Origin of the sequence: Ensifer sp. ENS09 (genome assembly GCF_014852425.1) — a bacterium.
In the GTDB taxonomy this organism is placed as follows: Bacteria; Pseudomonadota; Alphaproteobacteria; order Rhizobiales; family Rhizobiaceae; genus Ensifer.
This window is the reverse complement of the sequence record NZ_JACVBP010000003.1, coordinates 173,015-227,701: the sequence shown is the minus strand read 5'-3', so window position 1 is coordinate 227,701 and position 54,687 is coordinate 173,015. Positions and strand designations below refer to the sequence as shown.

58 protein-coding genes and 2 pseudogenes (1 of these 60 running past the window's edge) are annotated in these 54,687 nt (G+C 61.0%); 23 read left to right on the top strand and 37 right to left on the bottom strand.

Going from position 1 to position 54,687, the window contains the following annotated elements; genetic code table 11:
* Window positions 1-12: 12 nt before the first annotated feature.
* The 3 genes from IB267_RS16080 to IB267_RS16070 form a co-directional block, all read right to left on the bottom strand.
* On the bottom strand, window positions 13-1,056 hold the full coding sequence (locus IB267_RS16080) for a lysylphosphatidylglycerol synthase transmembrane domain-containing protein (RefSeq protein WP_192448506.1): 1,044 nt from the start codon (window positions 1,054-1,056) through the stop codon (window positions 13-15).
* Between the two features lie 213 nt (window positions 1,057-1,269).
* Window positions 1,270-1,677 (bottom strand): hypothetical protein, encoded by a 408-nt coding sequence (locus IB267_RS16075; protein ID WP_205239661.1) that lies wholly within the window; start codon window positions 1,675-1,677, stop codon window positions 1,270-1,272.
* A gap of 71 nt (window positions 1,678-1,748) precedes the next feature.
* Window positions 1,749-1,952, bottom strand: a complete 204-nt coding sequence (locus tag IB267_RS16070) for a hypothetical protein (protein ID WP_192448504.1) — start codon at window positions 1,950-1,952, stop codon at window positions 1,749-1,751.
* A 293-nt stretch (window positions 1,953-2,245) separates the two neighbouring features.
* Between IB267_RS16070 and IB267_RS16065 the strand changes: the two genes are divergently transcribed.
* The 3 genes and pseudogenes from IB267_RS16065 to IB267_RS16055 form a co-directional block, all read left to right on the top strand.
* Window positions 2,246-2,728 carry a BON domain-containing protein gene (locus tag IB267_RS16065; protein ID WP_192448503.1) on the top strand — a complete coding sequence of 161 codons (483 nt, stop codon included), beginning with the start codon at window positions 2,246-2,248 and terminating at the stop codon, window positions 2,726-2,728.
* 423 nt (window positions 2,729-3,151) lie between these two features.
* The gene (locus tag IB267_RS16060; RefSeq protein ID WP_192449235.1) at window positions 3,152-3,616 is read left to right on the top strand and encodes an NUDIX domain-containing protein; all 465 of its coding nucleotides are present in this window, start codon (window positions 3,152-3,154) and stop codon (window positions 3,614-3,616) included.
* 184 nt (window positions 3,617-3,800) lie between these two features.
* Window positions 3,801-4,175 (top strand): annotated as a pseudogene (locus IB267_RS16055) (chemotaxis protein); the annotation flags it as partial.
* A gap of 139 nt (window positions 4,176-4,314) precedes the next feature.
* Here the strand turns inward: IB267_RS16055 and IB267_RS16050 are convergent.
* From IB267_RS16050 to IB267_RS16035, 4 genes are all read right to left on the bottom strand, one after another.
* A complete protein-coding gene (locus IB267_RS16050; protein ID WP_192448502.1) occupies window positions 4,315-5,568 on the bottom strand; it encodes an ATP-binding protein in 1,254 nt (417 codons plus the stop codon).
* A gap of 464 nt (window positions 5,569-6,032) precedes the next feature.
* Window positions 6,033-7,823 (bottom strand): chloride channel protein, encoded by a 1,791-nt coding sequence (locus tag IB267_RS16045; RefSeq protein WP_192448501.1) that lies wholly within the window; start codon window positions 7,821-7,823, stop codon window positions 6,033-6,035.
* Between the two features lie 252 nt (window positions 7,824-8,075).
* Window positions 8,076-8,498: a helix-turn-helix transcriptional regulator gene (locus IB267_RS16040; RefSeq protein WP_246765083.1), complete on the bottom strand. Its 423-nt coding sequence runs from the start codon at window positions 8,496-8,498 to the stop codon at window positions 8,076-8,078.
* Window positions 8,495-9,139, bottom strand: a complete 645-nt coding sequence (locus IB267_RS16035) for a peroxiredoxin (RefSeq protein WP_192448500.1) — start codon at window positions 9,137-9,139, stop codon at window positions 8,495-8,497. The genes IB267_RS16040 and IB267_RS16035 overlap by 4 nt, the downstream gene beginning before the upstream one ends.
* Window positions 9,140-9,263: 124 nt before the next feature.
* On the opposite strand from IB267_RS16035, the gene IB267_RS16030 reads away from it, so the two are divergent.
* From IB267_RS16030 to IB267_RS16015, 4 genes are read left to right on the top strand one after another with little or no spacing between them, the layout of a single operon-like run.
* Complete coding sequence (locus IB267_RS16030) at window positions 9,264-10,190, top strand: MBL fold metallo-hydrolase (protein WP_192448499.1); 927 nt, start codon at window positions 9,264-9,266, stop codon at window positions 10,188-10,190.
* Window positions 10,191-10,195: 5 nt separating this feature from the next.
* Window positions 10,196-10,627, top strand: a complete 432-nt coding sequence (locus IB267_RS16025; protein WP_192448498.1) for a YeeE/YedE family protein — start codon at window positions 10,196-10,198, stop codon at window positions 10,625-10,627.
* Window positions 10,624-11,076: a YeeE/YedE family protein gene (locus IB267_RS16020; protein WP_192448497.1), complete on the top strand. Its 453-nt coding sequence runs from the start codon at window positions 10,624-10,626 to the stop codon at window positions 11,074-11,076. Before IB267_RS16025 ends, IB267_RS16020 begins: the two co-directional genes overlap by 4 nt.
* A gap of 14 nt (window positions 11,077-11,090) precedes the next feature.
* Window positions 11,091-11,882 (top strand): sulfite exporter TauE/SafE family protein, encoded by a 792-nt coding sequence (locus tag IB267_RS16015; RefSeq protein WP_192448496.1) that lies wholly within the window; start codon window positions 11,091-11,093, stop codon window positions 11,880-11,882.
* A 1,211-nt stretch (window positions 11,883-13,093) separates the two neighbouring features.
* Here the strand turns inward: IB267_RS16015 and IB267_RS16010 are convergent.
* The 5 genes from IB267_RS16010 to IB267_RS15990 form a co-directional block, all read right to left on the bottom strand.
* Window positions 13,094-13,519, bottom strand: coding sequence for a plastocyanin/azurin family copper-binding protein (locus IB267_RS16010; protein ID WP_192448495.1), 426 nt, complete (start codon window positions 13,517-13,519; stop codon window positions 13,094-13,096).
* Between the two features lie 323 nt (window positions 13,520-13,842).
* The gene (locus IB267_RS16005; RefSeq protein WP_192448494.1) at window positions 13,843-15,687 is read right to left on the bottom strand and encodes a heavy metal translocating P-type ATPase; all 1,845 of its coding nucleotides are present in this window, start codon (window positions 15,685-15,687) and stop codon (window positions 13,843-13,845) included.
* A 3-nt stretch (window positions 15,688-15,690) separates the two neighbouring features.
* Entirely contained in the window at window positions 15,691-17,061 is a 1,371-nt protein-coding gene (locus IB267_RS16000) for a HAMP domain-containing sensor histidine kinase (protein ID WP_192448493.1), read from the bottom strand.
* Window positions 17,058-17,726, bottom strand: coding sequence for a response regulator transcription factor (locus IB267_RS15995; RefSeq protein WP_192448492.1), 669 nt, complete (start codon window positions 17,724-17,726; stop codon window positions 17,058-17,060). The genes IB267_RS16000 and IB267_RS15995 overlap by 4 nt, the downstream gene beginning before the upstream one ends.
* A complete protein-coding gene (locus tag IB267_RS15990) occupies window positions 17,726-18,031 on the bottom strand; it encodes a PepSY domain-containing protein (protein ID WP_246765082.1) in 306 nt (101 codons plus the stop codon). The genes IB267_RS15995 and IB267_RS15990 overlap by 1 nt, the downstream gene beginning before the upstream one ends.
* 166 nt (window positions 18,032-18,197) lie before the next feature.
* On the opposite strand from IB267_RS15990, the gene IB267_RS15985 reads away from it, so the two are divergent.
* Entirely contained in the window at window positions 18,198-18,473 is a 276-nt protein-coding gene (locus IB267_RS15985; RefSeq protein ID WP_192448490.1) for a PepSY domain-containing protein, read from the top strand.
* Window positions 18,470-19,033, top strand: coding sequence for a cytochrome b/b6 domain-containing protein (locus tag IB267_RS15980; protein ID WP_192448489.1), 564 nt, complete (start codon window positions 18,470-18,472; stop codon window positions 19,031-19,033). The genes IB267_RS15985 and IB267_RS15980 overlap by 4 nt, the downstream gene beginning before the upstream one ends.
* 387 nt (window positions 19,034-19,420) lie before the next feature.
* Here IB267_RS15980 and IB267_RS33915 read toward each other — a convergent pair whose 3' ends face one another.
* From IB267_RS33915 to IB267_RS15930, 11 genes are all read right to left on the bottom strand, one after another.
* The gene (locus IB267_RS33915; RefSeq protein WP_371742584.1) at window positions 19,421-19,711 is read right to left on the bottom strand and encodes a DUF982 domain-containing protein; all 291 of its coding nucleotides are present in this window, start codon (window positions 19,709-19,711) and stop codon (window positions 19,421-19,423) included.
* A gap of 416 nt (window positions 19,712-20,127) precedes the next feature.
* Entirely contained in the window at window positions 20,128-20,748 is a 621-nt protein-coding gene (locus IB267_RS15970) for a GAF domain-containing protein (protein WP_192448487.1), read from the bottom strand.
* Window positions 20,749-21,226: 478 nt separating this feature from the next.
* A complete protein-coding gene (locus tag IB267_RS33710; protein ID WP_256436946.1) occupies window positions 21,227-21,490 on the bottom strand; it encodes an SDR family NAD(P)-dependent oxidoreductase in 264 nt (87 codons plus the stop codon).
* Between the two features lie 23 nt (window positions 21,491-21,513).
* The gene (locus IB267_RS33705) at window positions 21,514-21,747 is read right to left on the bottom strand and encodes an SDR family NAD(P)-dependent oxidoreductase (RefSeq protein WP_210335892.1); all 234 of its coding nucleotides are present in this window, start codon (window positions 21,745-21,747) and stop codon (window positions 21,514-21,516) included.
* Complete coding sequence (locus tag IB267_RS15960) at window positions 21,701-22,447, bottom strand: DMT family transporter (RefSeq protein WP_192448486.1); 747 nt, start codon at window positions 22,445-22,447, stop codon at window positions 21,701-21,703. Before IB267_RS15960 ends, IB267_RS33705 begins: the two co-directional genes overlap by 47 nt.
* Window positions 22,448-22,716: 269 nt before the next feature.
* Entirely contained in the window at window positions 22,717-23,445 is a 729-nt protein-coding gene (arsH, locus tag IB267_RS15955) for an arsenical resistance protein ArsH (RefSeq protein WP_371742583.1), read from the bottom strand.
* Complete coding sequence (gene arsC, locus IB267_RS15950; protein ID WP_192448484.1) at window positions 23,420-23,842, bottom strand: arsenate reductase (glutaredoxin); 423 nt, start codon at window positions 23,840-23,842, stop codon at window positions 23,420-23,422. The genes arsH and arsC overlap by 26 nt, the downstream gene beginning before the upstream one ends.
* A 2-nt stretch (window positions 23,843-23,844) precedes the next feature.
* The gene (arsB, locus tag IB267_RS15945; RefSeq protein WP_192448483.1) at window positions 23,845-24,903 is read right to left on the bottom strand and encodes an ACR3 family arsenite efflux transporter; all 1,059 of its coding nucleotides are present in this window, start codon (window positions 24,901-24,903) and stop codon (window positions 23,845-23,847) included.
* Window positions 24,903-25,430: an arsenate reductase ArsC gene (locus IB267_RS15940; protein WP_192448482.1), complete on the bottom strand. Its 528-nt coding sequence runs from the start codon at window positions 25,428-25,430 to the stop codon at window positions 24,903-24,905. The genes arsB and IB267_RS15940 overlap by 1 nt, the downstream gene beginning before the upstream one ends.
* A gap of 16 nt (window positions 25,431-25,446) precedes the next feature.
* Window positions 25,447-25,887 carry an arsenic resistance N-acetyltransferase ArsN2 gene (gene arsN2 / locus IB267_RS15935; protein WP_192448481.1) on the bottom strand — a complete coding sequence of 147 codons (441 nt, stop codon included), beginning with the start codon at window positions 25,885-25,887 and terminating at the stop codon, window positions 25,447-25,449.
* Complete coding sequence (locus IB267_RS15930; protein WP_192448480.1) at window positions 25,884-26,237, bottom strand: helix-turn-helix transcriptional regulator; 354 nt, start codon at window positions 26,235-26,237, stop codon at window positions 25,884-25,886. The genes arsN2 and IB267_RS15930 overlap by 4 nt, the downstream gene beginning before the upstream one ends.
* 83 nt (window positions 26,238-26,320) lie before the next feature.
* On the opposite strand from IB267_RS15930, the pseudogene IB267_RS15925 reads away from it, so the two are divergent.
* Window positions 26,321-26,497: pseudogene (locus IB267_RS15925) on the top strand (ABC transporter permease); the annotation flags it as partial.
* Between the two features lie 271 nt (window positions 26,498-26,768).
* Window positions 26,769-27,110: a LysR substrate-binding domain-containing protein gene (locus IB267_RS15920; RefSeq protein WP_210335891.1), complete on the top strand. Its 342-nt coding sequence runs from the start codon at window positions 26,769-26,771 to the stop codon at window positions 27,108-27,110.
* 68 nt (window positions 27,111-27,178) lie between these two features.
* Here IB267_RS15920 and IB267_RS15915 read toward each other — a convergent pair whose 3' ends face one another.
* A complete protein-coding gene (locus tag IB267_RS15915) occupies window positions 27,179-28,273 on the bottom strand; it encodes a LacI family DNA-binding transcriptional regulator (RefSeq protein ID WP_192448479.1) in 1,095 nt (364 codons plus the stop codon).
* Window positions 28,274-28,444: 171 nt separating this feature from the next.
* Between IB267_RS15915 and IB267_RS15910 the strand changes: the two genes are divergently transcribed.
* From IB267_RS15910 to IB267_RS15890, 5 genes are all read left to right on the top strand, one after another.
* A complete protein-coding gene (locus tag IB267_RS15910) occupies window positions 28,445-29,425 on the top strand; it encodes an ABC transporter substrate-binding protein (protein WP_043611966.1) in 981 nt (326 codons plus the stop codon).
* 148 nt (window positions 29,426-29,573) lie between these two features.
* Window positions 29,574-31,076, top strand: a complete 1,503-nt coding sequence (locus tag IB267_RS15905) for a sugar ABC transporter ATP-binding protein (protein ID WP_192448478.1) — start codon at window positions 29,574-29,576, stop codon at window positions 31,074-31,076.
* A 1-nt stretch (window position 31,077) separates the two neighbouring features.
* Window positions 31,078-32,088, top strand: coding sequence for an ABC transporter permease (locus IB267_RS15900; RefSeq protein WP_192448477.1), 1,011 nt, complete (start codon window positions 31,078-31,080; stop codon window positions 32,086-32,088).
* A gap of 11 nt (window positions 32,089-32,099) precedes the next feature.
* Window positions 32,100-33,083, top strand: a complete 984-nt coding sequence (locus IB267_RS15895; protein ID WP_192448476.1) for an ABC transporter permease — start codon at window positions 32,100-32,102, stop codon at window positions 33,081-33,083.
* Window positions 33,084-33,604: 521 nt separating this feature from the next.
* Window positions 33,605-34,255: a glutathione S-transferase family protein gene (locus IB267_RS15890; RefSeq protein ID WP_192448475.1), complete on the top strand. Its 651-nt coding sequence runs from the start codon at window positions 33,605-33,607 to the stop codon at window positions 34,253-34,255.
* 28 nt (window positions 34,256-34,283) lie between these two features.
* Here the strand turns inward: IB267_RS15890 and IB267_RS15885 are convergent, their stop codons facing one another.
* The 5 genes from IB267_RS15885 to IB267_RS15865 form a co-directional block, all read right to left on the bottom strand.
* Complete coding sequence (locus tag IB267_RS15885; protein ID WP_192448474.1) at window positions 34,284-37,436, bottom strand: efflux RND transporter permease subunit; 3,153 nt, start codon at window positions 37,434-37,436, stop codon at window positions 34,284-34,286.
* A 29-nt stretch (window positions 37,437-37,465) separates the two neighbouring features.
* On the bottom strand, window positions 37,466-38,644 hold the full coding sequence (locus IB267_RS15880; RefSeq protein WP_192448473.1) for an efflux RND transporter periplasmic adaptor subunit: 1,179 nt from the start codon (window positions 38,642-38,644) through the stop codon (window positions 37,466-37,468).
* Between the two features lie 187 nt (window positions 38,645-38,831).
* The gene (locus tag IB267_RS15875; protein WP_192448472.1) at window positions 38,832-39,305 is read right to left on the bottom strand and encodes an SRPBCC family protein; all 474 of its coding nucleotides are present in this window, start codon (window positions 39,303-39,305) and stop codon (window positions 38,832-38,834) included.
* Window positions 39,298-39,804, bottom strand: coding sequence for an SgcJ/EcaC family oxidoreductase (locus IB267_RS15870; protein WP_192448471.1), 507 nt, complete (start codon window positions 39,802-39,804; stop codon window positions 39,298-39,300). The genes IB267_RS15875 and IB267_RS15870 overlap by 8 nt, the downstream gene beginning before the upstream one ends.
* Window positions 39,805-39,812: 8 nt before the next feature.
* Complete coding sequence (locus tag IB267_RS15865) at window positions 39,813-40,061, bottom strand: hypothetical protein (protein WP_192448470.1); 249 nt, start codon at window positions 40,059-40,061, stop codon at window positions 39,813-39,815.
* Between the two features lie 95 nt (window positions 40,062-40,156).
* Here IB267_RS15865 and IB267_RS15860 point away from each other — a divergent pair, with 95 nt between their 5' ends.
* On the top strand, window positions 40,157-41,095 hold the full coding sequence (locus tag IB267_RS15860; protein ID WP_192448469.1) for a LysR family transcriptional regulator: 939 nt from the start codon (window positions 40,157-40,159) through the stop codon (window positions 41,093-41,095).
* A 224-nt stretch (window positions 41,096-41,319) separates the two neighbouring features.
* The gene (locus IB267_RS15855) at window positions 41,320-42,759 is read left to right on the top strand and encodes an NAD-dependent succinate-semialdehyde dehydrogenase (protein ID WP_192448468.1); all 1,440 of its coding nucleotides are present in this window, start codon (window positions 41,320-41,322) and stop codon (window positions 42,757-42,759) included.
* 86 nt (window positions 42,760-42,845) lie between these two features.
* Here the strand turns inward: IB267_RS15855 and IB267_RS15850 are convergent, their stop codons facing one another.
* Both IB267_RS15850 and IB267_RS15845 read right to left on the bottom strand, forming a co-directional pair.
* Window positions 42,846-43,139, bottom strand: coding sequence for a type II toxin-antitoxin system RelE/ParE family toxin (locus IB267_RS15850; protein ID WP_192448467.1), 294 nt, complete (start codon window positions 43,137-43,139; stop codon window positions 42,846-42,848).
* Window positions 43,139-43,393 (bottom strand): type II toxin-antitoxin system ParD family antitoxin, encoded by a 255-nt coding sequence (locus IB267_RS15845; protein WP_192448466.1) that lies wholly within the window; start codon window positions 43,391-43,393, stop codon window positions 43,139-43,141. The genes IB267_RS15850 and IB267_RS15845 overlap by 1 nt, the downstream gene beginning before the upstream one ends.
* A 228-nt stretch (window positions 43,394-43,621) precedes the next feature.
* Here IB267_RS15845 and IB267_RS15840 point away from each other — a divergent pair, with 228 nt between their 5' ends.
* A complete protein-coding gene (locus IB267_RS15840) occupies window positions 43,622-45,106 on the top strand; it encodes an MDR family MFS transporter (RefSeq protein ID WP_192448465.1) in 1,485 nt (494 codons plus the stop codon).
* A gap of 55 nt (window positions 45,107-45,161) precedes the next feature.
* Here IB267_RS15840 and IB267_RS15835 read toward each other — a convergent pair whose 3' ends face one another.
* From IB267_RS15835 to IB267_RS15825, 3 genes are all read right to left on the bottom strand, one after another.
* Window positions 45,162-47,855 carry a TonB-dependent receptor gene (locus tag IB267_RS15835; RefSeq protein ID WP_192448464.1) on the bottom strand — a complete coding sequence of 898 codons (2,694 nt, stop codon included), beginning with the start codon at window positions 47,853-47,855 and terminating at the stop codon, window positions 45,162-45,164.
* 125 nt (window positions 47,856-47,980) lie between these two features.
* A complete protein-coding gene (locus IB267_RS15830; RefSeq protein WP_192448463.1) occupies window positions 47,981-48,964 on the bottom strand; it encodes a FecR domain-containing protein in 984 nt (327 codons plus the stop codon).
* Window positions 48,965-48,971: 7 nt separating this feature from the next.
* The gene (locus IB267_RS15825; protein ID WP_043612159.1) at window positions 48,972-49,484 is read right to left on the bottom strand and encodes a sigma-70 family RNA polymerase sigma factor; all 513 of its coding nucleotides are present in this window, start codon (window positions 49,482-49,484) and stop codon (window positions 48,972-48,974) included.
* A gap of 339 nt (window positions 49,485-49,823) precedes the next feature.
* Here IB267_RS15825 and IB267_RS33910 point away from each other — a divergent pair, with 339 nt between their 5' ends.
* The 4 genes from IB267_RS33910 to IB267_RS15805 all read left to right on the top strand — a co-directional run bounded on the left by IB267_RS33910 (window position 49,824) and on the right by IB267_RS15805 (window position 52,666).
* The gene (locus IB267_RS33910; protein ID WP_192448462.1) at window positions 49,824-50,444 is read left to right on the top strand and encodes a LysR substrate-binding domain-containing protein; all 621 of its coding nucleotides are present in this window, start codon (window positions 49,824-49,826) and stop codon (window positions 50,442-50,444) included.
* On the top strand, window positions 50,420-50,659 hold the full coding sequence (locus IB267_RS33905; protein WP_192448461.1) for an ATP-binding protein: 240 nt from the start codon (window positions 50,420-50,422) through the stop codon (window positions 50,657-50,659). Before IB267_RS33910 ends, IB267_RS33905 begins: the two co-directional genes overlap by 25 nt.
* A gap of 259 nt (window positions 50,660-50,918) precedes the next feature.
* A complete protein-coding gene (locus tag IB267_RS15810; protein ID WP_246810671.1) occupies window positions 50,919-52,277 on the top strand; it encodes a DUF2778 domain-containing protein in 1,359 nt (452 codons plus the stop codon).
* A 122-nt stretch (window positions 52,278-52,399) separates the two neighbouring features.
* Window positions 52,400-52,666 (top strand): DUF2277 domain-containing protein, encoded by a 267-nt coding sequence (locus IB267_RS15805; RefSeq protein WP_043612018.1) that lies wholly within the window; start codon window positions 52,400-52,402, stop codon window positions 52,664-52,666.
* A 43-nt stretch (window positions 52,667-52,709) separates the two neighbouring features.
* Here IB267_RS15805 and IB267_RS15800 read toward each other — a convergent pair whose 3' ends face one another.
* The 3 genes in view from IB267_RS15800 to cysT are tightly spaced (at most 2 nt apart) and all read right to left on the bottom strand, a layout consistent with a single transcriptional unit that may run on beyond the window.
* Entirely contained in the window at window positions 52,710-53,729 is a 1,020-nt protein-coding gene (locus IB267_RS15800) for a sulfate/molybdate ABC transporter ATP-binding protein (RefSeq protein ID WP_192448460.1), read from the bottom strand.
* Entirely contained in the window at window positions 53,726-54,604 is an 879-nt protein-coding gene (gene cysW, locus IB267_RS15795) for a sulfate ABC transporter permease subunit CysW (RefSeq protein ID WP_192448459.1), read from the bottom strand. Before cysW ends, IB267_RS15800 begins: the two co-directional genes overlap by 4 nt.
* 2 nt (window positions 54,605-54,606) lie before the next feature.
* Window positions 54,607-54,687: the end of a sulfate ABC transporter permease subunit CysT gene (gene cysT / locus IB267_RS15790; RefSeq protein WP_192448458.1), read on the bottom strand. It continues 741 nt past the right edge of the window; 81 of the gene's 822 nt are visible here — the last part of the coding sequence; the start codon falls outside the window, past its right edge — the gene reads right to left on this strand; its stop codon occupies window positions 54,607-54,609.

Here is a 54,687-nt window from a genome sequence, read left to right as displayed (position 1 = left end):
CGTGACGGCGGATCAGGGCGATGGACCGCGATCATTGCTTTCCGCAACACTATCGATCGGGGTATTTGTTTCCTTACGGATTAACAAAATCCCGGGCAACATCGGCAACCAAAGCGTAAAGCCACGAAAAATAAGCGTCGCGGCAAGACTGCCTTCGATACTGCTGCCCATGATATGGAGCAATGCCGTGCATGTTCCTTCGAAGGTGCCAAGTCCAAGCGGGACTGGCGAAAGAGTCGCCACGACTGAGGCCAGTACGAAGGCTGAGAATGCTGCAACGAAATCGACGTCTATCCCGACCGAACGGGCCGCGATCCAAAGAGAGGCCGCATCGAGCAGGAAAATTCCGGTCTGCAAGCAAATGCCTTCACTTACAAGCTCCACGTCTCGAAGCAGATCCGTGCGGGCACTTCGAAGGATTGCCGACAGCTTTGCGGCAGGAGCCCAACTGAGGGCGGCGTTTGGGATGATGCGGCTTTGCCGCCTGATCAATAGAAAGGCAGCGCCTAAGAATATCAAAAGAGCAGCTATGAACGCTGCTGTGAGACGTAGCCAGGCTGCAGCAAGCTCCCCGCTGCTCGACACGATTGCAAAGGCGACTAGGGCGACGAGCAAGTAGCTGGAGTAGTAGGTAAAGCTATCGACAAGGATAGCTGTCGTGACAAGGGATGGGGAAACACGCCGACGGAGCAGACCACGCGCCACGATCGCTGCGCCACTTAGCCCGCCAGAAGGAAGGGCCTGATTGGCGAAGAGTTGAACGACTGCAAGTCTGAAGAGACCTAAGAAGGGCTGCTTTACGTCTGCCCGGCATAGCACTCTGAACCAAACCGCTGCGGCAAAAGCATACGTGCCGCACTGACAGACAGCTGCTGCTCCCAGCCAGATCGGGGCGGCGCCTTTAACGATTGAAAGGAAGATGGCCACGTCGGCGAAATGAAGGGCGAATGTGATGAATACGCCAAGAACAAGTACCCCGGAAAGCCAGCCAACTGCTATGGTAAGGCCACTCTGCCCATCTTCTACGAAACGAAATGCCGCTTCCGGAAGCGGCATTTCCTGCCGTCCGTTTGCCTCCTGGCCGTTTCGATCACCCCCGTTGCTCAAGGCAGCGCCTCAACAGCAGGATATACCGAACACGCTGCCGGAGACTTGCCGCGCTGTATTCGGTCGTTTCGCCGGCATGCTACCCATTATTCTCCTCCAAGCAGTGTTTCACCGATTGACGGCCCTATATTAATGGTCGTAGCCACAGACGCGCGACAATCGCTATCGACATCGCAAGAGCGTCGCGAGAACAACAATATCGATGACGAGGCCAAGCGAGCCAGGCCTCTGGGTCAAGGTGTAGCTGGCGCCAAAATCGTGTCCCGGGTCATGAAGGTCTCGCGGTCGCAAAAGCTCCTCAATTTCATCGATGAAGCGGCAGGACAACATGGGCGGCGTTGCAGGCATGTGATCCCATAAGGTTTTCGGCGCCTGGGGATCGAGATCCACCGTGGGTCGGTCCATGAACGGCACGAACGAACGGTGCATCATGCCCGGACGGTTTGGGAGACGACGAACCATTCTACCGGAGTGAGGTTCGACGAATTGGTCGGTCGAACCTACTGGTTCCATCGTCGAAAGCGCCGCCTTTTGTTCGCCTGGCGGCAGCAAATAGAGCCCAGCAGCCAACAGCATATTCTCCCAACCGGCCAGCCCCATGCCGATCTATGCAACGACGCCTTGAAATGGGGCAGATGCCTTCAACCTCTGCCTTGGAAGTGATGATCGACGATCGCTCTTGCTTTGGTCAATGCATCCTCCACAGTGTCGGCCAGGACATGGTCAGGGCTCGTTGAAAGAAGGCGCGGGCCTGGCATAATATGCACGCGCCAACCCGCGCCGTAGTGAACCAGTTCGAAGCTGTAGCCTCGATATTCAACGTGGCTGCTTTTGAGGTGTGCCATCGAATCCTCCCGTCTGCTTTCAGTCTGCCACGGTGGGCAATTTCTGCATTGACGGGTATCAAGGATAACACCATTCCTGCCGCCGAATTTGCTCCGCGCTGGCGGGCGGAAAGTGGCACCCGAAAGCTACGAGTAGCGATAGATTATGACGTGGCTCATTGCTCGACGTAGTCGAGCATCTTCCGTCGAATTGAACGAGACGCTCGCACGCAAGATTGATGGCCGTCAATGCGGGCGAGACAAGACTGCGCAAGATAGGGCGATGGTCCCGATGGAATCGAAAGGTTTGCGCCATGATTAGCGACACAGTGTTGCGGCAGGAAATCATTGACGAGCTTGACTTTGAATCCGCCATCGACGGCTCGCATATCGGTGTTGCCGTGGAGGACGGGATTGTGACATTGACCGGATGCGTTTTCTCATCCGAGCAGAAGGCACTGCTGGAAAGTCTCGTTTGCAAGGTCAGGGGCGTTAGGGGGATTGCAGAGGAAGTTGAAGTCCGCCCCTTAGGCGTTACTCGCACCACAGACGAGGAGATTGCCAGACGGATGGTCAATGCACTGGCATGCAACGCAATTGTCCCAAGCGACACTGTGCAGATAAAGGTGGAGGGGGGCTGGGTGACGCTTGTGGGCACGGTCGACAACCTCGATCAGAGCGTCGCTGCGGAGAATGTCGCGCACGCGCTTGCTGGCGTCGGTGGAGTGACAAACAAGATCGAGGTTACAGGACCAACGATTGCCGTCGGTGCCGCAAATGCGTTAAGACAACCCTGAGGTTGTTGCTGAGCGACGTTGTCGAAAGAGGTATCCAGGCTGGCTGGTTTTGACTGAGTCTCGGCTGATCCATTTCCGAAAGAACAATGCCGCGACCGTTGAGCGCCGTATTCAGCGCTACGCCCGGCAGGGCGAGTGACCAGGCAGGTCGGTGATCGCCGCCCTAGCCGTGCCGATGCGGACATGTCCGAGCGATCATGGCATTATTGGACCACGAGAAGAGTGCCCGGGTACAAGTACGCAGGCTTCGCTCAGCGCGCGATACGCTAAGAGTGGTCGTCAAGACGATTGTTCATCGGGAGAGAGAACTGGCCATGGTTCAATTCCACTCAGCCGGTTGGCGTGTCAGGAGGATTTACACAGGTGAACCATGGCAAGCCCAGCAAGCCGGCAGCAGAACCCGTGAGCCAAGGGAGAAAAGTATTGCCACCAAGGAGCGCCGGTCTGTTGTTACATCATGGAAAAGGGAAAGATCTGGAAGTTCTATTGGCCCACCCCGGAGGGCCATTTTGGGTAAAAAGAGACGGCGGCACATGGTCCATACCCAAAGGACTGATCGAGCAGAACGAGGAGCCTTTGGCGGCGGCGATCCGCGAAACTGAGGAAGAACTCGGCGTACGAATAGAAGGCGACTTCGTATGGCTCGGAGAGTATCGGCAGCCAAGCGGCAAGGTCGTGTTCGCCTGGTCGGTCAGCATGGCGGAGAAGATAGACACGACGGCGATTACGGGCGGGAAATTTGAGATGGAGTGGCCGCCGAAATCTGGCCGTATCGCCTCATTTCCAGAGGTGGACAAAGCTGAATGGTTTGGGATCGACGTTGCCAAGGCGAAAATACTGAACGGGCAACTGGCGATGCTCCTCGATCTGCAAAGAAGTTTGTCTTGAGACTTAGACAACCATTCGGGAACGGGCGAGGGAAGCTGTCGTGACTTACGGGCCGTTGCCGCCGCAGCGAGCAAACGCGCATTCTTCAGTTACAGCGCCTCCAATTCGCTTAACTGCATGAGCCTGCGCAGGCACCCTCAACGCTCCTCGGTGGGCGGAGAGCCGCTAAGTTAGGGCAGTTCGCGAGGAAATCCTCGTCCAGGTTCAGGAGATCAACGCCAACGTCTCGGCGATCGTCGAAGCCGCCCGCGAACAATCGACCGGTCTCAAGGAGATCAACCAGGCGGTCAACTCAATGGACCAGGCGACCCAACAGAACGCCGCCATGGTCGAGGAAAGCACGGCGGCCAGCCACGCCATGGCCCGCGAGGCGGAAGCGCTGCACGAACTGCTCCGCCAGTTCCGCTACGGCGAGCAGGCCCAGGTCGTCGACGCAAACCGCCACATCGAAGATCGCGCGCAGCCGTCACGCCTGCACGCCATCGCCCGCGCCTTACGCGGCGGCCAACGAACGAGCCTCGCTGCGGCACCGGCCGCGGATGGCTGGCAGAATTTCTGAGCGCACATCCCTGCAAATTCGCCCGATGATCAGCCATCGCCTCGGGTTCCCACAGCTAACCTCATCGTGGCTTAAGCAAGGGCGATTCAAGTCTCGCTCCGCCGATATGCCGAAGTTCCATAATACTTGTTACGCGATTTTACATCGTCCACAGGACCGAAAGCGGGGCAGCATGCAATTTTTCACCAAATGGCGTCACGCGGTCGTGATCGTGCAAAATGATGCCGTGTAGGAAGCGGTCGCCCACCGCCTCCTGCAACTGCCGCAGTCCTTTGAAGTCCTCAGCCCTGACCGTCGACGATGCCTTGACTTCGATGCCCACGACCCGACCGCGCCGGTCCTCGAGAATAACATCGACCTCGGTCTGATCCTTCGTTCGATAGTGAGAGAACGAAAGTCGACGGTCGGACCAAGATGCAAGCTTCATGAGCTCGGATACCACGAAGCTCTCGAGCAATGGACCGAAACGCGTCCTGTCTTCGCGGATGCGGTTTACATCGTCTTCGCGCAGGGCTGCGAGCAAGCCTGTGTCAAGAAAATGCAACTTCGGTGTTTTCACCAGGCGGCTAAGCCGATTGTTGGACCATGGCGCGAGCGTTCGGACAAGAAAGAGCCGTTCGAGGATCGCGACATACTTTTGAGCGGTGACACTCGATAGTCCGAGAGCCGAGCCGAATCCACTGTGATTGACCAATTGCCCCGCATGCTCTGCCAAGACATCAAGTAGGCGCGGCAACCTACCCAACTGATCGATGTTGGCAATGTCGCGCACGTCTCTGTCAAGGATAAGTGTCACATAGTCTTCAAGCCATGCGGTGCGTCGGGCGGGCTGTGTCCTTCGTACGACCTCGGGATACCCCCCACGTACAACGACCTCAAGAAGGTCGTCGCCCAGAGCAAGTTCGTCCGCTATCGCCGGGACCTCTCCCGCAAAGATGCGATCGAGAAAGTGGCCCGGTGTAGATCGGATTTCTGCCTGCGCAAACGGGAGCAATGAGACCAGGGCCATGCGCCCAGCAAGAGAATCTGCAACCGCGGGCACGGTGGCGAGGTTCGCTGAGCCCGTGAGCAGGAAGCGGCCGGGTTCACCGTTGCGATCGACGCTTTCCTTTATCGCCAACATCAATTCGGGCGCGCGTTGAACTTCATCGATAACCGCGCGGTCGAGGCCGCGGACAAAGCCTATCGGGTCGGACTTGGCGGCGCTAAGCGTCCCGGCGTCATCGAGCGTGTAGTACGGCCGCTCCGGTCCTGAGAACTGTCGCGCAAGCGTCGTCTTGCCTGCTTGCCTTGGTCCTGCAACCAGAACGACGCGCGCATCCGACAGCGCCGTCTCCACCATCGAGACGGCCTTGCGTTTGATGAATGTCTGCGTGCGATTTAAATTGGTCATGCGTCTAAATTTAAATCAATCGACGGCCAATTTAAAGTGGGTATCCGTCTATATCAAAATACGATCACTGTACCGCCGGGAAGCTCCTCGTCCGAAAGGGGAGTTCGGCGTGAGTTCGTTTGGCGTTAAAACGACTGCCGCCAAAGACGAAGATCCGACGCCTCCCTGCCCTGCTCCAGCCGTTGCACGCGGCATGCCCCGCTGAGATAAGTGTCAACCCCGGGCAGTTCCGTACGCGTGCTTTTGGCGGATACGGCTTCGTACGCAACGAAAAGCAGCGCCGGACCGTCTGCTTTGATGCAATCCAGTTGACGGGCACCACAATACACATAACCGACCAAGCACTGAATTCGATGCCTTTTCGGCTTTCTGCCCAGCCAAGATGCCTCAATGATTGGCTGAGCGGCTCCCTGCTATTCTGGGGAAAAGGTCAGAAGTTAAGAGACGAATTTCAAAGCCAAGGTTCAGACTTCTCCAGAGACCTCGCGCCGTCGCTTCTCGAGCTCTTCGCTGTATCGGCGAAGCGTGTGGCTTTCGGTCAAAAGACCGACCACCCTTCGCTCGATGTTGTTGTTGAGCACCGCAAGCTCTTCACTCTCGGCGTCGTCGAAAATCGCTGCGGCCTGCTTGGCGTTCATGTTAGGTGACAGGAACGCATTCTTGTGCCGGATGAAGTCGGCGATATGCTGCTCCGGCTCAATTTCCGGATCGGAGAATAGATCGGGCACAATGATGAGACCAGCGTATTTGCCCTGATCGTCGAGGATGATGACCCGCTGTGTTGATCCAAGCGGAAACGCCAACTTGAACGCACCCGCTGTCATTCCAGCGTTTGCCGTCCTCATGTCCAAACGCATCATTTTGTCGACGGTCAGGTTTCGGATCCAGCCCACATCATGGGCACTGCGGATACTTTCCCCACGCAGATGGAAGCGCCATGTGGCAAACGAATACCCGAAGGTGGACCTCACCGTTACTGACGCGGTGATCACGGCAGCAAGGGTCAAGGCCGTGATCGGGAAGTCTCCGGTAACCTCGAGCGCGAGAAACGTCATAGTCAACGGCCCACCGATGACTGCCGCCGCAAGGCAGCTCATTCCCATGACGGCATAGGTGGTTTCGGAAAGCGCGCTGCTTGCTAACAACAGATTGGCGCCGATAGCATAGATTTTCCCAAGGAGAGCACCCAGAAACAGTGACGCGAAGAAGAGGCCGCCGCGGAAGCCTGCACCAATGGAAACGGCAGAGGCGACGGCCTTTAACAAGAACAATGAGACAAGTGCCGAGACTCCGACCTTTTGATCAAGGGTCAGATGAAGTGCCCCATGCCCACCCGACAAGATCTGCGGAGAAACCAACGCTAAAATACCGACGACAATGCCACCCAGCGCAGGGCGGACAACGGGAGGAACAGCGCTTTTGCGGGCGGTTTCTTCCACAAGTGAAACTCCTCTCATCAGCAGGATGCCACTCGCCGCACAGAAGAAGCCCAGAAGCAGGGCTGGTAGGTAATCCGTGGTGGCGACAGAGTGGAACGCTTCGGCATCGATGATGAAGCCACTCGGAATGAAGACGCGAGCAACCATTGTCGCAACAAGTGCGGAGACAACGACAGGTGCGAGGCTCGCAATATTGTAGGAACCTGTGATCAACTCGAAAGCGTAGAAGGCCCCTGTCAGGGGTGCGTTGAACGCAGCCGCGATCGCCCCTGCGGATCCGCACCCGACGAGCAACCGGAGATCCCCCCTACGCAATTTCATGACGATGCCGACCTTCGATGAGAAGGCGGACGAGAGCTGTGTATAACCAGCCTCAAGTCCAACCGAAGCCCCGAAACCGTTAGAAATCAGGTTCTGAACGACGACGATGACGCTGTCAGTAACGGACATTCGCCCACCATGAAGCGCGTTCGCTTCGATAGGATCGACGATCGGGCGCTTACGCCACCGTGCCACGACGAGCATGACAATCCCTAGGATTACTCCGCCTGCCAAGGGCGCCGAGACAGCAATACGGGGATCAAGATCCGTCCAGCCGCTTAGACGCTCGCCGAGTGGAACTTCGAAAATGAGCGCGTGCATTGTCTGCGCCGTGAGGCTGACGACGACCACGCCCAAACCGGCGCAGATACCGCTGGCGACCCCAAGTAAGAGAAGGCCAAGCTCGGATTGTCGCACGAACGCCCGTATTCGACCGGTCGAGAGCAACTTAAATGCACCACCTGTCCGTGACGTCCACTTTTCAGCGAACCACATTCAACGCCTCACTTTAACTCTCTCAGTCGTCGACAGGCGTTTCCCAAAACCTTCGACCATTGCTATCGCCGGGAGGTAACAAAAACAGGTCACGGTCGGATGATCAAGGGCGCGACCAGCTCCTCACGGATCTGGTCGAGTTGTCGCGGACGGTACAACGAGCAATTTTATCTGGAGGCTTGGCGAGCTTCCCTAACTGACGGCAGCTTAGGCGTTTGTGAGCAATTTGAATGCCGGTCACATCATCAGCTTCTACCGGATCGGATCCAGCCGTGCGAATTGTGCAGCCTCGCCGAACTCCATCTCGTGAGAGGCGGGCGTTGCATCGGCAGGGAATTGTCCGCGGCGATGATCTTGCATATCGTCGTCCGCGCAAAAGAGCGTCAGGAGCAGGTCCATAACCGCTTCAATTCGTCCATCGGCGATGGAATAGTAGATTGCCCTCGATTCTCGGCGCGTCTTAACCAGTCCTGCCTGGCGTAGTTCCGCAAGCTGTTGCGAAAGTGCTGGCTGTTTAAGTCCGAGTTCATTCTGGATTTCACCAACCGAACGTTCCTGTTGGGCAATGTGGCAAAGCAGCATCAGCCGGCTTGGCGTGCTGAACGCGCGCATAAATTCAGCTGCCTCGGCGGCCTTGCTCTGAAGCGTTTCAATGGGAATGTTCTTCCTGCTCACGTGATCCGCTCCCTATAGTACCAGGCCCCCGTTACCTCACCAGTTGTTGCCGCTTCCTTCATGGTCGTTGCCGGCTGTTCCAAGAGCACGCCTCCGGATCGCCAACCTTCAGGCGTGGAAGCACCTTCGGACTGAGAGACTTGCAAGGCTTCAACAAGGCGCAGCAGTTCGTCTACGGACCGACCAATATTGGTCGGATACCAGACAATGGCGCGGATGACGCCTTTGGGGTCGATTACATATGCGGCCCTCACGGTAGCACTGCTTGGCGAAGCGCTATCGAGCATGCCGTAGGCTTGCGCGATGGCCATCGACGGATCTTCGATTAACGGGAACTCCACTTGAATACCAAAGGTCCGCTCGACATCGCGCAACCAGGCAAGGTGCGAGTAAAGGCCATCCACTGAGACGCCCAGGAGATCGCAATCGAATGCAGCAAAACGCTCTTTTGCACGCGCAAAGGCGATGATTTCACTCGTGCAGACCGGAGTGAAATCGGCCGGATGGGAAAAGAACAAGACCCAACGTCCCCGATAGTCGGCAAGCGACACCTCTCCTGCGGTCGACCGGGCCGAAAAGCCTGGTGCTTCATCATTGATCCTTAAAGAGCGTGCCTCGGGTCGAAGAGCGTTGTCTATCATTTCGAACATCCTGAACGATGTGTGCTTGGCTGGCTATAGCCCATAAACTCTAACAATTCCATCTATACATACTTGTATATTTACTGTAAATATTTATCTATTGACGTAACTAGGAGATCAGCCCATGACGGATGTTGCGCTTTCCCACGCACGCGGAATTATCCTCGCCGCCCAAGGCGAACCAACGAAGAGGCCGGCGATAAAGTCGTTCTTCGACCCCGTAACGTTCACCGTCAGCCATGTGGTTCGCGATCCGGCATCGAGCGCCTGTGCCATTATCGACAGCGTACTGGATTACGATCCCGCCTCCGGGCGAACAATGAATGACTCTGCACGGGCGCTCATTAATTACGTAAAATCAGAAAGTCTCGAAGTGCAATGGCTTCTGGAGACGCATGCCCATGCAGATCACCTATCTGCAGCCCCGCTGCTGCAGACCGAACTGGGCGGCGCACTCGCAATCGGCCGAGAAATCACTCAGGTGCAGGAGGCCTTCGGGAAGATCTTCAATGCCGGCTCGGAGTTCCAACGAGACGGGAGCCAATTCGACCGGCTCTTTCAGGACGGTGATCGGTTCAAGATTGGCGGACTCGCGGCAACGGTCTTGCATGTTCCAGGACACACTCCCGCCTGTCTCGCCTACGTCATAGGCGACGCCGTGTTCCCAGGCGATACGCTTTTCATGCCCGACTATGGTACGGCACGCTGTGACTTCCCGGGCGGCGATGCGCGCCAGCTTTATCGATCGATCCAAAGACTGATGCATCTCCCGGACGAGGCTCGCATGCTCTTGTGTCACGACTACAAGGCACCGGGCCGCGAACAATTTGCTTGGGAAACCACCGTTGGCGCGGAACGAACCGGTAATGTTCACGTTCGCGAGGGCGTTGATGAGGACGCATTTGTCAAAATGCGGACTGCGCGAGACGCGACACTTTCGATGCCCAACCTGATCCTGCCTTCAGTGCAGGTCAACATGCGCGCAGGCCGGTTGCCCCCCACAGAAGACAACGGCGTGCACTATCTTAAAATCCCCGTCAACAGGTTGTGACAGCGATGAGTGAGCTCAACTATCTTTGGCCATTAACCGGTGGCCTTCTAATCGGCCTGTCGGCGGGCCTTTACCTCCTGCTAAACGGCCGGATAGCCGGAGTTTCCGGCCTTACGGCCGCGGCAGCGGGCCTGACAAGTGGCGGGATCAACAAGTTGGGACTGGGCTTTCTCGCAGGCATCATCGCCGGCGCCTGGTTCACGTCCTTCCTTGTTCGAGAACCCCACGTCGCCATCACCTCCTCGCCTGCGTTGTTGATCGCCGCAGGACTGATCGTCGGTTATGGCACACGGCTCGGTTCCGGCTGCACGAGCGGTCACGGCGTTTGCGGCATCGCGCGTCTTTCGCGGCGTTCGCTCGCTGCAACAGCAATCTTCATGGCCGCTGCAGGCATTACCGTCTTCGTGACCCGCCATCTTCTAGGAGGTCAATTATGAGCGCTCGGATCCTGGCATCCATTCTTTGTGGCCTCCTCTTTGGGGCGGGGTTGGTGGTCTCCGACATGATCAACCCCGCACGTGTGCTGGCGTTCCTCGATGTCGCCGGTAACTGGGATCCGTCGCTGGCGTTTGTCATGGGAGGCGCCCTCATCCCCTCCGGCGCCGCCTACATCATCCGCGCTCGCTGCGCGGCGCCACTGCTCGACAGCCGCTTCCATGTGCCAGAAAATGCCTCTATCGACTGGAAGCTGGTGACTGGCGCGGCCCTTTTCGGGCTCGGCTGGGGGTTGGTGGGGCTCTGCCCCGGTCCGGCGATCGCCGCATTGTCGACCGGCCGATGGGAGACTGCAGTGTTCGTTGCAGCCATGATGGTCGGGATGTCGGCCTATCGCTTTTCGCTCGGCGGCGCATTGAAAACCAACTCTCCAGCGAGCACTAAAGCCTAGCGCACGAAGCATCCATGTATCTCGATCCTCTACAATATTTTCTTGGCGGGCTATCCGGCGTTTTGGTTGGCTTCGCCCTCGGCCTGTTTGGCGGCGGCGGTTCGATACTCGCCGTCCCGCTGATGGTCTATCTGGTCGGCGTGCCAAGCGCGCATCTGGCGATCGGTACCAGCGCGCTCGCGGTTGCCGCCAACGCCTTCGCGAACCTTGTCGCTCACGCGCGCCTTGGCAATGTCAAATGGCGCTGTGCCGTCGTCTACAGTGCCGCCGGAGTCGCAGGGGCGTTCCTCGGTTCAACGCTCGGCAAGATGGTCAACGGCCAGCACTTGCTGATCCTGTTCGCCCTCGTGATGCTGGTGATCAGCGCCCTGATGTTCAGGCGGGGGGATGCCGAAGGCAATCCCCAAGCCCAATGCAATCCCGAGAATGCCGCTAAAGTCCTGGGTTTTGGCGGGATGACCGGCATTCTGTCAGGTTTCTTTGGAATTGGCGGCGGGTTCCTCATCGTCCCAGGGCTCATTGCCGCAACAGGCATGCCGATCATCAATGCCATCGGCTCCTCCCTCGTCGCCGTCACCGCACTTGGGCTGACGACGGCCCTGAACTACGCTTTTTCCGGCTATGTCGATTGGGCGCTGGCAGCGGTCTTTGTCCTCGGCGGCGTCGCAGGCGGTGCGCTTGGCGCATTCGTCGCAGCCCACCTTTCGGCGCGGAAAGGCGTGCTCAACAAATTGTTCGCTTCACTGATCCTCATAGTCGCAGGCTACATGATCTACAGGGGCGTGGGCCAATTCATCTCCGGGTGACGGCCTCTCGATGCGGTATCTACGAGCAGGCTCAAGCCTCGCGCAGCCCGCAGTAACGACCGCCCTTACGCTGACCTTCTGGTTGAGTCGGGCTCCAAACAGCCCTCGTTCCCATGACCGTCTACGGCCTGCTTGGTTCGTCCTGCGTTGTTGGCGCCAATTCCACTGCGACGCTAAACATTCTGACGGGCACCGCAAACAGCGGGGTTGTTACCGATGGAAACCCGACGCGGCTGCTGACAGCAACTGCCACCCTGGCAACCCTCGTGGCTGCGCTGTTGTCGCTAGCGAAGCTTTCGGTTCCGTTTCTATCGCCAAATTCATCTCAAGCCCGGTTCTGACGGGTTTCAATGCCGGCATCGGACTGGTCATAATTCTCAGCCAGGCGCCGCAAGCTGTTTGGGCTTGGGTGATGCCCACACTTACGGCCAGTGACTGGCGCTAATTACGTTGGAACATTTAGAGGAGAGGTCTCGAATTCGCCTATTTATGCTGACAAATTCGCATAGTCCGAGCGGGTGATTAACTTGTTTGGAGAAAAAGCCTTCAAACATCTTCGCGTACTGTGCCCCGCGATTTGTCAACTGGGCTTACTCACAGATCTATGTGGGATTGATGGAGGTATAAATGGTTCAAAGATATAGAGTGTTATTGGCGGCATTTGTTGTCTTTGTAGTTTCCGCTCCACCCCATTCGTCTTTTGCACAGGAGTGCGACGGAGACTATTACACGGGCATCGGTGCGAGCCAAAACCATAATAATTACAAGCGCCAATCCGGCAGCGCCTCTCTGCTCAAGCATCGGGTCAATCAGCAACAACCGAAACGAGCTATAGATGCGGCCGCGATTGAAAGCCGGGCGTCAAGTTAGTAAGCAATCGAGTTCGGCCGCTGAGGCTCTAGTAGGGGTCGCGATTGTCGCGACGGGCGGCTTTCAGTTGACCATAGCTACGCCCGATAAGGGCAAGACCGAATTTTCAGGCGGTGCTGGGCAGTAACCGGGTGCAGCAACTGCCCTCTCGGCTGGAGTGCGCCCCTGATGCCGCCCTTCTTGTCTCTGAGGTTATGTTCTGCATGCCGGGCAGCAATACGTGTGGGACCGTGTCGGACGGGAGCCACTTGACGGGCGCGGAGAGCACGTGGCTCGCTTAGCCCCAAGGGATTCCCGCCCGCCGATAAGGAAAGGGTTTAAGTTGGCGGCTTGCGAACGCGCTATTCCGTCACCGTTAGCTTCGCATGCATGCCAGCTTCAAAGTGCCCCTTAATGTTGCAGAGCAGAACATATGACCCTGGCGTGAGCTTAGCCTTCAATTGACCATCGGCACCCGGCTTCAATTCCGACACTTCGCCAAGGCTCTCCAACTGTTTTTCGTCGACCCGATGCTTGCTCGTGACGACATCGATCTTCTGGTCGGCAGATTTCAGCTTGACCAGGACCATCTCGTGCTCTTCGGTTGCGGCGTCATTGTGGACCAGAAACGTTGTTTCACCGGCCTTTACGGTTGACTGGTCGAGCGTGAGCGTCATCGGACCGCCGCCCTCTCCGCCCTGAACGACTTTAACGGTCGTCGCCGCGAACACGGGCGACGCCATGCAAACAAAAGTAAGTACGGCCAATTTGCTTCGCGTAAACTGCATTCTTGGTTTCCTTTTACATATTTTGACGATTGAGCCACGCAGACGAGGACGCAATGACATCGAGCCTTTTCTGGGGCACAACCTGTCGATTGGCTGTCATAGTCCAGTAATGGCCCCCGTGGCCGGAAGTTGGCAAAACCGAACATTTATTCGAACCCGAGCGCTATCCGCAAACGGCTTCGCGAATTTGCGCTGGGTGTTCGACTCGCTCCCGTTTCCGCGCAACTCGCGGGCTACATGCAAATCGGCATACTGTTTGAATGTGTCGTCAAAAAATCGCACAACCATCAGCAGATGGAAACTCGCGCCAAATTGTGTGGTCGTCAGGCAATTGTCGGTGAAATCCTCAGCGCACGAAGTGCGTTCAAAATTACAGCGACGTCTATGGCCTCCTGGAGCAACGCGCCCTCAACAGGAAGTAAATAGCCAAACGCCGCCGCCACCATCGCGACGACCGAGAGACCGATACCAACCACGACGCTTTCAATCGCAATACGCCGTGATCGCCTGGCAATCTCGATACCGGTAAGAAGCCTGTCTATCCTGTCGACCAGAAGGACAACATCGGCCGCTTCCGCGGACGCTGCGGCTCCTCGAGCACCCATGGCAACCCCGACGTCGGCAGCGGCAAGCGCTGGCGCGTCGTTGACGCCATCGCCGACCATCATCACGGGGCCGTTCTTGCGCTCGCTCAAGACGGTCAGAACTTTCTGGTCCGGTGTCAAACCGGAGCGAACCGCATCGAGAGCCAACCCCTCACAAATTCGTTCGGCGACGGCAGCACGGTCGCCCGTTGCCAGGACTATGCGTTTCACGCCTTCCTGGCGCAAACCACTAAGGGTCGCCCCGACCTCGGTCCGCACGGGGTCGGCCATGACGATATATCCTGCTATCCTCTGGTCCACTGCCATGGCGACGAAAGCTGAACCGGCTTCCGTGTCCGGAATTTCCATCTGCACGGCTTCGGACTGCTTCCGAACAAAATCGTGCCCACCGACTGCCACCGCCCGGCCGTCGACATACCCTGTCACTCCGTCGCCAGCAAATTCTGTGACGTCTGCGGGCAAGACAAGGTCCAGTCCTCGTTTCAGAGCTGCCGTGACCAGAGCCTGTGCCATCGGATGTTTCGATACCTGGTCGATGGAGGCTGCAAGCCGCAGTATATCTTCTTCGCTGAACCCCGGCTGTGCGTGGATCAAGGCGATCTGGGGCCGTCCGTCGGTCAAGGTGCCCGTCTTATCCAGTACCAGCGTATGGATGCGGGCCATGCTCTCGAGCGGACGAGCACCCTTCACCAGCACGCCGAAATGCGCCGCACGCGATAATCCGGCCACAAGGGCAACCGGTACGGCAAGGATGAGCGGGCATGGCGTTGCCACCACCAGAACCGCAACCACCCTCACTGGATCTCCACTGTACCACCAGGCGGCGAAAGCAATCAGCAAGGTCACGACCAGAAAGCCAACTGACCACCGATCCGCCAGTCTCGACATCGGAGCCTTCGAACGTTGGGCGTCTTCTACCAGACGAACGATGCCGGCATAAGTACTGTCCTTCGCCTCGTGCTGTGCGATCATATCGAACGCATCGCCGGCATTCACCGATCCACTGAGGACCGTGGCGCCTTTGGTCAACGAAACAGGAAGCGATTCTCCCGTCAGCGCCGACATGTTGACGAAGGCGCTCGCCGACGAGATAGTACCATCGACAGGAACGACATCACCCTGGCGGATCAGCAACCGGTCGCCGCGCCGCACGGCATCCACGGAAAGCTCCTGGAGGCTTTCGCCGACGTAGCGCGTCGCGGTTCGAGGAACCCGCGAGAGCAGATCGTGCATCTCGCGGCGTGCCTTTCCCTCGGCGAAACTTTCGAGGAAGGCGCCGCCTGTGTACATAAGCGCGACAATGGTGGCCGCCAAAGTTTCGCCGAACGCGAGCGCGGCCGACATCGACAGCGCCGCAACGATGTCGAGGCCGAGTTCTCCTTGCCACAAGCTTCGCACTATCTCGACGAACAGGGCCGCCAGAACCGGAAGAGTGGCGATAATCCACGCGAGCTGCGCGCCCTCCGTTCGACCCGTGAAATAGAACCCAAGTCCGACAACCAGGCCGCCGAATGCGAACAATAGCAGACTGGCTTTGAACCAATCTTCAGCCGAACGTATCATGCGTCAGGTCTCCACAGAGGAGGTTGCGTCCGGACAGATGATTTCCGCGTGGAATCCGCCTTCGAGACGATTCTCCAAAATCAGGCTCAGGCCATAGAGATTCGCGATTTCCGACACGATTGCCAGTCCCAGGCCCGAGCCGGGCTTCAGACGGTCAAGTCGAACTCTTCGACCAGGGAGTTCCGGCAGATGCTCGCTCGAAACACCCGGCCCATCGTCCTCGATCACCAGGCGACACTGGCCGCCACCGTATGCGGCAGTGACCAATACACAGCTATTGGCCCACTTGGACGCGTTCTCAAGAAGGTTGCCTGCGATTTCCCGGAAATCATGCGGGTCGATCGGTACCATGATGTCTTTTTCCAGGTCGGTCTCCCAACTCAGCCGCTCTCCCGCCTCGGTGTGTTGCAGCATCCGGATGATCTCGCCGACGATTTTCTGGACGTCGGCGTCACCGCTTCGTTGGTCCGGCGTGGGGCTGATCCGGGCGCGAGCAAGTTCGTGCTCGACATGAGAAAGCATGGTTTCCGCCAGATGGTCGAGTTCATCGGCGATTTCAATTTCACCCTTCTCCCGAAGCGTGAGAGCATTGTTCGCAAGCACGGTCAGAGGTGTCTTCAGCCCGTGTGCAAGGTCACTTGCCCTGCCCCTTGCCTTCTCGATCGCCCCGGCCTGGCTTTCCAGCAGCGCGTTCACCCGATCGACGAGCGGTTTGACTTCGCGCGGGTACGATCCTGTCAGACCGGTGGCCTTGCGATTACGGACGGCTTCCAGGTCCCGCCCGAGGCGGTCGAGAGGTCGCAATCCCACCCAAAGCTGACCTACGGACATAAGTACCAGCAGGATAGCAAGAATGCCGAGGTAGGGCAGGATATCGAGAGCGAACGCTGTGCGAGCGCGATCAACCTCGTCCGCATTGATCGCAACCGCAATACGGAGCGGTCTTTTGCCTTCAGGCGCGGCTAACAGCAAAGCACGCTCCTGGACGAGGACATCCTTTTCTTCAGGCCCCGGAAGGCGATACTGGTGCATGACGCCAACGGGATGCGGTTCGACCGGCAGTGGCAAGGCATAGTCGAAAAGCGAGGGTGAACGTAGCACATCCATCTTGGAGGGATCGTCGATTTGCCAGTAGAGCCCACCATAGGGGAGCAGGAAACGGTCGCTTTCGAGATTTGCGGAAACCTGTATTCGTCCATCGGCGGAGAAGCGGATAACAGCCGCAAGCCGGTTGATATGTCCCGTTAATTCATTCTGAATGCGGCTGCTGTAGCTATCGGCGAATATTTGGACCAGCGCCATCGATGCCGCCGCGAGACAGATCGACACCGCGATCAAAGACGCCAAGATGAAACGCCCGTGCAGCGACATCATGTCGTCTCGTCCGCCGCAATCTGATAACCGAAGCCTCGACGCGTCAAGATGGCGTCCCGCCCCAATTTCCTTCGCAGTCGTCCGATCAAAACCTCGACGGAATTGCTTTCCCGCTCGAAGTCCTGGGAATAAAGCTGTTCTGTAAGTTCGATCTGTGAAACCGCTCGGTGTCGATTCTGCATGAGGACCGAAAGGCACTTGTATTCAAGTGGGGTGACGTCGACAGGCAGGCCATCGACCAAAACTGTCCTTCGGCGCGTGTCGATGGAAATGGCGCCTGACGAGAGAACAGCGCTGGCCTGACCAGAGTATCGCCGAAGGACAGCGTTTAGCCTGGCCAAAAGCTCCGCGATGCGGAACGGCTTGCCAAGATAATCATCCGCACCCGCATTGATGCCTTCAACGCGCTCCTCCCAGTTACCGCGCGCGGTTAGGATGATAACGGGCATATCGCGGCCATTCGATCGCCATTTCTTGAGGATCGTAAGTCCGTCGACCTTGGGTAGGCCAAGATCCAGGATGACGGCCGCGAAATCGTCATGCTCGCCCGCAAACAGCACAGCTTCACCATCGGATTCGTGCACGACATTGAACCCGGCCCTCGTGAGATGGGTGACCACATCTCGGGCGATAAGCGCATCATCTTCGGCAAGCAACACGCGCATTATTCGTTCTCGATTTCGACGATCTTGCCCGCGGCAGCATCCACCTCGACTTCCGTGACCTGGCCGCCGCTTCTTAAGACCCGGAATTCGTAAACTAAGCGCTCGTCCTCACGGTCGACACTGACATTGATCAACTCGCCGGGTATTCGGCGCAGAACCAGCGCCTTTAGGACGCTGAGGGGCAGGATTTTTCCCTCACGCACCTGGCGCGCCAGTTCGTCGTTGGACGGCACCCCCGATTTTACGCCGGAAGGGCGATCGTCGTCGGCGCGCAGGGCCGGCGCCTGAAGTGACAGGCCCGCCACGAGCAACGCCAGGCTAAGATTGCGAAAAAGACACATCGTCGATCAATAGCATTACCGAGATGACAAGAAGCTGACAAATTCGCTCAGGTGATCGTCAGGTGGCCCCTCCTAGCTTGCGAACCGACCAGAAGAGCAGCACCGCTCCTGGCATGTAACGGAGACCCCCATGAAAAAGATCATTCTCGCCACTATCCTTGTGACAACGGGCCTGGTCGGCGCCGCCCGTGCCGAGGAAGGGCAAAACTGCACGCAAGCCGCTAAGGATAAATGGCTGAGCGAGGACGCAATCAAGGAGACGGCAAAAGCCTCTGGTATTGACGTGCGCCGGGTCAAGACCGAGGGCAGCTGCTACGAAGTCTATGGGATTGATACCAAGGGCAACAAGGTCGAGACACTATTCAACCCTGAAACTGGCGCACCGGTCGGCAACGAGAGCGAATGACCATGGACAGAACAGAACGCAAAACGGCGAGCATGGCCTCGCCGTCGCAGATTAAGGTCTGGGATCATTTGATCCGGGTGTTTCACTGGAGCCTAGTTGCGCTTTTCGCATTTTCTTATCTCACTGGCGACGAATGGAAGCAGGCCCATTTGCTGTCCGGGTACGCCATCATCGGGCTCCTGATCATCCGGATCATCTGGGGCGTCATCGGCAGCCATCACGCACGCTTTTCAAGCTTCATCTACAGCCCGGCCACGACGCTGGGCTTCATCCGGGACAGCATCCGGATGCGCGCCAAGCGATACATTGGGCACAATCCTGCCGGCGGCGCGATGGTGATAGCCATGCTGGCCGCCATCTCCGGGATTGCGGCAACCGGATACATGATGACAACCAACACCTACTGGGGCGTGGGATGGGTGGAAGAGGTTCACGAGGTGCTCGTGAACATTACGCTTGCTCTCGTTGCCCTTCATATCGCAGGCGTCCTCTTCGCTAGCGTCGAGCATAAGGAGAACCTTGTCCTGGCGATGATCACGGGCCGCAAACGCGCTGACTGAAAAGAGCGTGGAGCCGACTACCGCCAAACGAGAAAGCGGCTCCACACCAAGCCTCCTACTTTGGGAACGGGCTGGATACAGGATGAAGCCAGATGGAACTGTTCGGCGTTCTCCAGAGCCCAGATGGCGGAGATAAACGCAGATAACCCACTGATAGTCCCAACGGCAGGCAGCGCGACGCCGACCTCGTCGTGCGAGTTGATCTCGAGCTGGAGGCCGAACTCCACACACGTGTCGTTGCAGCCGTAACTGCGCAGCTCATCGCGTTCGCCGTCTTCGACAAGCGTTAGGAAAGTGATGTCCTGACCGGTGGCTTCTGCGAAAGGCCGGGCCGCCAGTTGGGGCTAAATCGGCGATGAAGAAGCATCCGCTGGCGGCGAAAACCCACTAGCTCGCGATCAATCTGTTAGGGGTCGATGGCCGCAAGGGGCAGATCAAGGAATCCCCTGGCGATTTTCTGCTAGCAGCAGGTGACCCGCTATCTACGATTAGGACGTTAGCCCTGCGGGCGGCCGCAAGGAACGCCAATCGGGCTTTTGACGGAGGGCATTTGCCTTCGATCGCCTCGGCGCAAAACGCGAGCGCCCGCTGAAATTCGCGTCCATGGGTCACCGGCCACTTTTCAGCCAGTAAGAACATGGCGTTCCGCGGGTCCTCGATCTCCATCGCACGGGACATACCGGGAAGTAGAACGACGAGGGCCTGGTCCCAAATCATATCGAGCATCTCATAACGTTTAGCCTAACCGGCCGATAAATGCTGGTCCGCAAAAATGGTTCCCTGTTCCGCGTTTAAATGTGCACATTATGGAGGCCGACGTGCTCGCCCATGTTCCTAGACACCTCGTCGCGTGAGCTGGGCAAAGCGCCGAACCACGTCAAGCGGCTGGACGGCAGAACTGGACTCGGCCGGTTGGCATCAATTGCAGCAGGTAGTCGAAGCCGCTGACGTTGATTGACATCCTCTGGCAGGCTGGCCTATCGGGGCATCCCGTCGGTTCATGGCCGACAACACGATCGGGGCCTCGTCGCCCTTGACGACCACGATGCCCCGGTCCTCACCAGATGCATACCGGATCCTGTCGAGGTTCGAAGTTACCGCCCCAGAATCCCCTCAAAGACGGCCGCGAACTGAGGGCGGTATGCTGAGATCAACAAACACTCGACTGACGAAAGCGCATGTGGATTGCGGTAGTGAAGTGAATAGACGCCAATACCCTTACCGGCGGGGGTCATGATCGGAATAGATGTGATCGAGCGAATGCCCCTGTCGCGTGCCCAGCCGTGTAAATTAGGATAGTCAATGTCGCGCTCGAGATCCTCGATACAAACGGCTTTAAGGCCCTTCATCGCTGCTTCGCATGAGGTCCCATCGCCATCCCTGATATGCGCAAACTTGGTTGCGTACTGCCTGTCGAAGTTGCATTGAGCAAACAGGGCGAGCGAGCCATCCACGTCGTTCCAGATCTGGCAACTGCCAAAGTCCGCGCCATGGGCTGCCACGGCTCGATCAAGTATATCCTCTATTTGAGATACGAAGGATGGTCGGGCATCGAGCTCAGGCCATGATAGGCGCCAAAGCTGTTCGAGAAAGACGAGTTCTTCGTGTGACGCTGCCAGCATCGCTTCCAAAATTGTGCGCTCGCCTTCCGTTGGAACGGTACTTAGCTTTGCTTCGTACAGATGGATGTTTTGCCGAAGGATGAACCGTTGCATCGACAATTCCCCATAACCCTGTTGGTGAGCGATGCATCTGTGAGGAAGGCAGTGATTGCAACTCTTATTTACATCATCAAATGCTAAATCGCGGAAATTGTGACGTCAACCAAGATAGGGTGAACAATTACTTCAACGAAGAAGAGTGAGTGGCATTGCGCACCGCCGTAGCCTGACCACTCAGGAGACAAGAGATTGCCGCCACCGTGACTGAAGGCGCGCCAAGAGAGGAACGAGGATTCAGCGAGGAGGAGGAGTGGTGAACCTGCTCTCTATTTGAACGTCTTCAGGGGCCACGCTGTTGAGGATCACGTCTCCTTTGCCTGATGTGAGATGCCTGGACAACCAAGAATTGGCCGTGATCGCCGTGGATGATCAGCGAAGGGCGGTCGATCTTTGAGCATTGTATTACGCAACTCGGCGAATATGAGGAATTGCTCCTATCCTCGAAACTGGACGCTCGTGTGGCGGACCCTATCTAACCCGTGGTCACAACGCCACCGTCAATAACAAGCGATTGGCCGGTCATCATCCGGCTGGCGGAAGAAGCAAGGAAAAGGCAGCCACCGACGATGTCCTGCGGTGTCAGTGTGTCCTTCAGACATTGCCGGCCAAGATGCGTAGACAGCGCCTCGGGCGTCACCCATTGCTGTTTCTGCTTGTCATTCAGCACCCAACCCGGTGCCAGTGCGTTGACACGGATGCGGTCGGCCCCAAATTCCCGAGCAAGCGCGCGTGTCATGCCCTTGATACCCGCGTTCGCCGTCACATAGACGGGATAACCTGCTTTCCCAACATATAGCTGATGGACGTGAAGCTGATGATGGATCCGCCGCCGATCGCCTGCATGCCCGGAATTACCGCCTGGCACGCGAAGAAATAGGCCTTCAGGTTTATGGCTATCGATCGTTCCCAGAAGGCTTCGTCGACTGCAAGCGTGTCATGCCGCTGATCATTGGCGGCAGCCTGCAGCGCTCTCTGGCATTGACCGAAGCGCATGCAGATACGCCCAATAGGCAAGTCCGTAGTAGAGCAGCCCGGGAAGAACAATCATCGCAATGTGATGGATCGGAACGGTCGCAATGCCAGGCGCGGCGACCGCGTCCAGTGCAAGAGTCCAAATTATGACCATCCAACCAAGTGCGACGCTCTGTTGTATGGCGACCGTGAACAGCGGATTGGCTCTCAGATTGCGTGCTAAGACGGCGTAGATCGCACAGCACAACACTCCGGCCAAAATCAGAGCTGCCCCCAGACTCGTGGTCGAGGACGGTTCGCCCGTGAGGAGGCCGCTGACCAGAAAAACCCCGCTGGCGGCAAGAGCCACGAGACCGGCCAGTTGGCGATCAATTCGTTCCTTGAGAAATGCCCAGGCGAGGCCGAGAATGAGGATCGGTTCGAATGCCCAGAGCAATGTCGCGATGCTCGCACTGGTATTCGAGAGGCCGAACATGCTGAACGTATAGGCCCATCCCGGATTGAGAAGGCCGAGTAGCCCGATGGGTACGAACAAGCGTGCGGCAGGAATGTCCGGCCTTGCAAAAACCGCGGCCAGCCAAAGCGCGATTACGCTCGGTGTCAGTTGGAAGACGAGAACTGTGACAGGTGGAAACGACGAGAGGAGTGCCTTGCTGAGGATCGTACCAAGAGCCCAGCACAGGCACGCCCCGATCGCCACACGCGGCGACAGCGAGAGCATGGTTGTCTCCAAAAAAGGTCTAAACGAGGGTTGCGGAACGCCTTTGGCTAGGCGTCTTCGTCACACCGATCGTATGAAGGCCGTTTTTGGGGACGTTTGCTCATCTCAGCTTGAATACCAGTGGTCGCTCAACTGAGTTGCACCTTGGCTTATACCACGCCAGGCTGCCTTCGAACAAATCGCTCTCGCGGAACACGTCGATGCCAGTATGCGGACAAGGGACTGGCGTTCACCCGTCAAGAGCGAAGCCTGACGCCTTGCAGTTCAAATCAAATCGACCTCAACGACACTCGCTTTTCGAGTTTGGTCGCATGTTCCTTCCGCTCGCTGTAGCGATCCGTCAGATGAGCCGAGGCGTCTCGTGTCAGTAGCGTGAACTTCACCAGTTCCTCGCAGACGTCCACAACGCGGTCGTAGTAGGACGACGGTTTCATCCTGCCGTCGGCGTCGAACTCCTGGTAGGCCTTGGCGACCGACGACTGGTTCGGGATCGTGACCATCCGCATCCAGCGGCCAAGCACGCGCATCTGGTTCAGCGCGTTGAAGGACTGGCTGCCACCGGAAACTTCCATGATCGCCAGTGTCTTTCCCTGCGTCGGGCGGATCGATCCGAGCGACAGGGGAATCCAGTCGATCTGGGATTTCATGATCCCTGTCATTGCACCGTGGCGCTCGGGGCTAACCCACACCTGGCCCTCCGACCACTGGGAGAGGTCGCGCAGCTCCTGCACTTTCGGATGGCTGGCCGGAGCCTCGTCGGGAAGCGGCAGCCCCCTCGGATGGAACATCCGCACCTCGCATCCCAAATGCTCGAGAAGACGTCTGGCTTCGTGCGCAAGAAAGCGGCTGTAGGACACCTCCCGGAGCGAGCCGTAGAGGATCAGGATGCGCGGCTTGTGCGTCGAGAACGCTGGACGCAACGCGTCGAGGTCCGGTTGGCGAAGATGCCGTTCCTGCAAGGCGGGGAAGGTCTCAGACAATGCGCTTGCCCTCCTGATCGAGGACCTGCTCGCCGTCTTCCTTGAAAAACGCGCCCTTGAAAGCATCCGGCAAGATGTCGAGCACGGCCTCGGAGGGTCGTGCAAGCCTGGTGCCGAGCGGCGTGACGACGAACGGACGGTTGATGAGGATCGGGTCCTTCAGCATGGCGTCGAGCAATTGGACGTCCGTCAACTTCGGATCATCGAGACCCAGCTCCGCGTAAGGCGTGCCCTTCTCGCGGATCGCCTGCCTCACGGTCAATCCTGAGTCAGAGATCATCTTTGCAAGCGCGTCGCGCGACGGCGGCGTCTTGAGATATTCGATGACACCAGGTTCGATCCCGGCGGCGCGGATCATCTCCAGCGTGTTGCGGGACGTGCCGCAGGCGGGGTTGTGATAGATGGTTACGTCCATTGTCATGTCCTTTCAGGAATGGTGTTCTGGGAGACGGCGGGCGCGGCCTCGTACCAGCCCTTGCTGCGGTTCACGATCCAGACGACCGACAGCATCACCGGGACTTCGATGAGCACGCCGACGACGGTCGCCAGTGCTGCGCCGGACTGGAAGCCGAACAGGCTGATGGCGGCGGCGACCGCGAGTTCGAAGAAGTTGCTAGCCCCGATCAGCGCGGAAGGTCCGGCGACGCAATGGCGCTCGCCTGACATCCGGTTCAGGAGATAGGCCAGGCCTGAGTTGAAATAGACCTGGATCAGGATGGGGACGGCCAGCAGCGCGATGATCGTCGGTTGCGCGATGATCTGTTCGCCTTGGAAGCCGAAGAGGAGGACGAGTGTCGCCAGCAACGCGACAAGCGAAAGCGGCTGCAGCTTCGCCAGCATGGCGTCCAGCGCCTTCGTCGTGCCGTCGGCGGTCAGCCGCCCTCTCAGGACCTGGGCGATGATGACAGGGACGACGATATAGAGGACGACCGACAGGACGAGCGTGTCCCACGGTACGGTGATCGCCGACAGGCCGAGCAGCAATCCGACGATCGGTGCAAAGGCGACGACCATGATCGCATCGTTGAGTGCCACCTGGGACAGCGTGAACAGCGGCTCGCCGCGCGTCAGATTGCTCCAGACGAAGACCATCGCGGTACATGGCGCAGCCGCGAGGATGATCAGGCCTGCGATGTAGGAGTCTATCTGGTCAGCCGGCAGATAGGGGCGAAACAGCCAGCCGACGAACAGCCACCCGAGCAGCGCCATGGAGAACGGCTTGATGGCCCAATTGATGAAAAGGGTAACGCCGATGCCGCGCCAGTACGTGCTGACTTGCGCCAGCGAGCGGAAATCGATCTTGATGAGCATCGGGATGATCATCAGCCAGATCAGGATGGCAACAGGCAGGTTCACCTTGGCGATCTCCGCCGCGCCGATGACCTGGAAAACGGTAGGCATCAGATGGCCGAGGGCGACGCCGACGACGATGCAGAGGAAGACCCAGATGGTGAGATAGCGTTCAAACGTGGACATCAGGCCGTCTTCCCCTGATTTCCGGTCGAGCCTTCCATCGCACCGATCTGGCTGAGCTTCGCTTCGAGCGCCAGACGGTCGATCGACGCCAAAGGAAGACTGATGAAGGCCATGATGCGGTTTTTCAGGAAACGGGCCGCCGTCGCGAAGGCGCGTTGAATTTCGACCTCGGAACCGACAGCGGCCGCGGGGTCTTCGGCACCCCAATGCGCTCTCATCGGATGCCCGATCCATACCGGGCAGGCCTCGCCATGCGCGCTATCACAGACGGTGAAGATGAAATCCATTTCGGGCGCGCCTGGTGCGGCAAAGACATCCCAGCTCTTCGGCGAGAAGCCAGTCGCCGCATAGCCGAGTGCTTCGAGTTCTTTCAGGGCATGTGGATTGACTTCGCCCTTAGGCTGGCTGCCCGCGGAGAAGGCCCGGAAGCGCCCGCCGCCTTCCTTGTTGAGGATGGATTCGGCCAGAATAGAACGTGCGGAGTTGCCCGTGCACAAGAAGAGCACGTTGTAAGTCTTGTCGGTCATGGTTGTCTTCCGTTGGTTAGGTCGGAGGCCTATTGAGTTTCATGATCGTGGCCGATGCCGGACAGATGCCCGAAAGCTGACGGGTTGCGAGAACGGCAGGCGGCACATCGCCACGCTCGACGACGATGAAACCGAGCGTCTCGAAGAACGGAGCGGCGGTCGTCGTAGCCAGGAAGACTGCCGAACTTACATTGACAGCCTTCAGCGTTTCCCTGGTCAGCGTTTTTCCTAGCGCCTTGCCGCGGTGCTCGGGCAAGATGACTAGCGACCGCAAGAGCACGTTGTCGCCGCATGCCTCCATGCCAGCATAGCCAACCGTGCCGCCATCGGCGGAAACCGCTCTGAAAAAAGAGCGCCCGGCGTCTTCGAGGTCTTCGGTTGGAAGACCGGAAGCCGACAGCGCCAGTTTCAGTTCGGGATCGCTCCCCGGGATTGGCTCCAGCCTGATGTCGCTCATGACAGCTTCACCTCGGGAGCACAGCAAGGCGTAAGTTCGGCGATCAGCGGCGCGCAGAGTTCAGTCGAGCCGCCGCAGCAGTCCTTCAACAGGAAGAGCGTCAGGTCGCGCAGTCCCTGAAGGTCCGCCCGATAAATGATCGAACGGCTCTGCCGTTCGCTTGTTACGAGGCCCGCGCGCGACAGTGTCGCAAGGTGTGCCGACATGGTGTTCTGGGGAACCTCAAGAAGGCGCGCGAGTTCGCCGGCCGGTACGCCATCGGGTTCGTGCCGGACGAGAAGCCGGAATGTCTCGAGCCTGGTGGTCTGGGCAAGTGCGGCAAGGGCCGCGATTGCGGTTGAATTATCCATATATCCAGACTAACAGATATATTGAGATTGTCAATGGCTCGGCTGTTGGGTCTTAAATCAGTTATACTTGGTCGCCCACTCCATCTGGCTCCGAGCAGCGCACGTTGCTCCGCCAGATGTGGAGCGGCGTGCGCGAAACCCTCAGCCCGACGATCGCCGGTGTCGCCACCTTGCTGATCATTTTCTCCACCCTCTTCCTTGCCACCATCCAGTGGCTGCAGAAACGGGCCGATCAGCAGAAAATGCGCCAGGAGACTTAGACGCGAGATCTCTGGGCGAGCCTCCTGTCAACGGCCGTGTGATTTCGCTTTTCGACGGCGCTGCAAAAATGACGGCGAGCGACGATAGGCACTTTCTTTTCCCTTTCCGGATCGTGTCCCGCGCCTACTCAACCGGCACAGATGCCGATCTGTGCTCTGCACATCAGTTCGTAGGCAACGGCAGCAAGTATGGTCAAACCGATCAGCGTCAGACCGAGGGCGTTCACTGCCGGAGTGAGGCCGGTGCGCACCTTCGTGGCGATGTAGACTGTTGATTGCCACTGCGACGTACGAGAACCTGCACCAGTTCCCCCTGGCCGCATGGATACGGGATGCAAACAGCCATGCCTCATGGTGCCTCGGCGAGAACGTATTCGAGCCGCAAGCAATGCTGACGACGAACGACTACCTGCGTTTGAGGGCGCGGGCTCTCGCGGCCGAGTTTGTTACCGAGTTGCCACCTTTTTTGGCGGCCGAACCGATCAGCGATGGCCGCCTGGCGGAGGTGTTTGTCGACGACCCCATGCCCGAGCAACACGTCAGCCTGCTCTATCCGGCGCACAGGCATCCAGCATCGTGCGCGCCTATCTCGACTTCTGCCAGAAACAGATGACGCGGTTTCTTGGTACGGCCTCACGGCCAGTCTAGACCAGCGCACCTCAGTATGGCACTGGCGATGCCCTATCCAGCATTCCTGGAAGGTCTGGCCGCGGACAGGAGGGCGGTGGTATCCCTCACCACCAGCGGTCCGTCGACCTTGATCGTCATCGGCCGCATGTGCTTTCCGTGGATCGCCATGTCGATCAGGAGTTCAGCCGCCTTCTGGCCCATTTCATAGTTTGGCAGTACCAGGGTCGAGAGCGGCGGGTGGGTGTAGCGCGCCAGTTCCTGGTCGTCATAGCCCATGACCGAGAGATCGGAGGGCACCCGCAGACCCTTCTCCTGGGCTGCCTCCATCACACCGATCGCCATCAGGTCGTTGCCGCAGAAAATGGCGGTCGGTGGGTTGGGCATGGAGAGCAGGTCTAGCCCGGCCTCGTAGCCGCGCAGCGGCAGCCAGTCGCCGTCGCGCACCAGCGTCGCGTCGAAGGCGATGTCGGCGGAGGCAAGCGCCTGCTTGTAGCCTTTGAGACGGTCGGCGGCGGCATCCATCCAGCTTTCGCCGTTGATGAAACCGATGCGCTTGTGGCCGAGCGCCGTCAGATGCGCCGTGGCAGAAAAACCGCCTGCGACCTCGCCCGGCACGATCGCCACATGCTGGCGCGGCTCGCCGTAGCAGTTGAGAAGCACGGTCGGCAGCGGCGCCAGCGCCTCGGGAACCGCAACCTTGCGGGTAAAGATCGTCGCGTAGATGACGCCGGCGATGGAGGGGTCGCGCAAGACCGACCGCAGCACTGCGGCTTCAAGTTCCGGATTGGAGCGGGTGACGTGCGCCGAGACCAGCATGCCCTGCTCGAAGGCATAGTCGCGGATGCCGTCGAGGCTGACCACGGGGTGCGGGCTGGTCGAGATCTCGTCGACGATGAAGGCGATCGTGTCCTTCTCGACCGCCGGGGCGGCTGCAACCGGGCCTCGGGTCGCCGGCAGTCTATAACCGATTTTATGAGCAGCCTCGCGCACTTTCTGCTGCGTTTCGGGCGAGATGCGCGAGCCGGACATCTCGTTCAGCACCAGGGAGACGCTCGACTGGGACACGCCAGCGATCCTGGCGACATCCGTCATTGTCGGGCGCCCTTCGCCCTTTTTCTCCAGATTCCGCCCGTTTCCCTTGGCCATGCGTGCCCCCTACCCTCCCGCGTGCATTGCACTGCACGCAGGCTTTTGCAAGTGCTCATAATTTTTGGCCTTGACTGCTAATATTATTAGCGCAAGATTTGGAGATGTGAAGCGCAAAAACGCTCACGTCCGGTAGAGGAGCACCGGCCAATCTGGGAGGAGAACCCGATTATGACCATGATTTCCCGTCGCACCTTCATGCTTGCGGCAACGGCCGTCGGCGCGCTCGCCCTTGCGGGTGTCGCGATCGCCGAAGTGCCGAAGCTTGAGCAGAAGGACAAATACAAGGTCGGCTTCGCGCAGACCGAATCAAACAATCCCTGGCGCATCGCCCAGACGAACAGCATGAAGGCCGAAGCTGAAAAGCTCGGCTTTCAACTCGTCTATACGGATGCTGCCGGCTCCGCCGCCAAGCAGGTTGCCGACGTCAATTCGATGATCGCTCAAGGCGTCGACGTGATCTTTCTCGCACCGCGCGAAGAAAAGCCGCTGATCCCCGCAGTCATGGCCGCGAAGAAGGCCGGCATTCCGGTGATCCTGCTTGACCGTTCGGTCGATCCGTCACTGGCCAAGGCCGGCGAAGACTATCTGACCTTCATCGGCTCGAATTTCGTCGAAGAGGGCAAGCGCGTTGCCGAGTGGCTGGCAAAGAACGCCAACGGCAAGTCGAAGATCATCGAGCTTGAAGGCACGACCGGGTCGTCGCCGGCCAACGATCGCAAGAAGGGTTTTGACGAGGCGATCAAGGCGGCCGGCGGTTTCGAGATCGTCGCTTCGCAGACCGGCGATTTCGCTCGTGACAAGGGCCGTCAGGTGGCAGAAGCCCTGCTCCAGGCCCATCCGGATGCCGACGTGATCTACGCCCACAACGACGAGATGGCGATCGGCGCGATCGCCGCACTCGAAGCGGCCGGCAAGGTGCCGGGCAAGGACGTGCTGGTGCTGTCGATCGATGGTGGCAAGGAAGCCGTGCAGGCGGTCGTCGACGGCAAGATCGCAGCAGTCGTCGAGTGCAATCCACGCTTCGGGCCGAAGGCCTTCGAGACGATGATGCGCTACGCCAAGGGCGAGAAAATCGATGCGATGATCATCAACGACGACAAGTTCTACGACGCCTCCAACGCGGCTGCAGAACTCGCCAACGCCTATTGATCCAATCTCCCGAGCCTCCGCGGCCGGGACGGCGCAACCGTCTCGGCCGTCTTTTTGACGGTAGCATGACCTTCGGCCCGTTCAAGTGTAGGCTGATGACGCCCACCCCCATATGGGGCGGCGGATGGCGAAGATAGGGAGGAGACCCATGCTTCTGTCCATGCAGGGCATTTCCAAAGCGTTTGCCGGCGTGCCGGCCCTGAAATCCGCCTCGCTCGAGGTCGAGCCGGCGGAGGTCATGGCGCTTGTCGGCCAGAACGGCGCCGGCAAATCGACGCTCATCAAGATCCTGACCGGCGTCTACAGGCGAGACGAAGGCAGCATCGCCTTCGACGATCGGGACGTCGATTTCTCAATGCCGGCCGAGGCGCAGGCCGCCGGGATCGCGACGATCTACCAGGAAATCAATCTCGCCCCGCAGCGCTCGGTGGCGGAAAACATCTATCTCTCCCGCGAGCCGAAACGTTTCGGCATGATCGACCATTCCGCCATGCGGCGCGGTGCCGAAGCGGTGCTCAGAACCTTTAACCTGACGATCGACGTCGACCGTCCCGTTGCGCATTTCGATGCGGCGACGCGGCAGATGGTGGCGATCGCCCGCGCGGTGACGCAGAGCGCCCGCCTCGTCATCATGGACGAACCGACCTCCTCGCTCGACGAGCGCGAGGTCGCGATCCTGTTCGAAACGATCCGTACGCTGAAACGCTCCGGCGTCGCCGTCATCTTCATCGGCCACCGGCTCGACGAACTCTACGAGATCTGCGACCGCGTGACGATCATGCGCGACGGCCAGACGGTTGCCAAAAGCCCGATGGCGGATATGCCGAAAATGGCGCTGGTGCGCCATATGCTCGGCAAGGAACTTGCCGCCTTTCAGGCCATGGCACCCGAGAAGGACGCGCCAGCGCGGCCCGTTCGCCTCGAGCTGGACAAGGCCGGCGCGGGCGTGCGGGTGCGCGACGTCAGCCTTGCCGTGCGGGAGGGCGAAATCTCCGGCCTTGCCGGCCTGCTCGGCTCCGGCCGCACCGAGACGGCGCGCCTGATCTTCGGCGCCGACAGGATGGAACGCGGCACGATCCGCATGCAGGGACAGGACCGCAGCTACCGCGAGCCGGCCGACGCGATCGCGGACGGCATCGGCCTCGTGTCCGAAGACCGAAAGATCGACGGCATCGTGCCCGACATGAGCATCCGCGAGAACATGACGCTCGCCTTGCTGCCGAAGCTGAAAAAGGCCGGCATCGTCGACCGCGCACGCCAAGATGAGATCGTCAGCCGCTACATCCGCGCGCTTGGCGTCAAATGCGCCTCCCCGGATCAGCCGATCAAGGAGCTTTCCGGCGGCAACCAGCAGAAGGTGCTGCTCGCCCGATGGCTTGCCACAGACCCGCGGGTGCTGATCGTCGACGAGCCGACGCGCGGCATCGACATCGGCGCCAAATCGGAAATCCTCAAACTCCTTCGCAGTCTCGCCGACGAGGGCTTGAGCGTGCTGATGATCTCGTCGGAACTCGAAGAACTGCTTGCCGCCGCCGACCGCGTGACGGTCTTGAGCGACGGTACTTCCGTCGCGACCCTGTCGCGCAAGGATTTGAGCGAGACTGCGCTGCTTGCCGCCATGGCCCACCAGGAAGCCCAGCAGGAAGAATGACATGACGACGATCGAGACCCCCGCCCCGCAGCCGTCGGGAACGCTTTCGTCCGGCAACAGGCTTTTGACGCTCGCCAGCCGTTACGGCACCTTCGTCGCCTTCCTCGCGCTGATCCTGTTCAACGTAGCTGTCACGCCGAATTTCCTGTCCTTGCAGACGCTGAACGTGAACCTCACCCAGGTCGCGACAATCGTCATCGTCGCGACCGGCATGACGCTCGTGATTGCCACCGGCGGCATCGATCTTTCGGTGGGGTCGCTAATGGCAATCGCCGGTGCGCTGGCGCCGATGATCTTCATGGGGCAGTTCTGGCCGGTGGACAACATGGCGCTCGCGGTCACGCTGGCCTTTCTCCTGCCGGTCGCCGTCGCGGCCCTGTTCGGTCTCTTCAACGGGTTCCTCGTCACCCGCTTTTCGATCCAGCCGATCATCGCGACACTGGTGCTTTTCATCGCCGGGCGCGGCATCGCCCAGGTGATGACCAACGGCAATCTGCAGGTCTTCAAGAACGAGGGTTTCCAGTTCATCGCACTCGGCCGCATCGCGGGCATTCCGGCCCAGGTGGTGCTGATGATGATCATCGTCGCCGCGGCGTTCGCGATGATCCGCTACACCGTCATCGGCCGGCAGATCATCGCCGTCGGCGGTAACGAAAAGGCAGCCCGCCTGACCGGCATCCCGGTGAAACGGGTCAAGCTCTTCGTCTACATGATAAGCGGCGCGCTTGCCGGGATCGCCGGTCTCATCGTCGTTGCCCGAAACTCCGCAAGCGACGCAAACCTCGTCGGCCTCGGCATGGAGCTCGATGCGATCGCCGCGGTTGCCGTCGGCGGCACGCTCCTGTCAGGCGGGCGGGCCAACATCGTCGGCACGGTACTCGGCGCCCTCGTGATCCAGCTGGTGCGTTACACGCTGCTTGCCAATGGCGTGCCGGATGCGGCGGCGCTCATCGTCAAGGCCGGGCTGATCGTCACCGCGGTCTTCATCCAGCAGCGCGCCAGCAAACATTAGAGGCAACCCCGATGCAACCGATCCTCCGCCTCTTCCTGGTCAAGAACTCCGGCGACCTTGCCCGTCTCGGCGTCATCCTGGCGCTGGCCGGCCTCATCCTTTTCGGGGCACTGCGCTACGACAACTTCCTGTCGCCCTACAACATCCTGAGCTTCCTGCGTTACAACTCGATGTTCGCGCTGATCGCGCTCGGCATGGCCTTCGTCATCATAACCGGCGGCATCGACCTGTCCGTCGGCGGCACGGCGGCGATGGCAAGTGTCGTGGCGGCTCTGTTCTCCCCCTATCATTGGGCGGCCGGGCTCTTTGGCGGCATGGCGGCCGGCCTTGCCGTCGGCGCGCTCAACGGCTTCATCATCACGAAGATGCGCATCCAGCCCTTCATCGCCACGCTCGCGACGATGCTCGCAGCCTACGGCACCGGCCTTTTGCTGGCCGACAACCAGTCTGTCTCCGTCTCCTATGACACCGGTTTCACGGTGATTGGGCAGGACGATTTCCTGGGCTTCCCGATTCCCGCCTGGATCGCGTTTGCGGCCTATGTGCTCGGCTGGCTCGTGCTGCAAAAACTCCCCGTCGGACGGCATATCCTGGCGATCGGTGACGGCGAGGCGACGGCCGGACTGATGGGCCTGAAGGTCGAGCGGGCGCTTGCCGGCGTCTATCTCGCCTCGGGCACGCTTGCCGGGCTTGCCGGCGTCATCCTCGCCTCGCAGTTCGGCGCCGGCCAGCCGACCGAGGGCGTCGGCTGGGAACTTTTCGCCATCGCCTCCGTCGTCGTCGGCGGTACGCTATTGACCGGCGGCTCCGGCTCGGTCGGCGCGACGCTTGCCGGCGCGCTGCTTCTTGCCATGGTCTTCAACATCCTGAACTTCGAAAACGGCCTCGGCTGGATCTCGCTTTCGGCCTATTGGCAGTCCGTCATCCGCGGTGCCTTCCTGCTTGTCGTCGTCGTGCTTCAGGCAAAGCTGATGGCACGGCATCGCAGCACTTAAACTGAACGTCGCGAACGGGGCGCGAACATCCACAGGACGAAACGGGGAAACCTACCCCTGGATTAGCCCTCGTGGAGCAGGAACAAGGCGTGACCGTAACGGCCGTATACGCGCACCAATCGGCCTGCGTATCGCAGCGATTGGCAAACAGTAAAAAAGGCCGGAGCGCACTGGCCCCGGCCTTCTTTTCTTTTTCGCTCTCAAGGCTTCTGCCAGTACATCCATGGTCAAAAGGCGAAAGCGATACGTCATTGCCAGCATCAAATTGAAATGCGCTCGACAATTACGTTTATGAAATATTTATACTTCTCCGCGATCGCCGAAACAAGCTGTCCATTCGGGCTAATCTCAACGAGGCGTACGCCTTCTTGCGGTGAAACACGTGTTTCGCAACCGCAGAGGAGATCCCTTATCTGCCACTGCCGCCGTGAATTCCGCCTTCCATCGTTGAAAGGCGGCAGCGCATGTCGGCATCCCCGTTGGCCAATCGTCTTCAAGACAGGCAAATTGTGGAGGACAAGATGACGATCACCATTACCGCCTTTGAAAAATCACCGGATCGCGGCCGAGGTCTCGCGCGCGACATGCGCGTTCGCTGGGCGCTCGAAGAAGCGGGGCAGCCCTATGAGGTTCGCCTTGTTACCTTCAAGACCATGAAGGAGCCGGCCCACATCGCGCTTCAGCCTTTCGGGCAAATCCCCACCTATCAGGAAGGCGACCTTTCCCTGTTCGAGACCGGTGCCATCGTGTTCCATGTCGCAGAGCGCCATATCGGCCTGCTTCCGAATGACGCCGATGCCCGCGCGCGCGCAATCACCTGGATGTTCGCCGCGCTCAACACCGTGGAGCCGCCGATCCTCGAGCGGGAAGCGACCACCTACGTGGAGCGCGACAAGGACTGGTATCAGGAGCGCCTGCTGATGCTCGAAGATCGCATCCGCGTCCGACTGGCCCAATTGTCGCGGCGGCTTGCCGAGGCCGACTGGCTCGACGGCGCCTTCAGTGCCGGCGACCTGCTGATGGTGACGGTGCTCCGCAGGTTGGAAAGTTCAGGCTTGCTGGACGAGTATCCCAACCTTTCCGCCTACGTCACGCGCGGCAAGGCGCGGCCGGCCTACAAGCGCGCCTTCGATGCGCAGCTTGCGGTCTTCACATCCGCCTCATCCGCCTGACAGGCGCATCACCGCAGAAAGGGTAGCCCTAGCTTTGCCTCGGCTGATCGTCGACCGCAGTCGGCCGTTCGCCCCTGGCGATCTGCAGCCCGTGGCGAAACAGGCGGGAAACGACCCGCATGAAATCGTCCATGTAGAGATAGATGACCGGTGTCACGAAGAGGGTCACCAGCTGTGACACCAACAGGCCGCCGACGACGGCGACGCCGAGCGGCTGGCGCAGTTCCGCGCTGGCGCCGCTGCCGATCGCAATCGGCAGCGTGCTCATGATGGCGGCAAAAGACGTCATCATGATCGGGCGAAAGCGCATCACGCAGGCTTTGTGGATGGCGTCAGCTGCCGGCGAACCGGCGCGCTGCAGCGTCAGCGCGACGTCGATCATCATGATGGCGTTCTTCTTGACGATGCCGATCAGCATCAGCACACCGACGATGGCGATGATCGAAAGGTCGAAGCCGCCAAAATAGATCGCAAGCAGCGCCCCGGATATGGCTGACGGCAAACCCGAAAGCACGGTCAGCGGATGGATGAGGCTTTCATAGAGAATGCCGAGCACGAGGTAGATGGTGACGATCGCCGCCAACACCAGAAGACCCTGGTTGGCGGCAGCATCTTTAAACAGCCGGGTGGTGCCGTAATTCCGGGTCGTCACCTCGGACGGCATGCCGATTTCTGCCTTGAGCCGATCGACCTCCGCAAGGGCGTCACCGAGGGCGACCTTGGCCGGCAGGTTGAAGGAAAGAGTGACCGCTGGCAGCTGGCCCAGCTGGTTGATGGTGAGTGGCCCGGACACGGTCTCGACACGGGCGAAGGCCCCGAGCGGAACAAGGCCGCCATTGGCACCACCGAGACGCAGTTCGTCGAACTTGTCGGCCGACCATTGCATCGAGGGATCGAGCTCGAGGATCACCTCGTAGCTGTCGCCCGCCGTATAGATCGTCGAGATCTGCTCGGTACCGAAACTGCCATAGAGCGTGGTGCGCAGCTCGCTCGCGTCGACTCCCAGCGTTGCCGCCTTGTCGAGGTCGACCACCAGGCGCGTTTGTGGCGCGTTGATCTGGAGGTCGCTGTTGACGTCGGTGAAGAAGGCCCGATCCGCGCTCATGGCGTCATGGAGCTTCTGTGCCCATTCGTTCATCAGCGGCTGATCAAGGCTCTGGAGCACCAGCTGGTACTGGCTGGCCGACGCGCGCGATCCGACCGAGAGGTTCTGGACCGGCGACATGAAGGCCTGGATGCCGGGGATCGCCGCCAGCTTGCGGCGCAGATCCGCAAGCACGGTTTCAAGTGGCGGACGCTCGCTCTTCGGCTTCAGCTCGACGAAAAGCCGGCCTGAGTTGAGCGCGCTCGACGCTCCACCCGAGCCGATCGTGCTTGCGACATGGGCCACGTAGGGCGAACTGGCAAAGACCGCCTCCACATTGGACTGGAGCTTCGACATGGCGGCGAAGGAAATGTCCTGGCGCGCCTGGGTCGTGACCTGCAACTGGCCGATGTCTTCCTGCGGGAAGAACCCCTTCGGGATCGTCGCGATCTGGTAGCCCGTGATCACGACGGTCAACAGGAAGAGCAGAAGCACCAGCGGGCGCGCGTTGATGCAAAGCGACAGCAGCCGCTCATAGGCGCGCAACAGCCGCTCGAAGCCTCGCTCGAAGGCGAGATCCAGCCGCCGCAGCCAGCGCGCCTTCTCTTCTCCGTCTCTCCTGGCCGGAAGCCGGGCCGCCAGCATCGGCGTGAGCGTGAGCGAAACGAAGGCCGAGGCGAGGATGGCAACGGTGACGACGATCGCAAATTCGTTGAGAATACGACCGATCACCCCGCCCATCAGTAGCACGGGAATGAACACTGCGACGAGCGACAAAGAGATCGCGATGATCGTAAAGCCGATCTCGCGCGAACCGATGAGCGCCGCCGAGAAGGCATCGATGCCGTCCTCCTCCATGTGCCGCACGATGTTTTCCAGCATGACGATGGCGTCGTCCACCACCAGCCCAACGGAGAGCGTGAGCGCCATCAGCGAGATGTTGTCGATCGAAAAGCCAAGCGGATACATCGCCGCGAAGGTGGCGATGATCGAGATCGGCACGGCAAGCGCCGGAATAAGCGTCGCCCAGAGGCGGCGAACGAAAGCGAAGATGACGAGGATCACCAGGCCGACGGTGAGGATCAGCGTGAACTGGACGTCGTGCACCGCCCCGCGGATCGACATGGACCGGTCGCTAAGCGTTTCGATCGCGGCAGCAGCCGGAAGCGACTGGCGGAGCGACGGCAGCAGGGCCTGCACCCGGTCGACGACCTCAACGGTATTTGCATCCGGCTGCCGCTGGATGGCCAGGATGATCGCCCGCGAACCGTCGTGCCAGCTTGCCGTCTGGTTGTTGGCAACGGAATCGATCACCGTCGCGACATCGCCGAGCCGCACGGGCTTGCCGTCGACGCTCTTGACGATGACATCCGCGAAACTGGCGGCATTCATGCGCTGCGTGTCGGCAACGATCGCCGCCTGGCGGTCGCTGGTCTGCGCGGTGCCGAGAGGCGAATTGTCGTTTGCCGCCGCAACCGCTGTCTTCAACTGGTCGACGGAAATGCCGCGCGCGGCAAGCGCATCAGGATGCATCTGAATGCGTACGGCATATTGCTGGCTGCCGAAGATGGACACTTCCGCCACCCCGTCGAGGACCGAAAGGGTCGGCGAAATCACCTGTTGTGCAATGGCGTCGAGGTCGGTGAGCGGCACGGTGCTGCTCTTCAGCGCCAGGAGCAGAACCGGCGCGTCCGCCGGATTGACCTTCCGGTAGCTTGGCGGCGCCGGCATGTCCTGGGGCAGCAGCCTGAGCGTCCGGGTGATGGCGGCCTGCACGTCGGCGGCGGCGGCATCGATGTTGCGCCCGAGCACGAACTCGATCGAAATCGAGGTCGAGCCGAGTGCATTCGTCGTCGAGATCGTGTCGATCCCGGCGATGGTGGCGAACTGCTTGATCAGCGGGATGGCGACCGACGTCGACATGGTCTCAGGCGAGGCGCCGGGCAACGAGGCAGAAACGTTGATAACAGGGAAATCCGTTCGCGGGAGCGCGGCGATCGGCAGGACCAGATAACTGAAAACGCCGGCTAGGATGAGCGCGACCGACAGCAAGACCGTGGCGATCGGCCGACGGATACTGAACTCGGACAGCGGCATTTCACGCACTCCCGAATGATGGACAAAACCTAATCCGTCGCGGCCTGACCGGCCGCGTTGGCAGCGACAACGGCATCTCCCGGCTTCAGCCGCGCCTGCCCTTCGACGACGACCCGGTCACCGGCGGCAAGGCCCGTGCCGATCGCAGCCTCCTTGCCGTCGTCAGCCAGAACGGACACGCCGCGGGTTTCGACCGTGTTGTCGTCCTTCACCTGAAAGACGAACGGGCCATCCTGTCCCGGCTGGACCGCAACGCTCGGGACAACAGGCGCCTGATGCAGTTGTGCCTGGTCGATGTCGACATCCACGAACTGGCCCGGCCAGAGCTTCTGCGCGGCATTGGGGAAGGTCGCGCGCATGGCGATGGTGCCGGAGGAGGTATCGACGGCGGAATCGATGAAATCGAGCATGCCTTCGCCGATGACCGTTTGCGTGCCGCTAGACCGCGCGCGAACCGGCGGGGGCGTGCCGCGATCAATCAGATCCTTGAACGTCTGCAGACGCTCTTCCGGCAGGCGGAACGTAACGTCGATCGGGTCGATCGCCGTAATCGTCACGAGATTGTTCGATGTCGCGCCCGATTGGCCGACAAGATCGCCAAGCGCGACCTGAACGGCGCCCAGGCGTCCACCGATCGGCGCGGTGATCTCGGTCAGGCTCAGCGCGACCTGATCGGCATCGACGGTCGCGCGGTCAGCGTCCAGGTTCCCTTGCGCCGCCTGTTGCAGCGAGAGAGCGGTGTCATAGCTTTGCTGCGTGCCGGTCTTGTCGTCGCGCAAGGTCTTGGCGCGCTCGAGTTCCGTGTTGGCGTCCGCAAGCTGTGCGGCATCCTTGGCGACGATCGCCTGGTCGCGGGCGAGCCCGGCCTTTATCGTACGGTCGTCGAGCGTGAACAGCAGATCGCCCGCCTTGACCATCTGCCCGTCCTTGACGTGGATGGCCGTGATCTGGCTCGCAATGCGCGCGCCCACTTCGACGGTGTCGGGCGCCTGCACGTTGCCCAGGGCATGGACGACAACGGGGACGTCTTTGAGCGTCACCGTCGCCGTCTGCACGGATACGGCGCCGCCGCGCCTGGCGCTGGCGGCCGCATTGGCCGGCAGTTTCGCCTCGGTCGGCACGGGCTTGCGCGCCACCATGAACCCGATCGCGGCGATCGAGAGAAGAACGACGGCAATACGACACGTGAGACTTGATCGGCTGACCATCAGCGCGCCTCCGCAGACCTTGCTGTCGGCACGCGGCAACAGCTGGTGCCGACCATCGGAAGCTGGGCCCAAATGTGGCCGCTTCAATGGCGCAACACCCTGAAAAACAATTAAAAATTGTTCATCTTTGGATGCCTTTCACCTCGTCTGGCGACCAAGGCTTCAGCGGTGACGCTTGCTTCGTCCCTCAAGCGTCGAGCGGCGCGCGTTCGACCGCGGCGGCAAGCGCCTGAAACAATTCGCGAAACCCGACTTCGCGTTCGCCCGGCTCGTCGAGACGATCGAGGAAGGCGGCCTGCTCGGTGTAGTTGAGGCGTGTTCCCTCGCCTTCAGCGGCAAATTCGAGAGTGCCGAGAGACGCCGAAATCCGCCGTCCCGCAACGGTCATCGTGTAGGAAAAGACGATGCGCTCATTCGCAACGATCTCGAGATAGATCGTGTCGTTGCGCAAGACCGGGCCGTTTCCGAATCGGAACCGGCTGTGCTCGCGGCCGCCGACCTCGAAAGACGCGGTGAATTCTTCGACCGTCCACCCCTCGCCTTCGACGAACCAGCGTCGTTTTGTGGCAGCATCGGCAAAGGCATGGAAAACGGTCGCCGGGGTCGCGGCGTAGCTGCGGCGAATGACGAAGGTGGCGTGGCGGACGGATCTTTCATTCATGCGCTTGGGTCTCGCTGCTGGTTGCGTCATCCCCCGCCCGCTGCTGGGCGGCGATCTTTTCGCCCTGATGCGTGGTGTTCTGCGCGACGATGATCCTCCAGACGCCATCCTGGCGTCGAAGAATGTAAAGCGGCCGTCCCTCGTCCTCGCCCGCCCGGCGGTTGCCGTCGGCATTAACCGGAATTTGCCGCACGTTCACCGCGGCGACATCCGCATGCAGGAGGGTGATGCGCTCGACGTCGTAGAGCGCCTGAAAATCGCGAAACAGGCTCGGGAGTACGGCGGCGGTGAAGGCGTGGATTGCCGGCGCGCCGACGATCCTGCGTCCGAACGCGGTCGTCCATACGGCTTCCGGCGCCAGCAATGAGACGAAGCCGTCGACGTCCCGGAGCCATTGGGTCTCTTCGACCCGGGCAACAAGTGCGAGAACGGCACTGACATCGCGGGCATCGGGAGGCGACACGCCGCCGGCTTGCTCGATCGCAGGAATGGGTCGCATGCGCGGCATCACGGCGTACTCCCGAAGGTGCGGTTTCCGATCGCTAGGGCCTGGGCGACAGATCCGGAAACGTGGGTGCGAAATACCGGATCCGCGCCAGGCCCTCGCAGCAGGAAAGCCTCGTCCGGCGGCCGGCCGGCGATAGAGGCTTCATCGACGTTGCACGGGACGGAAGGAGTGTCGGAACGGACGGTGATGCAATCACAGTCGTGCGCCTCCTGCGTGCCGGAGGTGTGATTGACGATCGGCCGTTTCATTCCCTGCTCCCTTGCCCCGTGGGTGGAGCATTGCCCGATTTAGATGATCGATGTAATTGCTCGAATATCGATCAACTTGATCAGGAATGGCGATCATGCTGGATGCCCTGACACTCGACCAGTTGCGCGTCTTCGTGGCGGTCGTCGACCACGGCTCGTTCCGGGCGGCGGCGCGCGCGCTCGGGCGTGCCCAGTCCGGCCTCAGCAGCGCCATCCTCAACCTCGAAACAGAACTGCGCCTGCCGCTTTTTGACCGCTCCCAGCACCGCCCCGAGTTGACGAAGGTCGGTGCGACGCTGCTTGCAGAAGCCAGGACCTTGCTGATCAAGGCCGACGCGCTGCGGGCCAAGGCGAACGGTTTCCATCAGGGCATGGAATCGGCCCTACGCGTAGCGCTCGACCCGCTGCTTCCCCTGCCCGATATCGCCCGGGTGATCAGCGATTTTACCCCCGCCCATCCCGGCGTGCGGGTGGAACTCGTGACAGCGCCGATGACCATGGCGTTGAGCCTGGTGCTTGACGGCGACTGCGACCTTGGCCTGACGGCTGCGCAGGAAACGGACGCACATATCGCCAGCGAGGCGGTCGCCGCCTTTCCCGGCATGGTGCCGGTCTGCGCCGGCGGTCATCCCCTCGCAGCCCGCTGCGATGGATCCGCCGGACTGACGACGGTCGACCTTGCCGACCATCTGCAGATCGTCGTTGCCGATCCCGCAGCCGATACGCAGGCGGTGAGCTACGCGGTGTTTTCGCAGCAAACGCTGAGGGTCAGCGACCTTGCGACAAAACACGCGCTCATTCTTGCCGGGGCCGGGTGGGGTCATCTGCCCCTGTGGCTGATCGCGGCAGATCTTGGCGAAGGGCGGCTCTGCGAGGTGCCGCTGGCGGCCCGTAACGGTCTTCCCGGTCCGCTCCTCCCCTTCTACACGATCCGCCGGATCGATCGGGTCTGCGGCCCCGCAATGGAAAGCCTGTGCGGGCTCATGCTTGCGCACTTTCGCGGTCAGCGGCAAGCCACATCGGCGCTCCCCTGATCGGGACAGCAATACTCCGGCGAGAGCGAGAAGGCATCCAGGGGGTTGACGTCTGCGAGCGGAGCGTCTTCAGTTCGCCCCGAACAGGCTGCCGCCTTGCAACGGGGCAGCCGCGTCCCCATCTGCAGACCTCATGGCCGCCTGGCCGGGCGGCTTGTTCCCCATCGACCTGATCTTATCGCGTCGCGATCAAAGCGACGAACTTCATTCAGTAAAGGGTTCCCATGGCTCATTATCCAGACATTCTGCTTCATATCGACGGCGCATGGCGGCCGGCCCGATCCGGCAAGACCATCCCCGTCATCGACCCGGCCAGCGAGGAAGCGATCGGCCAGGTGGCCTGGGCCGAAGTGGAAGACCTGGATGAGGCGCTTGCGGCCGCCGAGAAGGGCTTCAAGACATGGCGGGCTACGTCCGCCTTCGACCGCGCCCAGGTGATGCGGTCGGCAGCCGCCCTGCTGCGCGAACGGGCCGGTGACATCGCCTGGCTGATGACCCGCGAGCAAGGCAAGCCGCTTGCCCAGTCGAAGGGCGAGATCCTTGGCGCCGCCGACATCATCGAGTGGTTCGCCGAGGAAGGAAAGCGCGCCTACGGCCAGATCATTCCGCCGCGCGCGCCGGACGTCACTCAGATGACGGTCAAGCTGCCGGTCGGTCCGGTTGCCGCCTTCACGCCCTGGAACTTCCCGATCAACCAGGTGGTGCGCAAGCTTTCGGCGGCGCTGACCACCGGCTGCTCGATCATCGTCAAGGCGCCTGAGGAAACACCGGCGTCGCCTGCCGAACTCATCCGCTGCTTCGTCGATGCCGGGCTTCCCGCAGGTGTCGTCAACCTCGTCTACGGCGTGCCGGCCGTCATCTCGGAATACCTGATCTCCCATCCGGTGATCCGCAAGATGTCGTTTACCGGCTCGACCCCGGTCGGCAAGATGCTGGCGGCCCTTGCAGGCCAGCACATGAAGCGTGCGACGATGGAACTTGGCGGGCATGCGCCCGTCATCGTCACCGATGACGCCGATGTCGAGCGCGCCGTCGCCATCATGTCCGCCAGCAAGTACCGCAATGCCGGCCAGGTCTGCGTGTCGCCGACCCGCTTCCTCGTGCAGGAACGCGTTGCCGATCAGTTCCTCGACGGCTTCGTCGCCGCCTCGAAAAAGATCAAGGTTGGCAACGGTCTCGAAGACGGTATCGACATGGGACCGCTTGCCAACGAGCGGCGCATCCCGGCGATCGAAAGCCTGGTCGCCGACGCCGTCGAACATGGCGCTCGTCTGGCAACCGGCGGTCATCGCATCGGCAACCGCGGCTACTTCTTCGAGCCGACGGTTCTCGCCGACGTGCCGCTTTCCGCCCGGATCATGAACGACGAGCCGTTCGGCCCGGTCTCGATCATCAATCGCTTCCATGATCTCGATGAGGCGATCAACGAGGCCAATCGCCTGCCCTTCGGTCTTGCCGCCTATGCCTTCACCGGATCGGAGCGCAGCGCCCACCGTCTGGCAAGCGAGGTCGAAAGCGGAATGATCTCGATCAACCATCTGGGCCTGGCGCTCCCCGAAGTCCCCTTCGGCGGCATCAAGGATTCCGGCTACGGCACAGAGGGCGGCTCGGAGGCGATCGAGGCCTATCTCGAAACACGCTTCGTCACGCGAAAGAGCGTCTGACGCCGCGGTCGGCGAAAGATCCACTCGCCCGAGAAAGCAACAAGGGACGGCGCTGACGCGCCGTCCCTTGTCCTATCATGCGTAGGCTACAACGCGTTGCTCATCCAGTCTTCATGCCCGTGACGGACGCGAACGACGAGGATGTCACCGTCCGCATCGATCCTGTAGACGACCAGATGCGCCTTGAACGGGTGGATGCGCATCGGCGGCGACAGTTCCGTGCGCTCGCGCGCCATGCGCGGGTTGGCCGCGATGAGGGCGAAGAGGTCGAAAAGCTCATCGTGATACCGCCTCGCCTGGGGCGAGCCAAAAAGGCGCACGCCATCCGCGGCGATTGCGATGATGTCTTCTTCTGCCGCGACGGAAAGCCGAAATGCCATTACTTGCGGTCGCGCGGCGCTTCAGCGCGCGCCAGCGCCGCAGAAAAGAGCGCGTCCTTGGAGCGCGATCCGACGCCGCTGTTAAGGCCGTCGCCGACAAAGCGCTGCATTGCCGCAACCTTGTCGTTGCGCTCCTGGTCCCTGCGGATGAGGTCGCGCACATAGTCGCTGGCATTGGCATAACGGCCCGTGCGTGCCTGCGCTTCCACCCAATCCTTCATCGGATCAGGCAAGGATACGTTCATCGTCGCCATGTCGGCCTCCATTGCTGCTGGAAGAATGACATAATTTGGCAAAGTTTGTCAAATGTGGAGCCTGCCCTTCGTGACGCCGCGCGGAATTCCTGCGACACCGCGATACCGCCGGCCGTACGCGGTTCTCAGGGCCCACTCCGATCGTCACTGCGGTTGACTATCGAGGTGCCAACCTCTCTGAATACCGTCACGACACATTAAACGACTGATTGCATCGGACTTGCGTGAATGACAGAGACGTCTCAACGAAATGGAATGGCCGCGACGGCCCCCGCCCTTTCCGAACCGGAAAAGAACATCATCATCGGCGGCGTTCTTCTCTCCATGCTTCTGGCGGCACTCGACCAGACGATCGTGGCGCCGGCGATGCCGACCATCGGCAAGGCGCTGGGACACGCCGACTACCTGCCATGGGTGGTGACCGGCTACCTGCTGACCGCGACGGCCATGGCCCCGCTCTACGGCAAGATCTCCGATATCTACGGACGGCGGCCGACGATCTTTGCGGCCATCATCATTTTCCTTGCGGGATCGCTGATAAGCGCGCTGGCGCCCAACATGCTGACGCTGATCGTCGGCCGCGCCGTTCAGGGCCTGGGTGGTGGCGGCCTGTTCGCACTGGCGCAGACCGTCATCGGCGACCTCGTACCGCCCCGCGAACGGGCGCGTTACGCCGCCTGGATATCGGGAACCTGGGCGGTCGCGAGCATCGCCGGTCCACTCCTGGGCGGCACTTTCGCCGAGCATCTGCATTGGTCGCTGATCTTCTGGATCAACATCCCGCTGGGGCTGGTGGCGATGGCGATCATCAACAAGCCGCTGAGGAAGCTGCCGACCGTCGCCCGCGCACACCGGATCGACGGGGCCGGAGCCCTACTGCTCGTCGCTGCGACGTCGCTTTTGCTGCTTGCGCTCAACTGGGGCGGCAGCCGCTATCCATGGCTCTCCGCCGTCATACTCGGCCTGCTCGGCGCTTCCGTCGTCCTCTGGATCACGTTTGCGCTGCGGCTGCTCAGGGCAAGCGAACCGCTGATCTCGCTGGAAGTCCTTGCCAATCCCATCGTCCGCTACGGAACGCTCGCCATGTTCCTGGCGCAGGGCGCCAATGTCGGGCTCTCGGTCTATATCCCCGTCTATGCGCAGACGTTCCACGGCCTGTCAGCCAGCAGTTCGGGTGTGGTGATGCTCGGCCTACTGCTTGGAACGGTTTGTGGAGCGACAACCAGCGGGCGGACGATACCGCGCATCGTCCACTACAAGAGGATGGCGCTGATCGGCGGCGCGCTTGCCTTCCTTTGCCTGGCGGCCGTTGCTGCTCTCGCCGGCCGGACCTCACTCGTCGTCCTCGAACTTCTGACATTCGCTGCCGGTTTCGGCTCGGGCATGACCTTCCCGGTGGCGACGATTTCGGTCCAGAATTCCGTCGACCAGACGCATCTTGGCGTCGCGACCGGGGTCCTGACCTTCCTGCGATCGCTCGGCGGCGCCCTTGGCGTTGCGGCCTTCGGCGCGATCGCCCTTGGCAACGGCCTGCCGCTCGCTGGCGAAGGGGTGGAAGCGCTCGGCGCGACGGTTACGTCGGCCGTGCCCTTCACCTATATCTTCATCGCGAGCGCTGCAGCGATGGCGGCAGCGCTCGCGCTTTTTCATCTCATGCCGGAAAAGCCGTTGCGCGGTCGCGACGAGACCGCGATGGCCGCTGCGGTCGATTAACAGCACCGCTGATGGCCGCGCCTGTCCCGGCGCGACCATCAATCGGATTGCGGACTTAGAACTCCGCCTTCAGCGACGCGTAGAAGGTACGTCCCGGGCCGGGCTGCTGCACCAGGCTCAAGGGATCGACATAATAGGCGTCGGTCAGGTTCTCGATGCGGAAGCTCGCCGTTAGGCTCTCGTTGATCCGGTATTCGGCGAATGCGTCCACAAGCGTATAGGGCTTCCAGTTGATCAGCGAGATGAACTGCGAAGCGCCCTGGGCGGTTACGTCGCCATGGCCGATCGCGCGCGATCCGGTGCGCGAAACCCGCCCGCCGACTGTCAGGGCATCGTCGAGGAACGTCTGCGACAGCGTCAACGCGACCGTGTATTCCGGCGGCACCTGGTTGGTGGCGTAGTCGGCATAGAGCGACTTGTTTCCGCAGGTGGTCGCCGTCCGGCAAAACTCGACATCGGTGTAGTAGTTGGCGGCAAGCTCGGCGGTAAAGCCGCCGCGTTCGTAGCGACCGGACAGCTCTATGCCCTGGAAATGCGCGCCGGCAATGTTGTGGATGCGCATGCCGGAGATACCGCGCGGATCGGTATACCATTCGCGCGAGATGTAGTTGTCGACATTCCAGTCGAAGAAGCCGAGCTTCATCATCGCCTGGTCGTCGGCTGAAAACACGCCGTCACGCCTGAGATTGGTGCCCACCTCCCAGTTGCTCGACCGTTCCGGGCGCAGGTTGGAATTGACGTTCATAGTGAAGGCCGAAACGCCCTCGAAGATGCTCGGCGAGCGCAACGCGTTCGAGTAGTTCACATAAAACTGCGTGCCGTCGAAGGGCTCCAACATCACGCCCACCGACGGGCTGAAGCCGCCGTCGCTGAGCGCCGTGTCGTAGGTGTAGCCGGGGCGGACCTGTTCCGGAGCGTTTCGATCCTCTGTCCAGTAGTGCTGGTAGCGCAGGCCACCATTGATCGTCAGCCAATCGGTGGCTTTCCAGGCGGCCTTGGCGAAGGCGGCCGCCTCCTGCCGCGTGCCGTCGCGAAGGTCGAGCCATGTCTCGAGTTCCGGCGTGAACTTGCTCGGTCGCGTATCCTCGCTCAGGAACGACAGGCCGTAGGTCAGGTCGAGCGGGCCGTAGTCGGTCGTCAAGGCCGACGTGTTTGCGACATCGGCGCCCCACATGAAGGTATCGGAGCCGGTGCGGAAATCCGCGGGCAGGCCGAAATCTCCGGGCTGCGGATAGAGCACGCCGCTCCGCCGGGGATTGCGCAGTTCCAGCCGCGTGGCCCAGAGATTGGCCTTGAGATCGATCAGGTCATTGTCGTCAGGCTTCCAGCCGTAGCGAAGCGTGCCGGCATCGACCTTCGTTCCGGCGGTCTGGCCCTGCTGTATGGCCTGGCCCCGGTCCGAGGTCAGGCGCGACGCCAGGAGGTCGCCGGCCTCGCTGCGAAACCCGTTGTAGCCGAACTGCAGGCTGTGACCGTCCTCGAAACGGACAGTGCCCTTGGCGAGATACGACTTTGTCTGGAGCAGGGTGTTCAACACCTCCTCGCCGGCGCGGTAGTTGGCGATGCCGATGTTCTCGATGTAGTCCTTCCAGCCCCGGGCGGGCGGCAGGCATACGCCGCTTTCATAGCAGAATGGCCGCGGCCCCATGCTCACTGGCACTGCCGAAGGTCCGTTGCTGCCGGCATGATAGTTGCCCTGGCGGCGATAGGCGTAGCCGGCAAGGAGGTCGACGTTTTCCTCCTGCATCGCGCCGACGATGCTGCCCGAGCCGCTGGTTGGATCGAAGAACGAGGGGCGGTCCATTCCGTCGCTCTTTGCCGTAGCGACCGGAGGCGCCCAGGTGCCACCCGGCCAGGCATAGCCGGCGGTGGTGCCGGCCGGCGGCGGCGTGGAGGTATTCGTGCCGAAGCCGCCCTTGACCCGGAGACCGAATGTCCGCCCCTCCTTCACGATGTCGCCGGCTTCCAGCGTGCGCATCGCCACCGTGCCGGCGATGCCACTCGATGCAACGTCCGAGCCCTTGGTGATATCGACGCCGCCCAGGAAATCCGGATCGACGAAGGTCCGGTTGGAGATGCCCTGATAGCCCTGGTAGACCGTGGCCGAATTGCTGGCGCCGTCGACAGTGACAGCGACACGCCCCATGCCCTGCATGCCGCGGATGTTGACATCGACGGCGCCCGCGCCGTTGCGCGCTTCGCCGGAGAGCACGCCCGGCGTGCCGCGGAAAATGTCTGCCGGGCTCGAGCCGCGGAAGCGGTCGATGTTTTCTTCCGAGATGTAAGCGGTCGGCGCAGCCGTTTCGTAGGGCGCATCGACCGGATTGATGATGCCGCCGCCGGCGACGATCGGCGCAAGCATCGTCGCACCGTCGGCAGCACCGGCCGCGTGCGCACCGGAAACGCGCTCGGTAATCGTGACGGTCCCGCCGCTCAGGCTATAGGAGAGGCCGGTGCCGGACAAAAGCTGCGACAGCGCCTCGGCCGGCGCGATCGGCCCGTTGACGGCAGGCGCGGATTTTCCCTGGGTCAGCGATGCCGAATAGGCCAGTTTCAGCCCCGACTGCCGCGCAAATGCCGTAAGCGCCGCGGTCAGGGATTGCGCCGGAATGTCGAAAGTGATGGCACCGGAGCGAGCCGACCGCTCCTGTTGTGCCAGAGCCGGCACTGCCGTTTGAAGTGAACCGACCGCCGTGGTTGCGACCACGACCGCGCCGAGAAGTTTGTTTCGCCCCGTTTGTCTGGACATCTGATCCCTATTCCCATGCTTTGAGCGAGGGACCGGTATTCCTTTTGGCAGGACACATCCCTCAAAAGCCGAGACGAGGCGGCACCCAAAAATCCGCAACCGCGTTCGAAAAAAAATGAAACCGGCTAGACCGCCGAGATCAGTGTCACGAAGCGGGTCATGCGTGTGACCCGGATCGGCAGGCCGGACGCAAGCGCTGCAAGCGAGGCGTCCGGCGTTCTCAAATCCAAAACGGCGCTGACCAGCGTCGATTTCAAGCGGTCGTGACTGAAGACGATCCAGCCGCCGTGATAGCGGTTGAGGGCCGCGACGACGTCGCCGAGCCGGCGGTTTTCGGCGACATACATGCCGGACTGCCAAGCGAGCGCGACTGCCGGATCCTGCACGGCAGGGCTGCCGATGGCGCCGTCACCACCGACCGACACACGCTCCCCTTCGGCGAGCGTAACGCCCATGAGGTCGCCGCCAGCCATTGGCGATACGCGAACGGAATGACGGGTCACGGCAATGCCGAGCGAACCATCGGCGGCATTGGCGTCCACATCGAAAGCGGTTCCAAGGGCCGTGACAATGGTTTCACCTGAGGCAACCTGAAACGGCCGCGCGTCCGCCGCCACGTCGAAAAATGCCTGGCCTTCCTTCAAAACCACCCGGCGGGCCCGCTCGTCGAAATCCACATCCATGGCCGTGCGCGCGTTGAGGATCACCCTCGACCCGTCGGGCAGGTCGATAGAACGGGTCTCTGCCGTGGCTGTCGCGTAATCGGAGCCGAGGATGCGCAGCCAGGGGCGCGAAGCGGCAAGCCCGCCGCCCAGGACAGCGATGCCGACCGCGCCGGTCAGAAGGCGGCGGCGTGAAAGGAGCGCGGTGTCGCGGCCGGGATAGATGAGGCCGGTGCGGCGATCGCGGCGCAGATGTGCCGCATCGTCCCACAAGGCTTCCGCTTCGACCGCTGCCGCCTCGTGCTCTGCGCTTTGTCCACGCCACGCCTCATAGGCGCGTTGGTCGTCTACGGTCGCCTCACCGGAATGGAGCCGGACGACCCAGCCAAGCGCCGCGTCGGAGATGTCTTTCGCAGGACAGTGCGTTGCCGTCGATGCGGGTTTCATCGCCCTTTCAGACATGGTCCATCTCGCGCCGCACGTCGCGGCAATGGCACAGCGCACGCAGCATGTGCTTTTCAACCATGCTGACCGAGATGCCAAGTGTTTCGGCTATTTCCCGGTGCGAATGGCCCTCGACCTTGTTCATGATAAAAGCCGTCCGGCAGGCGATCGGCAGTTCGTTCAAGAGTACGGATAGGGCTGCGACCTTGTCGCGAAATTCCAGCCGCAGCGCAAAGTCGTCCGACGACGACAGGCGGTCTGCCTGGTCCAGTTCGACCCGGCGCGACCACTCCCGCTCCAGCTTTATACGAAAGTCGATCGCCGCATTTCGGGCTGCCTTGAACAGGTAGGAACGCGGATGCTCGACGCTGCGGCGGTCGACCCTCACCATGCGCAGATAGGCGTTCTGCACCACTTCCTCACCGTCGTCCCGATTGCCGATCAGGCGCGAGGCGTAGCGTACCACCTCCTTGTGATGGCGCCTGAAGAGCAGGCCGAGCCAGTGGTTGAGAGAACTTGCCACGATGCTGCCCTTCCTAGCGAAGCGCGACGCGGCGGTCTTGGGAGTGGATTTCGACGGGCATGGCGCAAACTTCGCGGGGGATCCCGCGGCTTGATTGATGCCGCAGGCTAATACTTGTCTCTTATACTCATGTTTAATCGCCCAGCAAGCGCCTTGGGTAAAATGGCTGCAGATTTTGCAGATCAAACCGGCTCAAGGCACGGCACCGGACCGTCCGCGAATAACAAGCACGGTCGCCTTCTGCCGCGCCGTTTTCCTCAAACGGTGCGGCGGCTGGCCTGGCGGTAGTGGTCATCTTGGTCGAGGCATTTCCGGCATGCCCGGGGAGGTCGACCTCGGATGGTAAGCCCGGAACTGCGCCCGGGTGTCCCGATTGCGGACATCGACATTGCGAAGGAGCTCGGTGTCCGCTCTTCGTTCAAACCGCCTGTTCGAAATCCGTCGAAACGGAAACCGTGCGCCACCCGCAGCGTCGCCCTGACCGAAGCGGGGGAACTTCTGCTCGCCCGTGTCGCGCCCGCCTTCCGCGACATCGAGGACGCGATTGACGACCTCAACAATTTTCGGGGGGCGCCGATCGGGCGGCTGAGTTTCAACACGGCACGCGCTTCGGCAAAAATGGTGCTCCTGCCCCTCGTCGCGAGATTTCTCGAAAGTCATCCGAAGCTCAACATCGAGATCGTCGTCGACAACGACCTGGTCGACATGGTGTCGGAGGGTTTCGACGCCGGCGTTCGCTTCGGCGAGATCGTCGCGCTCTGCCGCAACGTCGCCGCGGACCTCGCGCCGCTCGCCATCGACGAGGGCTACGATCTGTCGTTCGAGCAAAACACGGAGCTGTCGATGATACAGGGAGACGCAGTCTCGCTCGAACGCGCGGTTACCAATCTCGTCCAGAACGCGATCGAGCATGCGGGAAACCAGGGCGTCATCGCGTGCGGGTCGAGCCGGACGGCGTGATCGAAGTCAGCGACGACGGCCCTGGCATTCCGGAGGCGGAACGCGAGCGCGTCTTTGAGGCTTTCTACCGCCTCAATCCACGGGAACGCGGCGCTGGTCTTGGCCTCAATCTCGTTCTGCAGATCACGGAGCGACACAATGGCCGTGTGAGCATCCTGACCACCCCGAGCGGGGGCGCCTGCTTCCGGTTGGCCTTCCAAGGCGCGCGCATCTGAGCTGCAATCCACGGTATTGCAACAGGCAGACTTAAACTTTTGGCGCGTGAAAACGGTCCGGAAAGCGGCCAAAATGGGCCTTTTCGGCGAAAGAAAATCGAACTGGGGTCTATTTCGGCGGTTGGAAAGCAAAATTTAACCATACTTCTCCATCTTTTGTCCATCAGTCGTCAAGAAGGGGACAATCCAGAAATCGCGCAGCGGCGTTCGCTCGCCGGGGTGAGAGCCTTTGTGAGATTTTCTGGCTTGATTTGCGTTGTTGAGTAAGATCATTCGCCCACAGTCTTTGCACCGTCTGTTGCGCCCATTGCTGATCACTTGCTGCGGCACCGCCCTCGTCGGCGCGGCTGCGTGGTCGCTTGTCGGCATGGCCGCAATCGGCAATTCCTACGCGCATGGTTCCGGCCGCCTGCTGCCGAAGCCGCAGCTGCATTTGGCTGAGAAGACCAAAGAGCGCGTCTGGGACAAACACGCCAGAACCAACCAGGCGACGCGGCTCGTGGCCGCCGCCGCAGCGCAGCCGGTCATGGTCGCAAGCCTCGCTCCCAGCGAGGCGAGGTTCGCGTCCGATCCCCTGTTCCCGATGGACGAGGAAACGATCGGCAAAAGTGCCCGGATCGCAGCCGCGGTGAAAAAGGCCGTACTGGCGTCCGAGAAAGTCGCAAGCAACTCCACTCCCTCGACCGGGGCCCGCCGCCCGGCCGTAACGATTGGCCTGCCGGCGCCGGAACGCTTCGCGCCGATCACCAGCGTTGCCGCGGCCAAAAATCCGGTCCAACTCGCCTACGCCACCCCCTCCCAGAGCCACGTGGAAGGCAGCGCCTTTTCCGCTTTGTTGACGGCGCCGTCCGAGGACGATCTCGCCGAACAGCCGGACCAGGACCAGGACGAGACGGAAGACACGGCCGCCCTGCCGAGCCATGAGGACACGCCCTCGGTCGGTCCCATGCCGCAATTCCGCCCCCGCACCGCGCAGGCGGAAAAGCCGCCCGCCGAAGACGAAAAACCTGCGACCAAACAGGCGGAAGCCGCGGCGGTGAAAAAGGAAGAAGAGTCCGCCAAGGCAGACGAGGACGAAGCGCCGAAGAAGCAGAAGCTTGCCTATGCGCGACCGGAAGATCCGACCGAAAACAGTGCCGGCACCGGCTTCGGCCAGGCGCTGCGCAACATGTTTGGCGGCGGAGCGAAAGCCGGCAACGGCGTCGCCGTCTACGACATCACCGCCGCCAAGGTCTATATGCCTGACGGCAGCGTACTCGAGGCCCATTCCGGTATCGGCAAGATGGCCGACAACCCACGCTACGTCGACGTCAAGATGACCGGGCCGACGCCGCCGCACACCTATAATCTCAGGATGCGCGAAACCCGTTTCCACGGGGTCGAAGCGATCCGCATGCTGCCGGTCGACGGACGGAACAAGCACGGCCGCGACGGCTTCCTGACGCATAGCTACCTGCTGCGCGGCAAGCGCGCGGAATCCCATGGCTGCGTAGCCTTCGCCGACTATCCGCGGTTCCTGACCGCCTTCAAGCAGGGCAAGGTCAAGCAGATCGTCGTGGTGCCGAGCGGTGGACGCGCGGCCGGCATGCGCCTGGCACAGAACGGCCGGAACTCTTGAGCGGAGCCGGCCCAACGGACGGATTGCGGGCAGCCGACGGTAAAGGTCTTTCGCTGATGAGGAACGGGCACTAAGATCCGGGCTTCGACAGGAGCGAGAACGAAGAGGACCGGGAGACCGTCATGTGCCGAAACATCAAACCCCTGTTCAATTTCGAGCCGCCGGCGACGAACGCCGAGGTGCATGACGCTGCACTGCAGTTCGTGCGCAAGCTAAGTGGAACCAACAAGCCGTCCAAGCGGAACGAAGCCGCGTTCGAGCATGCCGTCAATTCGATTGCCGCATGCGCGCAGGAACTGCTCGACGCACTCGAGACGTCACAGCCCCCACGCAACCGCGAGGAAGAAGCCGCCAAGGCGCGCGCACGGAACGCCCTCCGCTTCGCCTGACGGCGGCCGGAGCCCGCTGCGGCTTCGTGCCTGTGAACCCAACCTATATCGCAAACACCGTCGCGCGGCGCAGCGTCACGTAGCCGCTGTCGCCGGCCTTCACGACCCGCTCCGGCTCCAGGTCCAACTCCAACGGCACGCCGCGCTCGGTCGTCGCGACCACCCGGCGGCCGCCCGGGCGATCCATCACCCGGCTGATATTGGCAGCGATGCCGGGACCTCCGATCGCCCAATCGAGATCGACCGGCCGGGCGTAAAGCTCGGCCTTGCCGTCGGCGATCCCTGCAGCGTCGATGACCACGCCATCGGCATAGGCCCGACCGTCACGCACCTCGGCGGGCAGCATGTTGGCATCGCCGAGGAACTTCATGACGAAGGCCGATTTCGGCTCGCGGCAGACCTCCTCCGGCGTTCCCTGCTGGACGATGTGGCCATCCTTCAGGATCACCACACGGTCGGCAAGATCGAGCGCCTCTTCCTGGTCGTGAGTGACGAAGAGCGTGGTGATGCCGAGCTGGGTATGGATTTCGCGCAGCCAGCGCCGCAGCTCGCGCCGGACATTAGCATCAAGCGCGCCGAATGGCTCGTCGAGCAAGAGCACCTTGGGATCGACGGCAAGCGCACGGGCCAGGGCGACGCGCTGGCGCTGGCCGCCGGAGATCTGCGCAGGAAACCGTTCGCCGAGCCCTTCGAGGCGAACCAGGCGCAAAAGTTCAGCGACCCGCACCTGGATCGCCGCCTTGTCGCGCTTGACCTTCGAGACCTCCATGCCGAAGGCGATGTTCTGGGCCACCGTCATGTGCGGGAAAAGCGCGTAGTGCTGGAACACGAAGCCGACGCCGCGATCGCGCACGGGGATGTCGGTCGCATCCTGGTCGCCGAAATAGATGTGGCCGCCATCGGCGAATTCGAGCCCGGCGACCATGCGCAATATCGTCGTCTTGCCGGAACCGGAGGGCCCGAGCAGCGCGACGAGCTCGCCACTTTCGATCTCGAGCGACACGTCCTTGACGGCACGGAAGGTTTGGAAAGTCTTGACGACGTGGTCAAGGCGGATCTTCATGATGCATTCTCCGCGGAATTGGCAACTGGGCGGACGCGGCCCGCCCCTTGGCGCTCCAGAGCGACCTTGGCGATGATGGTGAAGACGGCAATGAGCGCCAGAATGGACGCCGACGCAAAAGCGCCCGCCGCCTGGTAATCGTGATAGAGCAGCTCGATATGGAGCGGCAGGGTGTTGGTCTGGCCACGGATGTTGCCCGACACGACCGAAACCGCGCCGAACTCGCCCATCACGCGCGCATTGCAAAGGACGACGCCGTAGAGCAGCGCCCATTTGATGTTGGGCAACGTCACCGAGAAGAAAGTGCGAAAGCCGGAAGCGCCGAGGGAAACGGCCGCCTCTTCGAGGTCCCTCCCCTGCGCCTGCATCAGCGGAATGAGCTCGCGGGCGACAAACGGCGCGGTGACGAACATCGAGGCGAGCACGATGCCGGGAATGGCAAACAGGATCTTGATGCCATAGGCATCGAGCGTCGGGCCAAACAGGCCCTGCAGCCCGTAGACGAAGAGATAGGCAACGCCCGCGACGATCGGTGAAACCGAGAACGGGATCTCGATCACCACCAGCAGGAAACCCTTGCCGCGGAAATCGAACTTGGTGATCGCCCAGGCGGCGGCCACGCCGAAGGCGGTGTTGACCGGTACGGCGATCAGCGCGGCAAGCACCGTGAGCATGATCGCGTGGCGCGTGTCGGGATGCAGGATCGTGTCGCGATAGACCTGCCAGCCCTTGGCAAAGGCTTCGACACCGATGATCAGCAACGGCGCGAGAATGAGGAACGCGCCGATGATCAGTACGGCGCCGATCAGGGCGCGGCGGAACACAGGTCCGTCGCCGACCCGCGGCAGCGTGCGTGCGGTCTTTTTGAAACGCATGGTCAGGACCTCCGCGTGTAGCGCAGCGCCCGCGCCTGCAGCCAGTTGGTCACGGCGAGCATGAAGAAGGCCGTCAGCAGCAG

What these genes read in the sequence shown, in the direction of transcription:
- IB267_RS15910 (WP_043611966.1), top strand. Translation starts at nt 28,445, where the DNA reads ATGACCATGATTTCCCGTCGCACCTTCATGCTTGCGGCAACGGCCGTC.
- IB267_RS15840 (WP_192448465.1), top strand. Translation starts at nt 43,622, where the DNA reads ATGACAGAGACGTCTCAACGAAATGGAATGGCCGCGACGGCCCCCGCC.
- IB267_RS15885 (WP_192448474.1), bottom strand. Translation starts at nt 37,436, where the DNA reads ATGCCGCTGTCCGAGTTCAGTATCCGTCGGCCGATCGCCACGGTCTTG.
- IB267_RS33915 (WP_371742584.1), bottom strand. Translation starts at nt 19,711, where the DNA reads ATGTCCCGTGCGATGGAGATCGAGGACCCGCGGAACGCCATGTTCTTA.
- IB267_RS15805 (WP_043612018.1), top strand. Translation starts at nt 52,400, where the DNA reads ATGTGCCGAAACATCAAACCCCTGTTCAATTTCGAGCCGCCGGCGACG.
- IB267_RS15985 (WP_192448490.1), top strand. Translation starts at nt 18,198, where the DNA reads ATGAAAAAGATCATTCTCGCCACTATCCTTGTGACAACGGGCCTGGTC.
- IB267_RS33910 (WP_192448462.1), top strand. Translation starts at nt 49,824, where the DNA reads ATGGTAAGCCCGGAACTGCGCCCGGGTGTCCCGATTGCGGACATCGAC.
- IB267_RS16000 (WP_192448493.1), bottom strand. Translation starts at nt 17,061, where the DNA reads ATGATGTCGCTGCACGGGCGTTTCATCTTGGCGTCTTTGATCGCGGTG.
- IB267_RS15855 (WP_192448468.1), top strand. Translation starts at nt 41,320, where the DNA reads ATGGCTCATTATCCAGACATTCTGCTTCATATCGACGGCGCATGGCGG.
- IB267_RS15850 (WP_192448467.1), bottom strand. Translation starts at nt 43,139, where the DNA reads ATGGCATTTCGGCTTTCCGTCGCGGCAGAAGAAGACATCATCGCAATC.
- IB267_RS16015 (WP_192448496.1), top strand. Translation starts at nt 11,091, where the DNA reads ATGTATCTCGATCCTCTACAATATTTTCTTGGCGGGCTATCCGGCGTT.
- IB267_RS16050 (WP_192448502.1), bottom strand. Translation starts at nt 5,568, where the DNA reads ATGACCAATTTAAATCGCACGCAGACATTCATCAAACGCAAGGCCGTC.
- IB267_RS33710 (WP_256436946.1), bottom strand. Translation starts at nt 21,490, where the DNA reads ATGACACGCGCGCTTGCTCGGGAATTTGGGGCCGACCGCATCCGTGTC.
- IB267_RS15930 (WP_192448480.1), bottom strand. Translation starts at nt 26,237, where the DNA reads ATGGATAATTCAACCGCAATCGCGGCCCTTGCCGCACTTGCCCAGACC.
- IB267_RS15860 (WP_192448469.1), top strand. Translation starts at nt 40,157, where the DNA reads ATGCTGGATGCCCTGACACTCGACCAGTTGCGCGTCTTCGTGGCGGTC.
- IB267_RS15890 (WP_192448475.1), top strand. Translation starts at nt 33,605, where the DNA reads ATGACGATCACCATTACCGCCTTTGAAAAATCACCGGATCGCGGCCGA.
- IB267_RS16035 (WP_192448500.1), bottom strand. Translation starts at nt 9,139, where the DNA reads ATGATAGACAACGCTCTTCGACCCGAGGCACGCTCTTTAAGGATCAAT.
- IB267_RS16070 (WP_192448504.1), bottom strand. Translation starts at nt 1,952, where the DNA reads ATGGCACACCTCAAAAGCAGCCACGTTGAATATCGAGGCTACAGCTTC.
- IB267_RS16065 (WP_192448503.1), top strand. Translation starts at nt 2,246, where the DNA reads ATGATTAGCGACACAGTGTTGCGGCAGGAAATCATTGACGAGCTTGAC.
- IB267_RS16045 (WP_192448501.1), bottom strand. Translation starts at nt 7,823, where the DNA reads ATGTGGTTCGCTGAAAAGTGGACGTCACGGACAGGTGGTGCATTTAAG.
- IB267_RS15845 (WP_192448466.1), bottom strand. Translation starts at nt 43,393, where the DNA reads ATGGCGACGATGAACGTATCCTTGCCTGATCCGATGAAGGATTGGGTG.
- IB267_RS15895 (WP_192448476.1), top strand. Translation starts at nt 32,100, where the DNA reads ATGCAACCGATCCTCCGCCTCTTCCTGGTCAAGAACTCCGGCGACCTT.
- IB267_RS15880 (WP_192448473.1), bottom strand. Translation starts at nt 38,644, where the DNA reads ATGGTCAGCCGATCAAGTCTCACGTGTCGTATTGCCGTCGTTCTTCTC.
- IB267_RS33705 (WP_210335892.1), bottom strand. Translation starts at nt 21,747, where the DNA reads ATGCGCTTCGGTCAATGCCAGAGAGCGCTGCAGGCTGCCGCCAATGAT.
- IB267_RS16025 (WP_192448498.1), top strand. Translation starts at nt 10,196, where the DNA reads ATGAGTGAGCTCAACTATCTTTGGCCATTAACCGGTGGCCTTCTAATC.
- IB267_RS15940 (WP_192448482.1), bottom strand. Translation starts at nt 25,430, where the DNA reads ATGACCGACAAGACTTACAACGTGCTCTTCTTGTGCACGGGCAACTCC.
- cysW (WP_192448459.1), bottom strand. Translation starts at nt 54,604, where the DNA reads ATGCGTTTCAAAAAGACCGCACGCACGCTGCCGCGGGTCGGCGACGGA.
- IB267_RS15865 (WP_192448470.1), bottom strand. Translation starts at nt 40,061, where the DNA reads ATGAAACGGCCGATCGTCAATCACACCTCCGGCACGCAGGAGGCGCAC.
- IB267_RS16080 (WP_192448506.1), bottom strand. Translation starts at nt 1,056, where the DNA reads ATGCCGCTTCCGGAAGCGGCATTTCGTTTCGTAGAAGATGGGCAGAGT.
- arsB (WP_192448483.1), bottom strand. Translation starts at nt 24,903, where the DNA reads ATGTCCACGTTTGAACGCTATCTCACCATCTGGGTCTTCCTCTGCATC.
- IB267_RS16010 (WP_192448495.1), bottom strand. Translation starts at nt 13,519, where the DNA reads ATGCAGTTTACGCGAAGCAAATTGGCCGTACTTACTTTTGTTTGCATG.
- IB267_RS15875 (WP_192448472.1), bottom strand. Translation starts at nt 39,305, where the DNA reads ATGAATGAAAGATCCGTCCGCCACGCCACCTTCGTCATTCGCCGCAGC.
- arsC (WP_192448484.1), bottom strand. Translation starts at nt 23,842, where the DNA reads ATGGACGTAACCATCTATCACAACCCCGCCTGCGGCACGTCCCGCAAC.
- IB267_RS15870 (WP_192448471.1), bottom strand. Translation starts at nt 39,804, where the DNA reads ATGCGACCCATTCCTGCGATCGAGCAAGCCGGCGGCGTGTCGCCTCCC.
- IB267_RS15915 (WP_192448479.1), bottom strand. Translation starts at nt 28,273, where the DNA reads ATGGCCAAGGGAAACGGGCGGAATCTGGAGAAAAAGGGCGAAGGGCGC.
- IB267_RS15900 (WP_192448477.1), top strand. Translation starts at nt 31,078, where the DNA reads ATGACGACGATCGAGACCCCCGCCCCGCAGCCGTCGGGAACGCTTTCG.
- IB267_RS15970 (WP_192448487.1), bottom strand. Translation starts at nt 20,748, where the DNA reads ATGCAACGGTTCATCCTTCGGCAAAACATCCATCTGTACGAAGCAAAG.
- IB267_RS15995 (WP_192448492.1), bottom strand. Translation starts at nt 17,726, where the DNA reads ATGCGCGTGTTGCTTGCCGAAGATGATGCGCTTATCGCCCGAGATGTG.
- IB267_RS15830 (WP_192448463.1), bottom strand. Translation starts at nt 48,964, where the DNA reads ATGAAACCCGCATCGACGGCAACGCACTGTCCTGCGAAAGACATCTCC.
- IB267_RS16030 (WP_192448499.1), top strand. Translation starts at nt 9,264, where the DNA reads ATGACGGATGTTGCGCTTTCCCACGCACGCGGAATTATCCTCGCCGCC.
- IB267_RS15960 (WP_192448486.1), bottom strand. Translation starts at nt 22,447, where the DNA reads ATGCTCTCGCTGTCGCCGCGTGTGGCGATCGGGGCGTGCCTGTGCTGG.
- IB267_RS16020 (WP_192448497.1), top strand. Translation starts at nt 10,624, where the DNA reads ATGAGCGCTCGGATCCTGGCATCCATTCTTTGTGGCCTCCTCTTTGGG.
- arsN2 (WP_192448481.1), bottom strand. Translation starts at nt 25,887, where the DNA reads ATGAGCGACATCAGGCTGGAGCCAATCCCGGGGAGCGATCCCGAACTG.
- IB267_RS15835 (WP_192448464.1), bottom strand. Translation starts at nt 47,855, where the DNA reads ATGTCCAGACAAACGGGGCGAAACAAACTTCTCGGCGCGGTCGTGGTC.
- IB267_RS15800 (WP_192448460.1), bottom strand. Translation starts at nt 53,729, where the DNA reads ATGAAGATCCGCCTTGACCACGTCGTCAAGACTTTCCAAACCTTCCGT.
- IB267_RS16005 (WP_192448494.1), bottom strand. Translation starts at nt 15,687, where the DNA reads ATGATACGTTCGGCTGAAGATTGGTTCAAAGCCAGTCTGCTATTGTTC.
- IB267_RS15905 (WP_192448478.1), top strand. Translation starts at nt 29,574, where the DNA reads ATGCTTCTGTCCATGCAGGGCATTTCCAAAGCGTTTGCCGGCGTGCCG.
- IB267_RS15980 (WP_192448489.1), top strand. Translation starts at nt 18,470, where the DNA reads ATGACCATGGACAGAACAGAACGCAAAACGGCGAGCATGGCCTCGCCG.